Below are 56,039 nucleotides of genomic sequence, written 5' to 3' on the forward strand. Positions count from 1 at the left end.
CGACCGTGGGTCGCCCCCCCCCCCCCGCGGGGGGGGTGTTCTTCGGCGGCGCCCCGGGCCCCCGTGTGGGGGGGGGGCGCGGGGGGGGGGCCCCCCCCCCCCACCGCCACTCCCCGTGGCGGGCCTGTCGGGGCAAAACGCCCTGTTTCGGGATCTAAGCACATGAATCCACCGATTTTGCCGACGCGCCGCCGACATGCCCGGACGCCCCGCGCGAACGCCGTAGACAGGACTCCCCAGTCCGCTCGTTCCCGTTGGGAGTCCCGGCAGATGACCATCGCCCCCGCCAAGCTCACCGACCCCGCCGTCCGCGCCTTCGTCACCGCGGTCAACGCGGGCGACCGCGACGCCTTCTTCGCCCTGCTCACCCCGGACGCGACCATGTCCGACGACGGCTCCGAGCGCAGTCTGGCGGACTGGGCCGACCGGGAGATCTTCGGCCCGAACGGCCGGATGGACGTCCAGAGCGAGTCCACCGGCGGCCACGCGCTGATCGCCGAGTTCACCAACGACACCTGGGGCGTGATGCGCACCACCTGGCGCTTCACGGTCGAGGACGGGAAGATCAGCCGGTTCGACACCGGCCAGGCGTAGCCGACCGCCTCAGGACAGCCCCAGGCACCCCCGCACCGCGCGGATCAGGTTGCGCGAACGGACGTCCCCGGTGACGCCCGGCTGCATGCCGTTGGTGACGTACCCGAAGCCCAGCCCGAGGTCCGGGTCGGCGAAGCCCAGCGAGCCGCCCCGGCCCGGGTGGCCGAAGCTCGCCGGGGAGGCCATCGGCGCGGTCGGGCCGTGCCGCCAGAAGCCGAGGCCGAAGGTGGAGTTGACGATCAGCACCCGGTCCGGGCCGTTCACCACCGGCCCGACCGCGCGGGCCAGCACCTCCGGGCCGAGCAGCGGCGGCAGCAGTTCGCCGGAGCCGTCCGGGCGGTCCGCCACACCGATCAGCGCCGCGTAGAACCGGGCCAGCGAACGGGCGGTGCCGATGCCGCCCGCGCCGGGGATCTCGGCGGCCTGCACCGCCGGGTCGTTCATGTTCACCCCGGGCAGCACCGAGGCGAAGGAGCGGGCGGTCAGCGAGGTCGGGTCCTGGTAGGCGTCCCGGACGGACTGCTTGGGCCGCAGCCGCAGCCCGCTCGGGCCGGTCCGGGCCGCCTCCGGGGCGGGCAGGTCGACCAGCTTGCCGACCCGGGGCGCGGCGCCGGCCGGCAGCCCGATCCACAGGTCCAGTCCGAGCGGCCGGGCGATCTCCTCGGCGAAGTACTGTCCGATCGTCCGACCGCTCACCCGCCGCACCACCTCGCCGACCAGCCAGCCGAAGGTGTACGGGTGGTAGCCGTGCGCGGTGCCCGGCTCCCAGGCGGGCGCCTGCGCCGCGACGGCGGCGACCGCCCGCTCCCCGGTCAGCACGTCCTCCAGGCGCAGCGGCACGTCCAGCGCGGGCACCCCGACCTGGTGCGACAGCAGCCAGCGCACCGGCGCCTCGCCCTTGCCGGCCGCCGCGAACTCCGGCCAGTACGAGGCCGTCGGCGCGTCCAGGTCGAGCAGGCCCCGCTCGGCCAGCAGCAGCGCGGTGGTCGCGGTCAGGCCCTTGGTGACCGAACGCAGCACCTGGGCGGTGTCCGCCGTCCACGGCACCGCGGGCGCGGGCCGCCCGCCGACCTCGGGCCGGGCGTCGCCACCCCACAGGTCGACCACCTTGCGGCCGCGCAGGTACAGCGCGAAGGCCGCGCCGAGCTCGCTGTACTCGGCGAAGTTCCGCGCGAAGGCCGCCCGTACGGGCTCGAACCCCTCGGCCGTCTCGCCCCAGATCTCCACCACCGCGCGCCGCCCTCGGTCTGTCCGGATCCAGCCTGTCCGGATCCGCCTATTTGATCGATCCCGCGTTCGAAGCGGGCCCCGAAACCCTAACCTGTCGGACATGACCAACCCTGCCGAAGAGCTGCTGGACGTCGTCGACGAGCACGACCGGATCATCGGGACCGCGCTGCGCGGGGAGGTGTACCGGCAGGGGCTCATCCACCGCTGCGTCTTCACCCTGGTCCGCGACCCCGCCGACCGGATCTTCGTCCACCGCCGCACCGACACCAAGCTGTTCGCCCCCGGCGCGTACGACATGTTCGTCGGCGGCGTGGTCGGCTCCGGCGAAACCTACGCCGAGGCCGCCGTCCGCGAGGCCGAGGAGGAGCTCGGCGTCCACGGCATCACGCCGCGCCCGCTGTTCAAGTTCCTCTTCCGGGAGCCCGACGGCGGCAGGCTCTCCTGGTGGTGCGACATGTACGAGGCCGAGTGGGACGGCCCGGTCTCCCCGCAGGAGTCCGAGGTCGCCTGGCACGCCTGGCTCACCCCCGACGAGCTGGCCGAGCGCCTGGCCCGCGACACCTTCGTCACCGACGGCCGCGAGGCCTACCGCCGCTACCTGGAGCTCCGTGCCGCCTAGGGCCTGCCGCTTGGGTCCTTGCCGGGCCCAGGAGACAGGCCCAAGGGGGCGTCTTGCGACCGCCGGATAGGGTGACGCGCATGGCCTCCCGTACGCCGTCACCGACGGCCGACCGCGCAGCACGGACCGCCGCCGCACCCGGCCGGGGGGCGGCGGGTGAGCGGCCGCGCCGCCGGCTGAGCGTGGACGAGCGGCGAGAGCAGCTGATCGCGGTGGCGCTGGAGCTGTTCAGCCGGCGCCCGCCGGAGGAGGTGTCGATCGACGACATCGCCGCCGCCGCGGGTGCCTCCCGGCCGCTGGTGTACCACTACTTCCCCGGCAAGCAGGCGCTGTACGAGGCCTCGCTGCGCCGGGCCGGGCGGGAGCTGTCGGCGCGCTTCGAGGAGCCCATGGAGGGGCCGCTGTCGGAGCGGCTGTACCGGGTGATGGGCCGCTACCTCGACTTCGTGCAGAGCCACGGGCCCGGCTTCGCCGCGCTGCTGCGGGGCGGCTCGGTGGCGGCCAGCGCGGGCACCTCCGCGGTGATCGACGAGGTCCGCCGGGCCGCGCACGACCAGATCCTGGCCCACCTGGCGGTCCCCGCGCCGAGCCCCGGGCTGCGGTTGACCGTCCGGGCCTGGATCGCCAACGCCGAGATCACCTCGCTGGAGTGGCTGGCCGAACGCTCGGTGCCGCTGGAGGAGCTGCAGCTGCACCTGGTGCAGGAGTTCGTCGCCTCACTGACCCTCACCGCGGCGCGGGAGCCGGCCCTCGCCAGCGAACTGGCCTCCTTCTTCGCCGACGAGCGCCCGGACGGGCCGAGCGGCCGCCTGGTCCAGGACCTCGCCGCGCTGTTCACCGTCCCCGGCATCCTCGACGCGGTCACCGCACTGGCCACCGGAGCGCCGACCCCGGCGGGTCCAGCCTCCGCAGGCCAGGCTCCCGCAGGCCCGGCCTCCGCGCTGGTGGACGAACCGTCCGCGCAGGCCACGGCGGGCTCCGCCGACACCGCCGACGAATGATCATCCGGTGATCCTGCGGTTCGGTGACGACGGTGGGCTCTGATAGGAATGGGCAGGGATCTGACGGCACGCCGCCCGAGCGGGCCCGATCCCACCCGAAACCACCGACGGCAGACGGAGCAGAGCGGGGGGCTCACCAGTTGACCCAGGACGTCCAGTTCAGCGCGGAGGCCAACCCCTTCGCGGCAGCCGAGCAGGTTCTCTCGACCCTCGGCACGCTCACCGACGCCCTCTTCGACGAGCACACCTCGCGCCACCCGGCGGCCTCGCTGAGCGCCCTGCGATCGGCCGGGCACCCTGCCGCGGAGGCGCTGTTCGGTCTTCCGCTGGCGCCCAACGGGCCGGTGCACGCGGCGCTCGACGGGCTCGGCACGGTGATCACCGTTGGGACGGCCCGCCCGGGCACCGGCGCCCCGGTCGCCGACCGGGTGACGACCGCGCTGCACAACCGCTACGGCGGCGGGGTGGTCCGCGGCGCCATCGCCGACCGGGGTACCACCTCGGCCGCGCTGTTCCAGCTGCCGGTCACCGGTGAGTTCGCCGATGCCAAGCTGCGCCCGCCGTTCGCCCCGGCGCTGGCCGCGCTGGCGGCCGGGCAGCAGACCCGGCAGCCGGTCGAACTGGCCACGGGCGCGGGCGCCGAGGTCCGCCTGGTCGTCCCGCCGGGCTTCCACCCGCTGACCTCCCCCGGCGGGCCCGCCGGGGTCTCGGCCCGTACGGTGCCCGCGCTGCCGGACGGCGGCGACGGTACCGACCGGGTCGCTGCGGCGGCGGCCGCCGAGCTGACCGGGCATCTGGCCGAGGTGGCCGAGGAACTGTTCAGCGCCACCGGACCGGAGCCGCGCCGCGACTTCGCGGTGATCTCCGCGACCCTGACCGACCTGATCCAGGACGCGGGCGTCTGCTACGCGGGCCTGTGCGCGCTGGAACTGGACGGACGCGCTTCGGACGCCGCCCTGGTCGTCTCGCTCGCCCGGCACCCGCTGCCGATCACCGCGCTCGCCACCGAACTGGCCACCGTACGGCGGCACGCCGAGGTGTGGACGGTGCTGCTGCCGGCCGGACCGGCCGCCGTCCTGGTCGAGGGGCGGACCGTGCCGGTGCCCGGACCGCTGGCCGCCGACGGGCAACGGCGCTGGGTGGTCACCTCGGCCGTCCAGGCCTTCGTCCCGCTGCCGGACGGCGGGACGGTGCTGTGCGCCCAGCTGTCCACGGCGCGGCCGGAGGACTGGGAGCTGTACACGGAGGCGTTCGCGGAGCTGCTGAAGAGCATCCAGTTCGGCTGGGACGGCACGCAGGTCGGGGCGGCTGCCGCGCCCGCTCCGGTCGCCCCGGCTGTGCCGGCGTCCCCGCCCGCCGTTCCGGTGGCCCCGCAGACTGCCGCGCCCACGGTGGAGCAGTCGGCGGTGGAGTCGGTGGAGAAGCCGGTGCACCTGCGCGGCACTCCGGTGCGCATTCCGCCCGCGGACTTCGACCCCTTCGCCCCGGTGGCGGCGGAGCCGACGGCCGAGGTCTCTGCGCCGGCCACGGCCACGGCCGCTGCGGCGGACGACGAGCGGCCGAAGGGCACGCCGGTGATGATCCCGCCGCCGGACTTCGACCCCTTCGGCATGATGGGCTTCACCAACGAACCCACGGCCGAGCCGGCCGCGCTGCCGGGTGGGGGTACCGCAGCTCCCGACCCGTTCGGCACGACGATCGCCTCCGAGCAGAAGGCCGACCCGTTCGGCACCACCGTCGCCGCGCAGGGCCCGGCCGTCCCGCCGCCGCCCGCGGCCCCGCCGACCATCCCGGCCCAGGCCGAGCCTGCGACGGGCACCCCGACGGCGGACGAGGCGTCGGGTCCACGCAAGGGCACCCCGGTGATGATCCCACCGCCGGACTTCGATCCCTTCGGCATGATGGGCTTCTCCAACGAACCCACGGCCGAGCCCGAGGCGGAAGCGAAGGCCGACGCGGCGCCGGAGCACCGGCCGTTCGGCTGACGGGCGGGCAGCCAACGGGCCGCGGTCGGCGACAGACAACGGCTGACAGCTGACAGTGGTCAGACGCTACTTGTTCCCGCTCCCGCCCCCGGTTTCGTTCCCGCCATCGCTCCCGGCCCGCCGCGCCTCGATCAGCGCCGCCACTCCGTCCAGCATCCGCGCCAGCCCGAACGCGAACAGCGCGTCCAGGCTCATGTCGATCTCCGGCCCCCGGTTCAGCGCGTCGAACATCGGGAAGCGCTCCGGATCGGACATCAGCCGGTCGTGGTCCTCGTCGGCCAGCTGGTCCATCCACTCGTCCGCGGACATCCCGCTGTCCTGCTCGGCCTGCGCCTCCCGCTCGAAGTGGACGGCCAGCCCGCAGGTGAAAGCCGCCAACGAGACGGAGGCCTGGGCCATCTCCTCCCCGCTCAACCCCAGCCCGGCCAGTGCGGCCATCGACCGCTCGGTGTGCAGCGCCGCGTCCGGTGCGAGTACCGGCCGGGTGAAGGACATCGTGGACGCCAGCCACGGGTGCCGCCGATAGATCCGCCACTGCAGCCGCGCGACCTCCTCCAGCCCCGCCCGCCAACCCGGCGCCGATGAGTCGGGCAGCGGCTGCTCCCCGAAGACGGTGTCCATCATCAGCCGCAACAGCTCGTCCTTGCCGGGCACATGACGGTAGAGCGACATGGTCGCGACGCCCAGTTCGGTGGCGACCCGGCGCATCGACAGCGCCGTGAGCCCCTCCGTGTCGGCCACTCGGACCGCCATCGCGACGACCCGCTCCCGGGTCAGGTCCCGCTCCCCACCCCGAGCCCGCCGAGCACCCGACGCACCCGACCCACCCGCACCGCCTGGCGCCACACCTGCCGGCCCAGCCGAAGCCCGCCTGGCCTCCCGAACCTCCGCAGGAACCGCAGGTGCGGCAGCCACAGGAGCCGTCACCACCGTCCCCACCCCCGGAACGGCCCGGACCAGCCCCTCCTCCCGCAGCCGGTTGAGCACCTTGGTCGCGGTGGCCATCGCCACCCCCCACTCCTGGGTGATCCGCCGAGTGGACGGCACCCGGGCCCCGGGCTTCAACTCCCCCGCCGCGATCCTCCGCCGTAGCTCGGCCGCGATCCGCTCCGAGGGCGTCCCGCTCTCCACCACAACCACCACCGCCCGCTCGACCACCGCACTAGTGCACCGCAGTCGCACACGCTAGCAGCCGGTCAACGGCTCCCTACGGAGCCCAATCGACACGGGCCTCTTGCCAGTTGACGATCACCGCGGACAACGGCCGCCCCCGGGTGCCCGGTTCGTCTCAGCCGCCCCGCCGTGCCAGGTGCACCACATCCGGCACACCCCGGCTGACCGGGATCTCATGCGTGGCGACGTCCGAGAAGCCCGCCGCCCGCAGCGCCTCCTCGAAGGCCACGGAGGGCTGCGCACTCCACACCGCCAGCACCCCGCCGGGCTGCAGCCGGTGCCACAGCACCGCGAGGCCGTCCGCACCGTACAACCCGTTGTTGGAGTCGGTGACGGTCCAGTCCGGACCGTTGTCGATGTCCAGGCACAGTGCGTCGTAGCGCTCGCCGTCGGCCGCCGCGAGGTACTCCAGCAGGTCGGTGTGGAGCACCGCGACCCGCTCGTCCTCCAGCGCACCGCCGGAGAAGGCGCCGAGCGGGCCGCTGCGGTGCCAGTCGATGATCGCATCCTCCCGCTCGACGATCGCGATCCGCGCCCAGCGCGGCTCGGCCACCGCGTACGCGAGCGAGAACCCGACCCCGAGCCCGCCGATCAGCACCGACGGCCCGGCCGCACGGTCGCCGACGGTGCCGCCCGCACGCTCCAGCTCGTCCAGCGCCGCCTGGATCAGCAGCCGCTCGGAGCGCCCATCGACGGTGTCCATCAGGAAGCAGCCGTTGGCGATGATCTCGTAGTGCCGTCCGCGCTGCCGCAGCACCACCTCACCGAACGGCCCCTCCCGCCGGTCGAGCGTGACGACGGTCTCGTGGCCGTCCCGTTCGGGCAGTGCGGTGGTCATGCGTCCTCCTCGACGTACTCGTCAGCAGGACCGTACCGGTGCGGACGATCACCCGCCCGACAATTAACCGAGCCCGTCCGACGAGCGGGCCCGGCGAACGGGTCCGCCGCCCGCCGCCACCGGCCCCACCGAGCAGCCGACCCCGCACAGCCGCGCCCGTCAGGTCGTGAGCAGCACCCCCGCGTACGACACGCCCGCGACGACCACCCAGGACCCGAGCCCGAGCAGCGCGATCCGCCCGCCCGTGCGCGCCATGGTCGGCAGGTGCACCGCAGTGCCGAGGCCGAACAACGCGGCGGCCAGCAGCAGTTCCTGCGCGTCCCCGGCCAGGTCGAGCGCCCGCTCGGGCAGCACCCCGGTGGTGCGCAGCACGATCATCGCGAGGAACCCGGCGACGAACAGCGGCATGATCGGCGGCCGGCTGCCGCTCTTCTCCCCGCCCGTAGCGGCGGCCCCGCGCGCGTTCCGCCGCACCACCACGGCCACGCCCGCGACCAGCGGCGCCAGCAGCACCACCCGCATCAGCTTGACCAGCACGGCCTCGCGTAGCGCCGCCGTCCCGCCGGTCTGCGCGGTGGCGACCACCTGCCCGACGTCGTGCACGCTCGCGCCGACCCAGCGGCCGAACTCCACCTCGCCGAGCCCCAGCGGGTGCTGGAGGAGCGGCAGCACGGCGATCGCCAGCGTCCCGCACAGGGTGACCAGCGCGACCGAGGAGGCGACGTCCTCCTCCTCGCTCCCGGCCGCCTGGCTGACCGCGCCGATCGCCGAGGCCCCGCAGATCGAGTACCCGGTGGCGACCAGCAGCGGCTGGTCCCCGGGCAGCCCGAGTTTGCGGCCGAGCCACATCGTGCCGGCGAAGGTGGCCGCGACCACCGTGAGCACCATGGCGACGGTGGCCCAGCCGAGGCCGAGCACGTCGTCCAGGCTGAGCTTGAGCCCGAGCAGCACGATCCCGAGCCGCATCAGCCGCTTCCCGGCCATGGACAGCCCCGGCCGGGCGACTCCGCGCACCACCGGGCGCAGCCCGGGCAGGTGGGCCGCCGCCATGCCGAGCACGACGGCGGCGGTGAGCTTGGGCACGGCCGGGACGACCGCGTGGACGCCCACGGCGGCGGCCACGCCGGCGGCGGCGAGCAGCAGGCCGGGGGCGTCGCCGCCGAGCGGGGGGAGTGAACGGGTGCGGGTGGCCCGCTCCCGGAGGGTGAGTGCCACGCCGCCGCTCACCGCTCCTGATCGGCGGGGAGTCGGTAGACCCGCCGGATGCTGGTGCCGAGTCGCGAGATGTCCGCGCCGTACACGTGGATGGAGATCGCCGTGCTGCTACAGGAGTTGCGCACCAGGTGGATGTCGCCGGGCGGGGCGAAGGCGGCGACGGTCCCGGCCGGGCCCGCCACGTGCTCGGTCTCGACCAGCCGGGCACTGCGCCCGTCGGAGACCAGCCGGTAGCGGATCTCGCTCTCCTGGCCCTGGTGGACACCGGCCACGCACCACGAGACGTGGTCGTGGATCGGGGTCTGCTGCCCGGGCAGCCAGACCAGGGCGACGACGGAGAAGCCGCCGTCCTCCTCGGCGTGCACGACGTGCTGGCGGTAGCGCTGCGGGTCGCCCTCGCGCTGGGCGGGGGTGAGCAGCGCGTCCGGGCCGTCGGGGTCGGCGAGCAGGTGCGGGGCGAGGCGCTCACCGACCAGGTAGGCGGTGAGTTCCGGGGGCAGTCCGCGGTCCACGACGGCGCGGATCTCACTGATCAGCGCGGTCATCCGCTCGGTGAGCCGGTCGGTGCCGACCGTGGTGGGGGGTGTCATGGCAGCAGGTTCGGACCTACTGACCTATCACGTCCAACGATGGTTCTTAAGCTATACCCCCACTAGTGCTTATGGATCAGCATCCGACCCGGCTCGCCGCCGCCTGCCGGAGGTGGTCCAGCACCAGTCCGGTGGCCGGGATCCGCCGGTGCTCGCTCAGCACGTACGCGCTCACCTGCCGGCGCAGGTGGGGTTCGACGGCCCGCCCGGTGACCTTGCGGTGGCACATGAAGGAGAGCACCAGGGCGGGCATCAGCGCGATCCCGACCCCGGCGGCGACCAGGCTCTGCACCGCGAGGTTGTCGTCGGTGGAGAACACGATGTCGGGCGCGAAGCCCTCCTCGGCGCAGACGTGCAGCAGGTTGGCCCGACAGCGCGGACAGCCGGCGATCCAGCGCTCGCCGTCCAGGTCGGCGAGCCGTACGGCGTGCCGGCGGCCGAGCGGGTGCCCGACCGGCAGCAGCACGGTGAGCAGGTCCTCCATCAGCGGGATCTCGTCCAGGCCGTCCGGCACGTCGGTCGCCGCGCCCGGGTAGCGGAAGGCCAGCGCGATGTCGCACTCGCCGCGCAGCAGCCGCTGGACGGAGTCCGGCGGCTCGGCCTCCAGCAGCTCGACCCGCACGCCGGGGTGTTCGGCGAGCAGTCGGGCCATCGCCTCGGGTATCAGGGTGGCGTTGGCGCTGGGGAAGGCGCAGACCCGGACCCGTCCGGCGCGCAGCCGGGCGAGCGCGGCGAGCTGTTGCTGGGCAGCGGAGAGGCTGCCGAGGATCAGTTCGGCGTGCCGGGAGAGCGCCTCGCCGGCCTCGGTGAGCCGCAGGCCGCGCCCGGCGCGGGTGAACAGCGGTACGCCGACGCTGCGTTCGAGGGCCTTCATCTGCTGGGTGATGGCGGGCTGGGTGTAGCCGAGTTCCCGGGCCGCGGCCGAGTAGGAACCGGCCCGGACCACCTCGTGGAACGTCCTGATGTGCCGCGAGTCGAACACCGGCTCCATGGCCCCTCCGCCCGGTCGTCTCCGCCCTTCCCCACAATCATAAGAGGAATTTGGAGGTAGCGACCCTACCCTCACCCGCACCTATGGTTCAGTCCCGAACCAAGCTTCCCACTGCCGCAGCCCCACTGCCCCGAACTCACTGCGCCGAACTCACTGCGCCGAGGGCGGCAACCCCATCGCGACCCCGGCCTTCGCCACCGGAGCCCCACCGCGCACGCTCGGGCTGCGCCGGCTGCGCCGCTCGACGAAGCGGGCGAGCCAGGACAGCAGCAGACACATGCCGATGTAGATCGGCGCGATCACGATCACCACCGGGATGAACGGCAGGTCGTAGTCCAGGTTGGTGGCGATCAGCTTGCCCGCGTGCAGGAACTCCTCGTAGGTGATCAGGAACCCCAGCGAGGTGTCCTTGAGCGCGACCACCAGCTGGCTGATGATGACCGGCAGCATCGCCCGGTTGGCCTGCGGCACCAGCACGTACACCATCACCTGGGTCTTGCGCATGCCCAGCGCGTACGCCGCCTCCCGCTGCCCCTTGGGCACCGCGAGCACGCCGGCCCGGAACACCTCGGCCAGCACCGAGCCGTTGTAGAGCACCAGCCCGGTCACCAGCGCCCACAGCGGCTGCACCTTGAGGGCGACGAAGACGAAGAAGATCATCACCAGCAGCGGCATGGCCCGGAAGAACTCCACCACCAGCGTGGCGAACCAGCGCACCACCCGGTGGTCGGACAGCCGCCCGGCCGCGAACAGCGCGCCGAAGGGCAGCGCGAACAGTGCCGTCCAGCCGAAGGCCCGCAGGGTGTTGCCCAGCCCGCGCAGCAGCAGGTCCTGCACGCCCCGGTACTCGAAGGGCTCCCACTTGGCGTAGGTGAACTGCTGGGTGTGGAACAGCATGTAGACGACCCAGCCGATCAGCGCCGCGATCAGCAGCAGCGCGATCCCGCCGTACAGCCGGTGCCGGGCCAGCGCCTTCGGGCCGGGGATGTCGTACAGCGCCGAGGATTCAACGGTCATCGGGACACCGCCACTCGTCGTTCCAGCAGGTTGAAGACGGCGCTGACGGCGAAGGTGATGATCAGGTAGCCGACGGCGATCCAGACGAAGGTCCAGACGATGCTGTAGCCCAGCTCGTTGATGGTCCGGTAGGTGCCCAGCAGTTCGGTGACACTGAAGGAGCCGGCGATCGCCGAGTTCTTGACCAGCGCGATCATCACACTGCCGATCGGCCCCACCACCGAGCGGTACGCCTGCGGCAGCACCACCAGGCCCATCGTCTGCCCGAAGCCCAGGCCCAGGCTGCGGGCCGCCTCGCCCTGCCCGGACGGCACGGTGTTGATGCCCGAGCGCATCGCCTCGCAGACGAAGGCCGAGGTGTAGCAGCCGAGTGCCAGCACCGCGAAGGTGTAGAAGGGCAAGGTGATGTTGAACCGGGGCAGGCCCAGCACCACGATGAAGAACAGCAGGGTCAGCGGCGTGTTGCGCAGCAGCGTCACCCACACCGTCCCGAACACCCGCAGCGGCCGCACCGGCGAGACCCGGAAGCCCGCGATCAGCACGCCCAGCACCAGCGACAGCACGGCGCTCACCGCGAACAGCGAGAGCGTGCCGAGGAAGCCGTCCCAGTAGGTCGACCAGTTGTCGGTCAGCGTTTTCACGGCGCGGCCCTCTCAGTACCGGTCGATCGGCGGCGGGGTGGGCGCGGGCTCCCCGGACAGGCCGAGGGTCGCGTGGAAGGCCTTCGTCCAGTCGCCGTTCTGCTCGTGGTGCGCCAGCGCGTCGTCCAGCGCGTCGCGCAGCACGGTGTCGTTCTTCGGGGTCCCGATCCCGTACGGCTCGGTCGAGAACAGCGGGCCGACCACCTTGAGCTCGTCGGGCACCTTGGCCGCGTAGCCCAGCAGGATCGCGTTGTCGGTGGTGACGGCGTCGACCTGGCCGGTGATCAGGTTGTCGACGCAGGCCGAGTAGGAGTCGTAGCCGATCAGGTGCGCCTTGGGGTACTGCGACTGGATTCGCTGGTACGGCGTCGAGCCGGCCGCCGAGCAGACCTTCTTGCCGTCGAGGTCCTGCGGCCCGTGGATGCTGTTGTCGTTCTTGCGCACCAGCAGCGACTGCCCGGCGAGGAAGTACGGCCCGGCGAAGCCGACCAGCTTCTTCCGGTTGTCGTTGATGGTGTACGTGCCGACGTAGTAGTCCACCTGGCCGTTCTGCAGCGCGGTCTCGCGGTTGGCCGAGGCGATGGTCTTGAACTGGATGTTCTCCGGCCCGAAGCCCAGCGAGGCGCCGACCATCTTGGCGATCTCGATGTCGAAGCCGGAGTACACGCCGGTGGCCGGGTTCTTCTGGCCCAGGTAGGGCTGGTCCTCCTTGACGCCGACCACCAGGTGGCCCCGGGCGCGGGCGGCGTCCAGGGTCGGCGAGCCGGTGATCGAGGAGGCGTCCTGCACCTGGTAGCTGGGTAGCGCGCTGGGCTGGGGGCCCTTGGGCGGCGGGGTGCCGGCCTTGCCGCAGCCCGCCGCCAGGGCGGTGAGCAGCAGGGCGACGGCGAGCAGGCGGCGGCGCGCCCGCGCGGTGGGCGTCGTCTTACGGGTCACGGCGCCGCCTCAGTGCTTCAGGATCTTGGACAGGAAGTCCCGGGCGCGCTCGCTCTCGGGGGCGCTGAAGAACTCCTCCGGGGCGCGGTCCTCGACGATCCGTCCGTCGGCCATGAACACCACCCGGTTCGCCGAGGCCCGGGCGAAGCCCATCTCGTGGGTGACCACGACCATCGTCATGCCCTCGCTGGCGAGTTGGCGCATGACGTCCAGCACCTCGTTGATCATCTCGGGGTCGAGTGCCGAGGTCGGCTCGTCGAACAGCAGCGCCTTGGGGTCCATCGCCAGCGCCCGGGCGATCGCCACCCGCTGCTGCTGGCCGCCGGAGAGCTGGGCCGGGTACTTGTCGGCGTGCGCCACGAGGCCGACCCGCTCCAGCAGCGAGCGGGACTTGGCGTCCGCCTCGGCCTTGGGACGGCCACGGACCTTGATCTGGGCGAGCGAGACGTTCTGCAGCACGGTCTTGTGCGCGAACAGGTTGAAGGACTGGAACACCATGCCGACCTCGGCACGCAGCTTGGCCAGGCCCTTGCCCTCCTCGGGCAACGGCTGGCCGTCGATCACGATGGTGCCGCGCTCGATCGACTCCAGCCGGTTGATCGCCCGGCAGAGCGTGGACTTGCCGGATCCGGAGGGGCCGATCACCACGACGACCTCGCCGCGGCCGACCGTCAGCTCGATGTCCTGCAGCACGTGCAGGTCCCCGAAGTGCTTGTTGACCCCGTGCAGCTCGATCAGCGGGGTGAAGGCCGAGGAGCCGGTCGGGGCCGGCCCGGGAGCGGTGGTCACCGGCCGCGCCGTCCCTTCATCAGCCAGCCCAGCACGGCGCCGGCGACCAGCGTGGCCAGCAGCGTGATCCAGAGCGGCGCGGTGACGGTGAACACCCAGAACTGGATCTTGACCTTGTCGAGGTTGGCGAACAGGAACCACACCGCCAGGATCACGATGGCGCCGATCCCGATGTACCGCGTGGGGATCCCGCCGATCTCGCTGCGCTGGGGGCGGGACGAGCCGTCTGAAATCTTGGTCACCGGAGCAGTCTGCTGGCCGGGGCAGCGACTTGCCCGGTTACGCGCCCTTACGGGCAAGGGAGTAACCCGCACGGGGCAATCCGACCCCGTGCGGGTTTACCGATCTACGTCTTCTGGAGCGCGTTGAACTCCCCCGGCCGCTACCGCTCGTCCCGCCAGGAGCGCCACAGCGCGGCGTACGGGCCGCCGACCGCGACCAGTTCCGGGTGGCTGCCGTACTCGCTGATCCGCCCGCCCTCGACCACGGCGATCACGTCCGCGTCGTGCGCGGTGTGCAGCCGGTGGGCGATGGCGATGACCGTCCGGCCCTCCAGCACCCGGGAGAGCGAACGCTCCAGGTGCCGGGCGGCACGCGGATCCAGCAGCGAGGTGGCCTCGTCCAGCACCAGGGTGTGCGGGTCGGCCAGCACCAGCCGGGCCAGGGCCAGTTGCTGGGCCTGCGGCGGGGTCAGCGAGGTGCCGCCGGAGCCGACCTCGGTGTCCAGCCCGTCCGGCAGGGCGTCCACCCAGCCCCCGGCGTCCACCGCGTCCAGCGCGGCCCGCAGTTCGGTGTCGTCCGCCTCGGGCGCGGCCAGCCGCAGGTTGTCCCGCAGGGTGCCGACGAACACGTGGTGCTCCTGGTTCACCAACGCGACCTCCGCGCGGACCCGCTCGGCCGGCATCCTGGACAGCGCGGCCCCGCCGAGGGTGACGCTGCCCCGGCCGGGCGCGTAGATGCCGGCCAGCAGCCGCCCGAGGGTGGACTTGCCCGCCCCGGACGGGCCGACCAGCGCGACCCGACTGCCCGGGACGACGTCCAGGCTGATCCCGTGCAGGACGTCGGCGCCCTCGCGGTAGCCGAAGCGGACGTCCCGGGCCTCGACCCGGCGGCCGTCCGGCTGGACGGACTCGTCCTCCTCGTGCTCCGGCACCTCGTGCACACCGACCAGCCGGGCCAGCGAAGCCTGCCCGATCTGCAGTTCGTCGTACCAGCGCAGGATCAGGTCCACCGGGCCGATGAGCATCTGCGTGTACAGCACGCCGGTGGTCAACTGGCCGACGGTCAGCCAGCCCTTGAGGGTGAACAGCCCGCCGACCATCAGGGTGGTGAGCACCGCCGAGGTGTAGACCGCGTCGATGGTCGGGAACCAGACCGAGCGCAGCCACAGGGTGTACCGCTCCCAGGCCAGCCACTCGCCCAGCTTGCGGTCGGTCAGCCGGACCCGCTGCTCGCCCAGCCGCAGCGCCTCCACCGTCCGCCCGGCGTCCACCGTCTCGGCCAGCACGTTGCTGACCGCGGCGTACCCGGCCGACTCGTTGCGGTAGGACTGCGGCGCGCGCCGGAAGTACCAGCGGGAGCTGAGCAGCAGCAGCGGCAAGCCGACCAACGAGGTCAGCGCGAGCAGCGGCGAGGTGACCAGCAGGGCGCCGAGCACCAGCAGCAACGACACGACGGCGACGGCGAGTTCGGGCACGGCCTCGCGCACCGACTTGTCCAGCCGGTCGATGTCGGTGGTGCCCCGGGAGACCAGATCCCCGGTGCCGGCCCGCTCCAGCACACCGGTGGGCAGCGCGACCGAGCGGACCAGGAAGTCCTCCCGCAGGTCGGCCAGCACCCGTTCACCGAGGACGGCGCCGCGCATCCGCGACCAGCCGGTGAACGCGGACTGCACCACCAGCGCCAGCAGGTACCAGCCGACCGCCACCGCGATGGTGGCCCCGGCCGTGCCGGTGGCCAGCGACTCGACCAGGCTGCCGAGCACCCAGGGCCCGACCAGCCCGGCCAGGGTGGCCATCGAGTGCAGCGCCACCACCCCGGCGAACCCGCCCCGGTGCCGCGCCGCGAGCTGCCGCAGGTACCCGCGCACGGCAGCCGGGGAGCCGACCGGCAGGGTGGTGACCGGCCCCTGCTCCTGATGGACGGGGGGCTTCATGACGTACTCCTCACGTGCGGTACCGGACAGTTGACGCGGGTGGTCACACCGACTCCGTGACTCGCCCGCTCGTCTCCGGGCGTTTCCGGTCCGGTGCCGACGCTCTTCGCTCCGGCACTCCCTCCGCCGTCGGTCGCCGGTCGCTCCTCGCTCTCGGCACCGGCGATCCCTTCGACTCGGGGCGGGACCGGTGCACTCTCCTCGTCCCGGGTGACCACGGCCCGGTACGCCGGCTCGGTGCACATCAGCTCGCGGTGCCGCCCGGCCGCGACCGCCCGGCCGCCCTGCAGCAGTACCACCCGATCGGCCTGGTCGAGCAGCAGCGGGCTGGTCGCGAACACCACGGTGGTGCGCCCCGCCCGGGTGTCCCGCAGCCCGGTGGCGATCCGGGACTCGGTGTGGGCGTCCACCGCGCTGGTGGGCTCGTCCAGCACCAGGACCGGCGGGTCCGCCAGCAGCGCGCGGGCCAGGGCCAGCCGCTGGCGCTGCCCGCCGGAGAGCGAGCGCCCCCGCTCAGCGACGCGGGCGAGCATCGGGTCTCCCGCGCAGTCCGGCGAGCCGTCCGCCAGTGCCTCCAGCACGTCCTCGCAGCGGGCCGCGGCCAGCGCCTCGGCCACCGGGACCCGGCCCGAGGAGGGGATGTCCAACAGCTCGGCGAGGGTGCCGGAGAGCAGCACCGGCTCCTTGTCGTGGACCAGCACCGCCGCCCGGGCCTCGGCCAGCGGCACCGCGTCCAGCTCCGTGCCACCGAGCCGGACGGAGGGCGGCGGCTCCTCGCCGTCGGCCGACGGGACGTGCCCGCCGAGCCGCTCGGCGAGCGCCCCGGCGAAGTCCGGGTCCCCGCAGACCACCGCGGTCAGCTCACCGGCCCGGGCGGTCAGCCCGGTCTCCGGGTCGTGCAGGTCGGCCTTGCCGGGCCGGGTCAGCGCGGCCCCGGCCGCTCCACTGGTCCGATTGAGCGAGAGCACCCGCACGGCCCGCCCGGCGGAGACCCGGGCCACGCTCCAGGCGTGCGCCGCCTCACCGAGGATCCGCAGCGGCGCGGCCAGGAAGGCGGTCGCGCCGTACACCGCGATCAGGGTGCCGACGGCGAGCTCGCCGGAAGCCGCCAGCCGGGCGCCGTACCATGTCACCCCGACCACGAACAGGCCCGGCAGCAGAACCTGTTGGGCCTGCATCAGCGACCAGACCCGGGCCGAGCGCACCGCGGCCGACCGGACCTTCTGGGAGGCCGCCCGGTACCGCTCCAGGAACAGCTCCTCGCCGCCGATGCCGCGCAGCACCCGCAGCCCGGCCACCGTGTCGGCGGCCAGCTCGGTTGCCTTGCCGCCGAGCTCGCGCTGCTTCTCGTAGCGCCGCTCGAACGGCCCGATCAGCGGCCAGACCGAGGCGGCCAGCACCGGGACGCCGAGCAGCACCCCGATCCCGAGCACCGGTTCGACCACCAGCACCACCGAGCTGACGGCCAGCCAGACGATCACCGCAGCCCGGACCCGGGCGACCAGCTCGACGTACCAGCCGATCCGCTCGACGTCCCCGCTGCCGACCGCGACCACCTCGCCGGTGGCGATCCGCCGGGACAGCCCGGCCCCCAGGTGGGAGGCCTGCCCGGCGACCAACTGCCTTACGTGGCAGGCGGCGTGGATCCAGTTCCAGACCGCCTGCCGGTGCAGCAGCACGGCGCCGAGCGCGGCGGCCGCGGACAGCAGCAGTCCGAGCGCGCCGGCCCGCCAGATCCCGGCGGCGTCGCCGTCCACGGCGGCCTGCACGCCGTGCCCGAGCGCTATCGGCATCGCGGCCTGGGCGCCCATCTCCAGCAGCGCCCAGCAGGTGGCGAGCACCTGCCCGCGCCGTTGGGCGCGCTGCAACCAGCGCAGGAAGGCCAGGGGTGAGGAGAGGTCGGGACTGCCGGGGTCGGCCAGCGGCAGGGGGGTGAGCAGCATGACACTCCGATGCAGAAGGTGCGGAGGTGCGGAGGTACGGGGGCGCGAGGGTGCGGGCGCGTGCAGAGGGCCGCGAGGGCGCACAGGCACGGACCTGACGGAACGGGCGAAGGACGCGCGGCACAGCGGCGCGGCGACGTCGACACGTCCGGGGGGAGAGGCCGGACGGACAAGGGTTGGGCACGAAGGGCCCGGATCTCAGGAGGTCATGTCAGCGAGCCTGCCAAGCCCGATGTGATCCACGCAACAGGTTTTTCCCCGCCCCCGATCCCGGCGCCCCGCCCCCGACCCGTCGAGCACCCACTGACGGCCCGCTGGCGTCCCGCTGACGGCCCGGCACCGGCGCACCGCCGCCCACCGCGGACGGCTCGGGCGCACGCCACGCCGTCGTAAAGCTTCGCCAAAGATTCGCCCGACCGGCGGGAACAATCGCCTCGGGGCGCCAGTTGGCCCCACTGGAACCAGCAACCACCAGGAGAGGTCACCCCTTCCCGTGAGCAACATCCCCAGCGTCACCCTGAACGACGGCGCTTCCATCCCCCAGCTCGGCTTCGGTGTGTGGCAGGTCCCGGACGGCGAGGCCACCGCCGCCGTCCGCACCGCGATCGAGGCGGGCTACCGCTCCATCGACACCGCGGCGATCTACGAGAACGAGGCCGGCACGGGCGCCGCGATCGCCGAGGCCCTGGCGGGCGGCGTCGCCCGCGAGGACCTCTACATCACCACCAAGCTGTGGAACTCGGGCACCCGGGACTGGTCCGGCGAGCAGGGCCGGGACGCGGTGCTGCGCGAGTTCGACGCCTCGCTGGCCAAGCTCGGCCTCGACTACATCGACCTGTACCTGATCCACTGGCCGCGCCCGATGCACGGCAGCTACCTGAACGTCTGGAAGGCCCTGGAGCAGCTGAAGGCGGACGGCCGGGTCAAGTCGATCGGCGTCTCCAACTTCGGCACCGAGCAGCTGACCCGGGTGCTGGACGAGGCCTCGGTCGTCCCGGTGCTGAACCAGGTCGAGCTGCACCCGTACTTCCCGCAGGAGGAGCTGCGCGCCTTCCACGCCCAGCACGGCATCGCCACCGAGGCGTGGAGCCCGCTGGGCCAGGGCGGCGAGCTGCTGGCCGAGCCGGCGCTGGTGAAGATCGCCGAGAAGCACGGCCGTACGGTCGCGCAGGTGGTGCTCCGCTGGCACCTGCAGAACGGCGTGATCGCCATCCCGAAGTCGGTCACCCCGTCCCGCATCCGGGAGAACCTGGACGTCACCGGCTTCGAGCTGGACGCCGAGGACCTCGCGGCGATCGCCTCCGTCGCCACCGGCAAGCGGATCGGCCCGGACCCGCAGGGGTTCGACTGGAACTGACGCCCGACGCGGGGGCGCCGGCGCGGCGCCCCCGCCGGGGAGAACACTGGCCAACAACCAGCCATATCGAAGTACCGCCCATCCCGATCAGGGAGGGCGGTACTTCGGCGTGCCCGGATTCACCGACGGCCGCAGATCTCAGACGCCTTGGCGAATCGTTTTGGCTGGGCTTACACAGGCTTTGCCTAGAGCCTGGCGGCCTTGGCGATGAGCGCGAGCGCGGCCTCGTGCTCCTCCTCCGCCAGCGGCGAGAGCAGCAGCCGCTGAACCTCGGCCACCCCGGCGGCCGAGCGGTGCAGCAGGTCCTGGCCCGCCGGCGAGAGCGAGAGCAGGTTGCGGCGACCGTCCGAGGGGTCGCGCCGACGCTGCACCAGACCGCGGCGCACCAGCCGGCTGACCATCTCGGCCATCGTGGCCTTGTCCAGCGAGGCCAGCTCGCCGACCGTGCGCTGGTCCGCGCCCGGCTCCAGCTCCAGCGCGTCCAGCACGGCGTACTGCGGGGCCGTCAGCTCCGCGCCGACGTGCTCCGACCAGAGCTTGGTGTGCACCTGCTGGCCGACCCTGATCAGGTAGCCGATAGCCCGCTGGGCGTCCAGTATCGGCCGCGCGTCCGAGAACACGGCGACCGCGGCGGGCTCCAGCCTGGCTATCTTGGCCATCACCCGGACGACCTCGACCTGCTCGTCCGGGGTGAGCGGCTCGAACAGCACCCGCTGCACGCGGACCACACCACCGGTGGCCTCGCGCACCGCCTGGGCGCCGCTCTGCGAGAGCGCGAGCAGCTTGCGCCGGCCGTCGGCCGGGTCGCGCCTTCGCAGCACGAGGCCGCGGCGGACCAGCCGCGCGACCATCTCCGCCATCGTGGCCTTGTCGAGCGAGGCACGCTCGCCGACCGTGCGCTGGTCCGCGCCCGGTTCGAGGGCGAGCACCAGCAGGACCGCGAACTGCGGAGCCGTGAGATCGGCTCCGACGTGCTCGGACCACAGCCGGGTGTGAACCTGCTGTGCAACGCGAATGAGGTGTCCGGGCGACTGCTGCAGTCGCGCCGACACGCGGGTTGTCGGGATCTCCCCCAGCACCATGTATCCGTCCCGATGTCACACCCGGTGTGTGTGGGACACCCGGGTGGGGCAGTAACGGCGAGTGGGCGTCCAGCTATGAGGGAGGGCGCTCCAGCCGTGCAGCCGGTGGCTGCTGGCGGACACTATACAAACGGCGGGCCCTTGCTGGCAGGCAGGGGCGGATAGTAGACGCAGGTTCGGCAACATTGGCATATTTACGCGCCGCCAAGCCCTTGCGGTAACCCGTTCTCAGCAGAAAGCCGACCGGTCGGTCCTTACCGACCGTCACCTGCGCCTCTCCACCCTGGCCGCACCCCCTACCCGCCGGTAGGGTGTGGGCACCCTCTCCGGGGGCACTCCCCCGGAGGCACCCCGAGAGAGACGAGAGCGCGCATGACCGAGCAGAGCACCGCCACCCGGGTCGCCGTCGTCACCGGCGCCGCCCGCGGCCTGGGCGCCGCCACCGCCGTCCGGCTGGCCGCCGACGGCTACGCGGTCGCCGTCCTGGACCTGGACGAGACCGCCGGCAAGGACACCGTCGACCGGATCACCGCCGCAGGCGGCCGGGCGCTGGCCGTCGGCGCCGACGTCTCGGACGCCGAGCAGGTCCAGGCGGCCGTCGACCGCGTGGTCGCCGAGCTCGGCACCCCGGTCGTGCTGGTCAACAACGCGGGCGTGCTCCGTGACAACCTCCTCTTCAAGATGTCCGAGTCCGACTGGGACACGGTCATGAACGTCCACCTGCGCGGCGCCTTCCTGATGACCCGCGCGGTGCAGAAGCACATGGTCGACGCCGGTTTCGGGCGCATCGTCAACCTGTCCTCCTCGTCGGCCCAGGGCAACCGCGGCCAGGCCAACTACTCCGCCGCCAAGGCCGGGCTCCAGGGCTTCACCAAGACTTTGGCCATTGAGCTGGGCAAGTTCGGCATCACCGCCAACGCGGTCGCCCCCGGCTTCATCGCCACGGACATGACAGCAGCCACCGCAGCCCGGGTCGGCATGGACTTCGAAGACTTCAAGCGGGCCGCGGCCTCTCAGATCCCGGTCCAGCGGGTCGGAGAACCCGAGGATGTCGCCCACACGATCTCCTTCCTCGCCAGCGAGGGCGCCGGCTTCGTCTCCGGACAGGTGATCTACGTGGCGGGCGGCCCCCTCGACTGAGCACGGAACCTACACAGGGTTACCACGGAGCGGGAGGCCGGGCGGACCGGCCGCCCGCTCCGCCTTCTTTACCGGGGCTTTTGGAGAATCATTCGAAGACCACACTGGTTTTCGATCCAGGAATACCGGAAATCACTCCCCGGGCCACCTCGTGGACGACCTAATTGTCGATTTCGCGGGAAGATGACAATTCCCTCCGAAATATCCCCGGTCGGGTGGGTAAGGTCGCCCCGTGCAATCCAGAAGTACCGCCGCCCGCATTCCGCGACAGGAGTCGGAAGGCCGCATCGCCGACCACCGGGAGCTCCGGACTCCCGACCGCGCCCCCGAGGGGGTGACCCCCGGGAGCGGCGAGCTCGGCTGGCCCCCGATGAGCCGCCGCCGGGCCGCCCTGCTCGCCGCCACCTGCGGCGTCTACCTGCTGGTGCTGGCCGGAGTCCTGCTCAACACCGACCTGGTCGACCTCGACTGGTCGGTCCGCCTGCTCCGCCCCTACGACCGGTGGCCCAGCCTGGAGCCGCTGCTCGCCACCTGGGTGGTCGCCGGGCAGCGCGGGCCCAGCGCCATCGCCGCCTTCGTCTGGCTCACCTGGCGCGCCCACCGCCTCGGGCGGCTGCGCCCGCTGCTGGTCATGGGCGTCGCGTTGCTGCTGCTGAACATCACGGTCGGCGCGGTCAAGATCGTCACCGGACGGCTCGGGCCGCACTACGCCCAGTACGTCGGCTCGCCCGAGCTCTTCTCCGGCGGCACCATCTTCCCCTCCGGGCACACCGCCAACGCCGTGGTCACCTGGGGCGTGCTCGCCTACCTCGCGGTCCGCTGGCGGCGCACCGGCGCGCTGATCGCCGCCGCCACCGCCTGCTCGATCGGCCTGACCACGGTCTACCTGGGCACCCACTGGGTCAGCGACGTGCTGGCCGGCTGGGCCGCCGGGCTGCTGGTGCTGCTCTCACTACCGCTGCTGGAACCGCTGGTCGCCGCCGCCGAACAACGCCTCCACCGCCGGTTCACCCGCTGACCCCGACGGCCACCCCCGGCCCGCGCACACCGAACCCGCGCACGCCCCGTCCACCGGACGCTACCCCTCCCAGCTGCGCTCGACCACGCCGTCCCGCACCGCGAGGTTGAGCCGACCCTCCCGGTACTCCATGGTGATCATCTGCCCGGGCTCCAGCACCCGGACCGAGGCCCAGCCGTGCCGCCGGGCCAACTCCCGGGCGCGCTCGATCCGCAGCCCCGCGTACCCCTCGGCGTCCTCCCCCATCGCGCCCGCCCCCGCGTTGTCCGACCCCGTCATCGCGCCTCCCCCGGCTCGCCCCTCGGACGTACGCTGGAATCGTAGCCCGCACCCGCGCGGCCCGGAGGTGACCGCCCATGCGCACCACGACCCCGCGACGGTGGCGCAGCGGAACCGAGCCGTCCACCGCCCGCAGCGACCTCAAGCTCCGGTACATGCTCTCGCTCACCTTCACCCCGCTGTTCGCGCTGAGCACCGTGGGCTTCGCTGTCTGGGCGGCCCTCTCCCCCGTCAACGGCGCTCCCAGCCGGGGCACCCTCACCGGATTCGCCGTCGCCCTCGGCCTGCTCACCCTGTTCGCCGCCGTCGATCTCGTGGTGGTCATCCGGCGCCGCCGGACCGAGCTCTGACGCGGTGTCTCCCACGGAGTGGGCAGCCGACCCGGCCGACTGCCCACTCCCGGCACGGGGACGGGCCGTCAGCGGTTGCCGACCGCCTGCTTCACCAGCGTCCGCCCGAAGTCCCACATCAGGCCGTTCCCCCGGTGCGCCTCGTCCATGATCTCGGTGAAGGCGTCCACGAACCGGTCCACGTCCCGATCGGTGATGATCAGCGGCGGGATCAGCTTGATCACTTCCAGGTGGTCTCCGGACACCTGGGTCAGGATCCGGTGCCGCTGCAGCAGCGGGACGACCACCATCTGCGCGAACAGCCCCTTGCGCGCAGCCTGCAGGGCGGTCCACCCAGTGCGCAGCTTCAGCGACTTGGGCCGGCCGAACTCGATGCCGATCATCAGCCCGCGGCCGCGCACCTCGGCGAGCAGCTCGTACCTGTCGGTCAGCGCGGCCAGCCGCTCGCGGAACCGGTCGCCGACCTGCCGGGCGTTCTCCACCACCTTCTCGTCGCGCATCACCTCCAGGGTCGCCAGCCCCGCCGCCATCGCCTGGGCGTTGGACCCGAAGCTGGCCGAGTGCACCAGCACCCGGTCCATCGAGGAGTACACCTTCTCGAAGATCCAGCCCTTGCCGAGCGTCGCCCCGACCGGCACGTACCCGCCGGAGAGCGCCTTGGCGACGCACACCAGGTCGGGCAGCACGCCCTCCTCGCTCTGGTAGGCGAAGAACTCGCCGGTGCGGCCGATCCCGGTCTGCACCTCGTCGCAGATCAGCAGCGCCCTGTGGTCGTGCAGCAGCGCCTGGGCGGCGCGCAGCCAGCCGGGCGGCGGCGCCTGGACGCCCTTGCCCTGGATCGGCTCGACGATCAGCGCGGCGACGTCGCCGCGCTTCAGCTCCTTGGCCAGCGCGCCGATGTCGCCGAGCGGGATGGCGGTGTCCGGCAGCAGCGGGTCGAAGCCCTTGCGGAAGCCGCTCTCCCCGTTGACCGAGAGCGAGCCGGTGGTCAGCCCGTGGAAGGCGTGGTCGGCGTAGAGGATCCGCTTGCGTCCGGTGACGTAGCGGGCGAACTTGAGCGCGGTCTCCACCGCCTCGGTGCCGCTGTTGCCGAAGAACACCCGGTCCAGTCCCGGCGCGTACGACAGCAGCCGCTCGGCCAGCAGTCCGGGCAGCGGCGAGCAGTCGAAGCGGACCAGGTCCGGCAGGTCCAGGTCCATCACCTGCTGGACCGCCGAGCGCACCACCGGGTGGTGCCGGCCGAGCGCGAAGATGCCGAAGCCGGCCAGCATGTCGAGGTACTCGTTGCCCTCGGCGTCGTAGAAGTACTGGCCTTCGGCGCGCTCGTAGTACTTGTCGAAGCCGATGGTGTGGAGCATCCGCGGCAGCTGCGGGTTGAGGTAGCGGCTGTGCAGCTCGTAGCGCTCACCGCCGCGTTCGGCGACGAGGGCGGCGAGGTCGAAAGCGGGGCGGTCTGGATCAACCGGCATGGCGCGGATTCGCTCCTCGGGTCGGTAGCAGGTTCTTGGCGAAGACGGCGGTCTGGGCCGCGACCCCGGTGCCGGTCAGGCCGGTCTCCTCCAGGATCTCCCCGCGCGCCGCGTGGCCGAGGAACTCCTGCGGCAGGCCCAGCACCCGCACCGGGACGTCCACGTCGGCGTCGCGCAGCGCCTGCGAGACGGCCGAACCGACGCCGCCAATCCGGCCGTTGTCCTCGACGGTGACCACCAGCCGGTGGGCGGCGGCGAGGTCGGGCAGCTCCGGGTCCACCGGCTTGACCCAGCGCGGGTCGACCACGGTCGCGGTGAAGCCCTCGGCGAGCAGCAGCCGGGCGGCGTCCAGGCAGGCCGAGGCGGTGGTGCCGACGGCGACCAGCAGGATCTCCGGCACCGCGCCGGTGCGCAGCAGCACGTCCATCCCGCCGATCCGTTCGATCGCCGCGACGGCGGGCCCGACGTTCCCCTTGGGGAAGCGCACCACGGTGGGGGCGTCCTCGACCGCGACGGCCTCGCGCAGCTGGGCCCGCAGCTGGTCGGCGTCGCGCGGCGCGGCCAGCCGCAGTCCGGGGACGACCTGGAGGATCGACAGGTCCCACATGCCGTTGTGCGAGGCACCGTCCGGCCCGGTCACCCCGGAGCGGTCGAGCACGAAGGTGACGCCCAGCCGGTGCAGGGCGACGTCCATCAGTACCTGGTCGAAGGCCCGGTTGAGGAAGGTCGCGTACACCGCGACCACCGGGTGCAGCCCGCCGGTGGCCAGGCCCGCCGCGCTGGTGACGGCGTGCTGCTCGGCGATCCCGACGTCGAAGGTCCGGTGCGGGTAGGCCTTGGCGAACGGTCCCAGCCCGACCGGCTGGAGCATCGCGGCGGTGATCGCCACCAGCTCGGGCCGCTCGGCGCCGAGCTCGACCAGTTCCGCGCCGAACACGGAGGTCCAGGAGACCCCGGCGCTGGGCGAGATCGGCAGGCAGGTGTACGGGTCGATCGGGTTGACGGCGTGGAAGCGGTCGGCCTCGTCCTGCTCGGCCGGCAGGTAGCCGCGCCCCTTGACGGTCAGGCAGTGCACGATGACCGGGCCGCCGAAGTTGCGGGCCTGGCGCAGCGCCTGTTCGACCGCGCCCAGGTCGTGGCCGTCGATGGGCCCGAGGTACTTGAGCCCGAGGTCCTCGAACATGCCCTGCGGCGCGAAGGCGTCCTTGAACCCCTTCTTGGCGCCGTGCAGCGCGTCGAAGATCGGCTGGCCGACCAGCGGGGTGCGCTGCAGCGCCTCCTTGCCGAGGGCGAGGAAGCGCTCGTAGCCCTGGGTGGTGCGCAGGGTGGCCAGGTGGTGGGCCAGGCCGCCGATGGTCCTGGCGTAGGAGCGCTCGTTGTCGTTGACGACGATGACCACCGGCCGGTCACGCGCCTCGGCGATGTTGTTGAGCGCCTCCCAGGCGAGCCCGCCGGTGAGCGCGCCGTCGCCGATCACCGCGACGGTGTGCCGGTCGTGCTGGCCGAGCAGCTGGGCGGCCTTGGCCAGCCCGTCGGCGTAGGACAGCGCGGTGGAGGCGTGCGAGTTCTCCACCAGGTCGTGTTCGGACTCGGCCCGCGAGGGGTAGCCGGACAGCCCTCCCTTCGTCCGCAGTTTCGAGAAGTCCTGCCGACCGGTGAGCAGCTTGTGGACGTAGCTCTGGTGCCCGGTGTCGAAGACGATCCGGTCGTACGGCGAGTCGAAGACCCGGTGCAGCGCGATGGTCAGCTCCACCACGCCGAGGTTGGGCCCGAGGTGGCCGCCGGTGCGGGTGACGGCGTCGATCAGGAAGTCGCGGATCTCGTCGGCGAGCAGCAGGAGTTCGGACGCGGGCAGCTTGCGCAGCTCGGCCGGGGATGTGACGCGGGAGAGCAGTGACATGAGTACACCTCACGACTCGATGCGGTGCGGCGGTGACTGCGCCCGAGGGGGCGGGGCCGGCCCGGGCACCGCGGCCCGGGCCGGCCTGAGCACGACCGGGCTCAGTGCCCGCGGTTGGCGCTGACGGTCTCGGTGATGGCGCGCAGCGACTGCTGGAGCGAGCCCATGGTCGCGAGGACGGCGGTCGGCTCGTAGCCGCAGTGGGCCATGCAGTTCTCGCAGCGCGGATCCTTGCCGCGGCCGTACTTGCTCCAGTCGGTCTTCTCGACCAGCTCGCGGTAGGTCGGCACGTAGCCGTCGGCCATCAGGTAGCAGGGCCGCTGCCAGCCGAACAGCGAGTAGTTGGGGATGCCCCAGGGGGTGCACTCGAAGTCGGCCTTGCCCTCCAGGAAGTCCAGGAAGAGCGGGCTGTGGTTGAGCCGCCAGCGCTGGCGGTTGCCGCCGGCGAAGGCCTTGCGGAACAGTTCGCGGGTCTGCTCGACGCCGAGGAAGTGCTCCTGGTCGGGGGCCTTCTCGTAGGCGTAGGCCGGGGAGATCATCATCTCGTCCACCTTCAACTCGTCGTTGAGGTAGTCGAGTACGTCGATGACCGTCTGCGCCGTGTCGGTGTTGAAGAAGGTGCTGTTGGTGGTGACCCGGAAGCCGCGCCGCTTGGCCTCCTTGATCGCGGCCACCGCCTCGTCGAAGGTGCCCTCCTTGGCCACCGACTCGTCGTGCCGCTCACGCAGGCCGTCGATGTGCACGGCGAAGGTGAAGTACGGCGAGGGCTTGAACTTGTCGATCTTCTTGCGCAGCAGCAGCGCGTTGGTGCACAGGAAGACGTACTTGCGGCGCTCCACCAGTTGTCGGACGATCTCGTCGATCTGCGGGTGCATCAGCGGCTCGCCGCCGGCGATCGAGACCATCGGGGCACCCGACTCCAGGACCGCGCCGACCGCCTGCGCGACGGGCATCCGCTGCTTGAGGACGCCCGCCGGGTGCTGGATCTTGCCGCAGCCCTCGCAGGCGAGGTTGCACGCGAACAGCGGTTCCAGCTCGACGATCAGCGGGAACTTGTCCCGCCGCTTGAGCAGCTTCTGCTGCAGCAGGTAGGTGCCGACCCGCACGGTCTGGCGCAACGGCATGGCCATGGCTAGCTCGCCTCCTGGGGGAGCGTCGAGGATGTGGGGTGGTTCAGGTGTGCGGAGCCGGTCCCGGGCTCCTGTCGGTACCAGTCGACCAGGGCGGGTACCGTCGCCCTCAGGGTCCGCCAGGCGCGCACCCCGGCCGGCAGGGTGCCCGGCCGCAGCAGCTCGTGCTCGGGGGTGTCCACCACCACCCGCAGGACGGCGACGGGCAGCGCCGGGCGCACCTCCCGCAGCGCGGACAGGACGGCGGCGGCCTCCATGTCGACGGCGAGCGCGCCCTGCAGGTGCAGCGCGCGCCGCTCGATGCCGCGCACCACGTGGTCGGCGGTGTGGTGCACCCCGGTGTGCGCGGTCAGCCCGTGTTCCTTGAGCATCCGGGCCAGCTCCGGCCCGGAGTCGACCGGGTACAGGTGGCCCTCAGCGTCGCGCACGCCGTCGGCGGCCACCACGTCGCCCGACGCCACGCCCGGGCCGACGGCGGCGCCGAATCCGGCCACCACGACGGCGCCGTAGCCGCCCGGGGCGGAGCTGAGCACCCGTCGGACGGCCAGCCCGGCGCGCCGCCGGCCGACCCCGGTGCGCACCAGCACCGGGGCGCCGCCGGCGGCGCCCCGCCAGTCACCGCCGCGCAGGGCCCAGACCTCGGGGCCCAGTGCGCAGAGCACCAGCAGGGGGGCGGTGGTCACCGCGCCGCCCCGATCGCCGGGGTGCCGCTCGGCTTCGCCATGCCGGGAGCGCCGTTGAGGTAGCGGCCGAGCGCGGTCACCGGGAAGACCAGCCGGTACAGGTGGTAGTTGATGGAGAAGTCCCACGGAAACCCGGTGCCGGTGAACTGCGGTTCGTCCCAGGTGCCCTCGGGCAGCTGGGTGCGCACCAGCCAGTCCACGCCGCGCTCCACCGACGGGTTGGCCCGGCCGTCCGGGCCCTCACCGGCCGCGAGCAGCGCCATCAGCGCCCATGCGGTCTGCGAGGCGGTGGAGTCGCCCCGCCCGGCCCAGCGCTCCGGGTCGTCGTAGGAGCGCATGTCCTCGCCCCAGCCGCCGTCGGCGTTCTGCCGGTCCTCCAACCAGCGCACCGCCCGGCGGATCGCCGGGTGCTCGTCCGGGACGCCGGCCGCGACCAGGGCGGGCAGCACCGAGCCGGTGCCGTAGATGTAGTTGGTGCCCCAGCGGCCGAACCAGGAGCCGTCCGCCTCCTGGTTGCGCAGCAGCCACTCGATGCCGCGCCGGGTCCGCGGGTCCCGGGCCCGGCCGGTCTCGGCGAGCATCTCCACCACGTGGGCGGTGACGTCGGCGGACGGCGGGTCGACCACCTCGCCGAAGTCGCAGAACGGCAGCTTGTTGGGCAGCAGGCTGGTGTTGTCGACGTCGAAGGCGCCCCAGGCGCCGTTCTTGGACTGCATGCCGAGGTTCCAGAGCACGCCCCGGTCCACCGCCGCGTCGACCTTGGCCTGGTCGGAGTGGGCGACCCGGCGCAGCGCGAGCACCACCTCGGCGGTGTCGTCGATGTCGGGGTAGGTGTCGTTCTCGAACTCGAAGGCCCAGCCGCCGGCCGGCAGCCCGGGCCGCTGGACGGACCAGTCGCCGCGCTTGCGGATCTCCTCGCCGAGCATCCAGTCGACGGCGGAGACCAGCGCCGGGTGGTCGGCCGGCACCCCGGCGTCGACCAGCGCGATGGTGGCCAGGCAGGTGTCCCAGACCGGGGACTGGCAGGCCTCCATCCAGCGCATGCCGTCCTCGGTGTGCACGGTGAAGCGGTCGAACGAGGAGAGCCCGGCCTTCATCACCGGGTGCTCCAGCTCGTAGCCCTCCAGGTGCAGGGCGATCAGCGAGTAGACGGCCGGGGGCTGGATGCCGCCCCAGCAGCCGTCGGCCTCCTGCCGCTCGACGATCCAGCGGCAGGCCTGGGAGACGGCGAGCCGGCGCAGCGGCCGGAAGGCCCGACGGTGGTAGGCGTGCAGCGCTTTGTCGAGGCGCTCGAACAGACCGTCCCAGCTGGTGGCGGGGGCGAGCGGCCGGTCGGGGTACGGGTGGTCCGGGTCGGTGTGCAGCTCGGTGAGCTGGAAGGGGGCCGGACGGACCGGGCGGTGGGCCGAGACGACGGTCAGCGGGACGATGGTCTGGCGGGCCCAGCAGCCGAAAGCGTAGATGTTCAGCGGCAGCCACTTGGGCAGGAAGATGATCTCCGGCGGCATCTCCGGCAGCCGTTCCCAGGGCCACCAGCCGAAGAGCGCGAGCCAGATCCGGGTGAACACCCGGGCGGCCGCGATGCCCCCGGCGGAGCGGACGTAGCGCGCGGCGGCCAGCATGTGCGGGGCGTTCGGGTCGTCACCGGCGAGCTTGAGGGCGACGTACGCCTCGACCGTGGTGGACAGCTCGGGCGGCCCGCCGTGGAAGGTGGCCCAGGTGCCGTCCTCCCGCTGCTGCGAGCGGATCCACTCCGCGGTGGCCCGGGTCTGCTCCTCGGTCCTGATGCCCAGGAACTGGCGGAGCAGTAAGTCCTCGGCGTCCATGGTGACGTTGGTCTCCAGGTCGCCCTTCCACCAGCCCTCGGAGGACTGCAGCGAGAGCAGGTGGGTGGTCGCGCGCGCCAGGGCCTCGCGCGCGTCGGCGGGCCGGAGTTCCGCCTCACCGGCCGGCCGGAGCTGGTCGGTGTCCTCGGGCTGCCACTGCCCCGCACCCAGCAGGGTCGGGGGGCGGTCGCCCACCGCGACCGGCTCGGAATCGTACTCAGGGTCGAGCCGGCCGTCCGCGGTTGCTGTCAACGTAACGTCACCTCTCTCGTACCACCACGAATTCGGCGAGTGCGACGAAGTGCTCGCGCACCACGTCGGACATGGGCACCTCGTCCAGGGCGGCGAGGGCAGTCGTGTGCTGGCGGCGGGCCTCCTCCTGGGTCCAGGCCCTGCCGCCGGCCTCCTCGATCAGCGCGGCCCGGGCGGCGAGCTCGGGCTCGCTCTCCAGGCCCCGGCCCTTCGGGTCCGCCAGCTCCTCGGCCAGTCGGCGCGAGGCCTGGCCGCCCTCGGCCAGTGCGGCGGCGACCGGCAGGGACTTCTTGCGCTGGCGCAGGTCGCCCCAGTGCGGCTTGCCGGTGACCTCGGTGGCGCCCCAGATGCCGAGCAGATCGTCCACCGCCTGGAAGGCCAGGCCCAGGTGGTGGCCGTAGCGCTGGAGCGCGTCGGACACCTTGTCGTCGGCCCCGGCCAGCACCGCGCCGATCGCCGAGGCGGCGGCCAGCAGCGCCGCCGTCTTGCCGCCCTCCATCTCCAGGCACTCGGCGACGGTGACGCTGTCGCGCTGCTCGAAGGAGACGTCCATGGCCTGGCCGTCGATCAGCCGGCGGGTCGCAGTGGTGAGCAGCCGGACGGCACGCGCGGCGTCGGCGGGGCTCGTGCCGCCGGTCGCCGCGGCGTCGAGCAGCACCTCCGTGCCGAGCGTGGCCAGGGCGTCGCCGACCAGGATCGCCTGGGCCGGCCCGAAGACCGTCCAGGCGGTGGCCCGATGCCGCCGGGTCTCGTCACCGTCCATCAGATCATCATGAAGGAGGGAGAAGTTGTGCACCAGCTCAACGGCGACCCCACCGGACACACCCACCTCGGGTGCCGCACCGGTGGCCTGGGCGGAGAGCAGCGCCAGCGCCGGACGCACCGCCTTGCCGCTGTCCCCCTCCACCGGGGTGCCGTCCCGGTCGATCCAGCCGAAGTGGTAGGCCGCGACGGTGTCCATCGGTGCGGCCAAACGGGCGACGGCAGCCCGGAGCGGCGGGGTGCAGAGCGTACGGCTGCGGGCGAGCAGCTCCGGCACCGAGACCGGTTCGGCGTGCGCCGTGCCTCCGACGGCGAAGCCGGTGCGTGACTCCACGTGCGTTCCCTCTCCCTCGTGGTGCCGGACCGCACGGGGCGGCCGGGTGCTGTCGGTGCGGCTGGTGTCGATGGTGGTGCCGAAGCGAACGGTGTCGGTGCGGCCGATCGGGCCGATGCGGCCGACAGTACGCCCGTCGGCTCTGGCGGGCTCTCCGGCCGAGGGGCCCGCCGTCACCTGGGCCACCTCCCGTCGCCCCGGTCCACCGGCACCCGGACGCCGGCCGCGGCAAGCGCGGCGTCGGCGGCGGCGTGGCCGCTGCGCACGGCGCCCTCCATGGTCGCGGGCCAGCCGGTGGCGGTCCACGAGCCGGCCAGCAGCAGGCCGGGGACGGCCGTCGTGGCCGACGGGCGCAGCGCGGCGGTGCCCGGGGCGCCGTCGAAGGTGGCGGTGCGCTCCCGGGTGACGAAGAAGTCCAGCACCTCGGCCCCGGCGGCGGCCGGCAGCAGCCGGGCCAGCTCGGGCAGGTAGCGGCGGCGCAGTTCGGCCACCGGCAGGTCGATCTCGTCCTGGACGGCGGACTGCGAGAGCGCCAGGTACTGGGCGCCCAGGTGGGCTCGGCCGATCGAGGTGCCGGCCAGGCCGGAGTGGGTGGTGCGGTCGAAGACCCACTGGACCGGGGAGCCGAGCGCGGCGAAGAAGGGCCGGCGCAGCACCTTGCGGTCGTAGACCACGTGCACGTTGAGGATCGGCGCGGTGCCGAAGTCGGCCAGCCGCTCGGTCACGGCGCCCGGCGGCAGCAGGGCGGCCGCGCTGTCCTGGGCCCCGGCCAGCACGACGGTGTCGGCGGCGAGCAGTTCCCCGCCCTCCAGCCGGACGGCGTGCTGGGGCGCGGCCGACTTGAGTTCCGCGACCCGGGCGCGCAGCAGCACCTTCACGCCGGCGCGTTCCAGTTCGGCAAGCGCCCGGTCGTGGTGGATCGCGCCGAGCGGGACGGCGGCGATGCCGATGTCGGCGGCGCCCGGGTCGGAGAGCAGCCCGGTCTTGAACACCTTGGCGGCGAGCGCCAGCGACACCTGGTCGGCCCGGGCGTTCAGCGTGGCGACGCCGACCAGGTCCCACAGCGCGGCCGTGGTGGTGGCGTTCTGCCCGTTGCGACGCAGCCACTCGCCGAAGGAGAGCCGGTCCAGTGCCGGGTCGTCGAGGTCCAGGCCCTTGAGGGCGAGCGCGCCGCGGACCACCCGGGCGCGGTCGGCCGGCGACAGGTGGGGGTAGCGGGCGAGGCTGCCGGCCAGGTGCAGCGGGACCGGCAGGCCGGCCCGGCGCAGTCGGCCCAGGGTGCGCACCGGGGCCGCGTCGGGGCCGGTGGCGGAGAGCACCGGGACGTCCAGGCGGTCCTGCAGATGGGTCATCCGGGTGGCGCCGAGGCGCTCCAGCAGGCCGCGGTAGGCGGTGCAGCAGCGCAGGTAGACGTGCTGGCCGTTGTCGACGGTCAGCTCGCCGCGCTGGAAGGAGAAGGCCAGGCCGCCGAGCCGGGGCCGTCCCTCCGCGAGCGTGACCTCGTGGCCGGCCTCGGCCAGCCGCAGTGCGGAGGTGATCCCGGCCAGGCCACCGCCGACCACGACGGCGGCCGGGCGCGCGGCATCGGCTCGCCCGGTCATCGGACCTCCCCCTCGAAGTCGCTGGACCGCGCGGCGGCGGTCGCTGTGGCCGGCACGCCGGCGGTCGGCGCCGCCGTGGTCCACACGGTCGTGGTCAGCACGGATCTACCCGGTGATTCCCCGCTGACACAGCGTGACAGAACTGTGACGAGAATCAAGAACGCCCCCCGGCGAGCCCGGAAAGCGCCACGTACGCCTTCTCCCAGCCCGGCAGCGAGACCCGGCCGCGCAGCACCGACTCCGGGTCAGCGGCGATCCGGCCGAGCAGCCGGTGGTAGATCCCCGCCATCGCGGCGGTGCAGGCGCGACTGCGGCGGTCGAGCATCGGCAGCAGCCGCAGGCCCTCCTCGAAGGCGGCCTGGGCGCGGGCGGCCTCGAAGGCCACCAGGCCGGTGAAGTCGGCGCCGACCGGCGGCTTGGGCAGCGCGAAGCCCTGCTCGCAGCCGAACCGGACCAGGTCCTCGGCGGGCAGGTAGGTGCGGCCGTTCAGGGCGTCCTCGCGCAGGTCGCGCAGGATGTTGGTGAGCTGCAGGGCCAGCCCCAGGGTGTCCGCGTACCGCGCCCCGCGTTCGGGGTCGTCGCAGCCGTACACGCCCAGCGAGAGCCGGCCGATCGCGCCGGCCACGCAGCGGCAGTAGACCTTCAGCTCCTCGTAGGTCTGGTACTCGGCGCCCTTGAGGTCCATCTCGACGCCGTCGATCAGCTCGTCGAAGCCGCCGAGCGGGATCGGGAAGCGCCGGGCCGCGTCGGCCAGGGCCACCTTGATCGGGTCGGTGTCGTCCTCGGCGACCACCCCGGTGCGGACCTCGTCCACCAGTTCCCGGGTGCGCAGCAGCGCCTCGGCCTTGCGGTCGTCCGGGAGGTCGCCGTCGCCGATGTCGTCCACCCGGCGGGCCAGGGCGTACAGGGCCGACATGGCCAGCCGCTTGGGCTCGGGCAACAGCCGGATGCCGTAGCTGAAGTTGCGCGCCTGCATCCCGGTGACTGCCTCGCAGTACCGGTACGCCGCCATGACCTGGGCCGACGCCAGTGGTGATGCCGCCACTCGGGCGTTCACCTTCCCTTCGCGAAGATGGCCGCCGCCTTCGCTGCGAGGCGGCGCTTGTCCGGCTTCGCCTGCTGGGCGAGTACGTCGTACCCGGCGTCCTCGACGGCCGCCAGGGCCGCGTAGCCGCCGGCGGTGAATCCCGCCAGGAGCAGTCGAAGCCTCCCCCGAACCGTACCTACCAATGGTGCGCCGCGGTCGAGCAGGGTGCGGGCCCGTTCGGCCTCGAAGGCGATCAGCTCCCGCACCGCTCCGTTCGCACTGGGGGCGGCGAGGTCGGCCTCGGTGACGCCGAAGCGCTCCAGGTCCTCGGTGGGGAGGTAGATCCGGCCGTGGGAGAGGTCCTCGGCGACGTCCTGCAGGTGCTCGACCACCTGGAGGCCACTGCAGATGGCGTCCGACAGCGCGAGCCGCTCGGGGGTGGCGGCGCCCGCGATGGCCAGCACCAGGCGGCCCACCGGGTCGGCGGAGAGGGTGCAGTAGCCGATCAGGTCGTCGTAGGTGGCGTAGCGGGCGGTGGTCTGGTCCACCCGGTTGGCCTCGATCAGACGACGGAACGGCTCGGGGGTGAGGGCGCGCCGGTCGACCAGCGGGACCAGCGCCCGCATCAGCGGGTGGCGGGGCCGGTCGGCGCCGCCGGGGCGCAGGGCGGTCTCGAAGACCCGGTCGAGGTCGTGCTCCAGTCCGTCGAGCAGGGCGAGCCGGAAGGCGACCTCCGCCGGGCTCGGCGGGCCGGACTGGTCCGAAGGGGTGGCGGGGGGCCGCTGCTCGATCCCGAGCAGGGTGGCGGTGGCGGCCGGGTCGGCCAGGTCCCCGTCGCCGGCGTCGTCGACCAGCCGGGCGAAGCCGTAGACCCTCATCAGGTCGTCCCGCCAGGCCGCGGGCACGAAGAACGGGGCGACCGGGAAGTTCTCCGCACCCGCCTTCTCCAGGGTCTGTCCCACGGAGGGGTTCACCGGCGTATCTCTGGGCTGGGCCGAAGCCGACACTGCAGTCACTCCCCCGTTCTACACCGCTGGGTATCACCGGTCCGACTCGGACACGCGTCCGAGCGCGGGCGTCACGCACGACACACCACCCCCGCACCTACAGCCTGACACCACGGGCCGCGCCCGAGAAGAGCGCCCCGCCCGCGCACAGGGGCGCTCACCCCCGCGGCGGCGGGCCACCCGGGGTACCGGTGGCCGCATGCCGAAGGGCCGGCCCCGGAGCATTCCGGGGCCGGCCCTTCACAGCCGGGGGTTCTGCCCTACCGCTGGTTACGGGCGCTCGCCGCGCTCGTAGCGGCCGACGACCTCGTCGGTCGGGCCGTCCATGACCAGCTCGCCGGCCTCGATCCAGATGGTCCGCTCGCAGACCTCGCGGATCGAGTTGTTGTCGTGGCTGACCAGGAACACCGTACCCGCGGACCCGCGCAGCTCGTCGATGCGCTTCTTGCTGCGCTGCTGGAAGGCCTGGTCACCGGTGGCCAGCGCCTCGTCGATCAGCAGCACGTCGTGGGCCTTGGCGGCGGCGATCGAGAAGCGCAGGCGGGCGCCCATGCCGGAGGAGTAGGTGCGCATCGGCAGGGAGATGAAGTCGCCCTTGTCGTTGATCCCGGAGAAGTCGACGATGTCCTGGTAGCGCGCCTTCACCTGGGACGGGGTCATGCCCATCGCCAGGCAGCCCAGGATGACGTTGCGCTCACCGGAGAGCTCGTTCATCAGGGCCGCGTTGACGCCCAGCAGCGAGGGCTGGCCGTTGGTGTAGATGCCGCCCTTCTCGGTCGGCAGCAGGCCAGCGATGGCGGCCAGCATGGTCGACTTGCCGGAGCCGTTGGAGCCGATCAGGCCGACGGCCTCGCCCTTGTACGCGGTGAAGCTGATGCCCTTGACCGCGTGCACCTCGCGCACGCCGGCGGCGCGCTTGCGACTGATGATGCGGCTCAGCGCCGAGGTGGCGCTGCCCTTGCCGGAGCCGGCGCCGTGCACCCGGTACACGATGTGCACGTCGTCGACGACGACGGTGGGCTCGCGGGCCACGCTCGTGGCCGGGACGGCGTCGCGCTTGCTCAGGTCGGTGTCAGCCACGGCCGTACTCCTCCTCGGCCTTCCAGAAGAAGACGTATCCGATGACGAACATGCCGACGCCCCAGGCCAGACCGTACGTCCACTGGTGCGGCGGGATGGTCTGGTGCGCGGACTGGTGCTTGTTGTAGATGATCGGCGCGAAGGCGTGCCGGAGCAGGTCCATGTAGACCGAGGCCGGGTTGAGGGCCGTGATCGTCTGGATGTAGTGCGGCCAGGTCGAGATCTTGTCCTGCATGCTGAACATCACACCGGACAGGAACATCCAGGCACGCATCACGAACGGGATCAGCTGCGAGATGTCGCTGGTCTTGGAACCGATCCGGGCGAAGATCAGCGAGACGCCGGTGTTGAACAGGGTCTGCAGGAACAGCGCCGGGATGACCAGCAGCCAGGTCTTGCCCGGCGTGATGCCGGCCGCCAGCACGGTGATGACCAGCACGACCATCGAGATCAGCAGCTGCTGGAGCTGGATCACGGTGAAGGCGATCGGCAGGCTGGCGCGCGGGAAGTGCAGCGCGCGGATCAGGCCGAGGTTGTCCGAGATCGCCCGGGTGCCGGACTGCACCGCGTTCTGGGTGAACTGGAAGACGAAGACGCCGATGCAGAGCCAGGCGATGTAGGTGTTCGGCGGGAAGTTGTCCTTGCTCTTCAGGATGACGCCGAAGACCAGGTAGAACACACCGCAGTTGAGCAGCGGGGTCACGACCTGCCAGAGCTGGCCCAGCTTGGCGTCGGTGTACTGGGCCACCAGGCGGGCGGTGGCGAAGGCCCAGACGAAGTGGCGCCGGGCCCAGAGCTGCTTGGTGTAGGAGAACAGGCTCGGCCGGGCGCCGCTCACCGACAGACCGTACTTGTCCGCAAGCTGCTTGGGGGTCAGGCCCGCGTCCGCCCCCCTCGGGGCTGAGAGGCTGACGGGTTCACTCACTGTCGACACATTCGTCCTTCACGCGGGATCGGTCGGGGCGGCCGGTCGGCGGGGGTCCGCCGGCCTTGCGCCGAGGGGGATCCACTGGGATCACGGGGGATTCCGGCCAGTGTGTGGTCACCGGCCGTGGCGATCGATCACCTGATCCAATCAGATGATCGGAGGTCGTCCCATCCTGGTCAGTCGCCAGACGGTACGCCATCGCATGGGCTTGCGCGGACCGCAGGGTTCGCGGAAGCCCGCCCGGAATCCGCCCAGCCAGGCCTTCAACCCCTCCGCGGAGGGGCGTCGGGCCAGGGTCAGCAGAAACCAGGTTCCCAGATAGAGAGGCACCAACGGGGCCGGAAGGTTCCGCCTCGCGAGCCAGACCCTGTTACGGGCCACGTTGTGGAAGTAGGCGGCGTGCCGGGCCGGCGAGGTCGCCGGGTGGTGCAGCACCACGTCCGCCCGGTAGTCGATGGCCCAGCCGGCGTCCAGCGCGCGCCACGCGAGGTCGGTCTCCTCGTGGGCGTAGAAGAACTCGGCGGGCAGCTGCCCGGCCTGCTCGAACACCTTGCAGCGCACGGCGCTCGCACCGCCCAGGAAGGTGGTCACCCGGGAGGAGCGCATCGGGTCGCTGGCACGCAGCCGGGGGACGTGCCGGCGCTGGGTGACACCGGTGTCGGGGTCCTCGATCCGGAAGGACACGATGCCCAGCTCCGGGTCGGCGGTGAACGCCTCGCGCAGCAGCCGGGCCGAGTCGGTGCGCGGCAGCAGCCCGTCGTCGTCCAGGAACAGGACGGCGTCCACGTCCCGGCCGTCCGGCCCGAACAGCTCGATGCCGACGTTGCGGCCGCCCGGGATGCCGAGGTTCTCCGGCAGCCCGACGGTGCGCACGCCCTCCGGCAGCGGGGGCAGCTCGACGCCCTGGCCGACCACGGCGAGCTCCACGGCCGGGCCCTCCTGGGCGCGGACGGACTCGATCAGGGCGTTGAGCTCGGCGGGCCGGTTGCCCATGGTGATGATGACGACACCGAGGCGGAAGCTCTCCGCGGTGATGGAAGTGGTCATGCGCCCGCCCCGCTCCGCTCGGCGAGGGCGTCGGCCCACGCGCGGCCTTCGATCATGAACTCGCTCCGCCCGGTCATCGCAGCCTGCTCGACAGGACGATGCTCAGCAGGTGCAGCACGGTCTGCAGCATGGCGATGGCCGCCAGCACCACGACCGCGAGCCGGGTGAAGAACAGCCCGCCGTGCACGGCGTCGGCGACCCCGGCCGCCAGGATGAACAACGAGGCCTCGACCGCGCCGACCAGACGGTGGAACTTCAGGAAGGAGGCCGCCCGGCGCGCCCTGGCCACCGAGGAGGAGCGCGGCACCGAGGCGCTGTCCTCGACGGCCGTCATGCCACTGCGGGCCCGGGCCACGTCCACCAGGTCCGTCTCGGACTTGATCAGGATGGCGCCGAGCGCGGCCAGCGTGCCCAGGAACGCCCACTCCCAGTGGGAGCCGTGGCCCTCGCGGTGCAGCAGGTCGGTGGCGCGCAGGCCGAGGCCGGTCAGCAGGGCCGCCTCGGACATGTAGTGGCCGACCCGGTCCAGGTAGACACCGGTGAGCGAGGTCTGCCGGCGCCAGCGGGCCACCTCGCCGTCCACGCAGTCCAGCAGCAGGTAGACCTGGATCAGCAGCGCGCCCAGGATCGCGCCGGCGATGCCCGGGACGACCAGCGCGGCACCGGCCAGGATGCCGGTGAACATCATCAGGTACGTCAGGCCGTTGGGCGTGATCGCCGTCATGGTGGACAGCACGCGGGTGATCCGCAGCGAGATCTTCCGCATGTACAGACGCCCGGCCCAGTGCTCGGCGCTGCGGCGCTGGAGCATGCCCTCCGGGTGGATCACCGCGCGCAGTTCCTCGATGGAGGGCCGGCGGGTCAGGTCCACCGGGGGCCGCGCGCCCGCGGTGGAGGGGTCAGCTGTTGACGGCTTGGACATAGTCGGCGTACGCGTCCCTGATTGCGGAAGGGGAGAGGTCGAGGTGTTCCAGGATGGTGTAGCGGCCCGGGCGGGTGTTTGGAGCGTAGTGCACCGCCTCGGTGAACTCCGCATCGCTGAAACCCATTTGAGCGGCGGTTACTGGCAGTCCGTGGCGCGCCAGGCACTCCACGATCAGACCGGTCAGCTCACGCTCGCCCCGCAGGAAGCTGGCGAACGCGGCGCCGAGGCCCACCTGTTCGCCGTGCTGGGCGGAACGCTTGGGGTACATCACGTCCAGGGCATGGCAGATCTCGTGGCAGGCACCCGAGGAGGGCCGGGAACTGCCCGCGATGTTCATCGCGATGCCGGACAGTACCAGGGCTTCCGCGAGGGCCGTCAGGAGGTCCTGGTCCTGAGTGCCCCCGGGGTGCCGCAGCAGGTTCTCGCCCGCCGAGCGGGCCATCGCCACGGCCAGTCCGTCCACCGGTTCACCGGTGACGGCGTGCGACAACTCCCAGTCCGCGCAGGCCGAGATGTTGGAGACGACGTCCCCGATGCCGGCCGCCACGAAGCGCGGCGGGGCCTGCCGGATCACGTCCAGGTCGACGATGATGCCGATCGGGCTGGGCACCCCGTAGGAGCCCCGGCCGGCGTCGTTGTCGAGGGTGGAGACCGGCGAGCAGATGCCGTCGTGCGCGAGGTTGGTGGCCACCGCGACCACCGGCAGGCCGACCCGGGCGGCGGCGTACTTGGCGGCGTCGATGATCTTGCCGCCACCGAGGCCGACGACCGCGTCGTAGTGCTTGCCGCGCATCTCCTCGGCGAAGCGCACCGCGCTGTCGAGGCTGCCGTCGTCCACGTTGTACCAGTCGGCGCCGGGCAGGGCCGGCTCCAGGCGCTCGCGCATCGCGGCGCCGGAGCCGTTGCTGATCGCCACCGCGATCCGGCCCGAGGCCGACAGCCGCTGGTCCGCGAGGATGCCGCCGAGCGCGTCCAGCGCGCCCGGGCGGATCTCCGCGAACAGCGGCGACGGGACCAGTCGGGTCAGTACTGGCACGCGATCTCCCGGGCCTTCGCCAGGTCGTCGTGGTTGTCGACCTCGACCCAGGAGACCTCGCCGATCGGCTGCACGTCGATCCGCAGGCCCCGGTTGACCATCTCCTGGTAGCCGTCCTCGTAGTACAGCTGCGGGTCGCGCTCGTAGGTGGCGCGCAGCGCGTCGGTCAGGTCGGCCGCCGCGGCGGGGTTGATCACGGTGACGCCGATGTACTCGCCGGTCGCATCGGCCGGGTCCATCAGCTTGGTGATGCGGCGCATGCCGGCGGCCGGGTCGACGACGACCTTCATCTCCTCGTCGGCGAGCTTCTTCACCGTGTCGAGGGCGAGCAGGATGCCGGGGGCCCGGCCGTCCTCGACGAGGCGCCGGTTGCCCTCCAGCATGGTGCGCTGGACGGAGGCCGGGTGGACGGTGTCGCCGTTGGCCAGCAGCAGGCCCTCGGAGAACAGCTCGCGGGCGCACCAGAGCGAGTAGGCGTTGTTCCACTCCTCGGCCTTGTCGTTCTCGACCAGGTGGAGCTTGACCCCGTACTTGCTCTCCAGGGCGTCCTTGCGGTCGTACACCGCCTCCTTGCGGTAGCCGACGACGATCGCCGCGTCGCGCAGTCCGACCTCGGCGAAGTTGCCCAGGGTGAGGTCCAGGACGGTCCGCTCCCCGTCGACCGGCACCAGCGCCTTGGGCAGGGTGTCGGTGTACGGGCGCAGCCGGCGGCCGGCGCCGGCTGCCAGAACGAGGCCGATCATGCGGGGTCTCCTGATCCGTCGTGCGTCGTGCTGCGCGCGCGGGATGTGCCAACGGGTCGGCGGCGCTCGGGTGCGCCGGACCGGTGTTCGACCCGGCCGGGCGGCGGCGCGCCGGTACCGGCACAGATCCGGGCAGCGTGTCGTATGTGATGGTAGGCGACCGGGGCGACCCACCCGAACGCGCCCGGTGGCGGTGCGGTGACGGTGGGGTGACCGAGCCGTGATCGAACGGCCCCCGAACGCCTTCCGAACGGTTCTGCGAAAGAAATGACCCTTCCGGGGGCGTCCTGGACCCTTCTCTGCCCGGATCAGGACGCCTGCGGGTCATGATCCGCCCGGTTGTGCGTGGGACCCGTCCGGACCGCCACCCATACGGCAGACTGGAGCCCGATGCCGGCGCCGGTGCCCCCGCTGTGTCCGCTGCACTCCACCCGGTGCACCCGACGCACCCGATGCTTCCGTTGCTCCCGCCCCCGAAAGAGGCCTCATGCCCCAGAGTCTGCCGACCGAACCGACGCACTTCGACGCCGAGATCGACACCGGTCTCAACGTGGAGACAGACGTGGCGGTCGACCCACAGGGCCTGTCCGCCGCCGCTGCGGGTACCGAGATCCTGCTGGAACTGGTCGACGACGAGGGCGTCACGATCGGCACCGCCGAGAAGCTCTGGGCGCACCAGCAGCCGGGTCGGCTGCACCGGGCCTTCTCGGTGTTCCTCTTCGACCGCCAGGGCCGACTGCTGCTGCAGCGCCGGGCCCTCGGCAAGTACCACTCCCCCGGCGTCTGGTCGAACACCTGCTGCGGGCACCCGTACCCGGACGAGCCGCCCTTCGTGGCCGCCGCCCGGCGCACCGCCGAGGAGCTGGGCGTCGCACCGGCGCTGCTCTGCGAGGCGGGAACGGTCCGCTACGACCTGCCGGACGAGGCCTCCGGGCTGATCGAGCGGGAGTGGAACCACCTGTTCGTGGGTCTGGTCACCGCTCCGGTCGAACCCAACCCGGACGAGGTGGACGACTTCGCCTTCGTCACCGCGCAGGAGCTGCGGGAGCTGCGGGCCGAGCGGCCGTTCTCGGTGTGGTTCGAGACGGTCTTCGAGGCGGCACTGCCGGGGATCCGGGAGATCGCCGGGCGGGACTGGTAGGACCGTCGGGCCGGCGCGTTCACGGCCGGGCGGGCCGGGCGGGCCGGGCGGGCCGGTCAGTGCTCGGGCTCCGGGGGGACGGGCAGCGAGGCCCAGATGACCTTGCCGCCCTCCCCCGTGCGTTCGACGTCACACACCCCGCCGGCCTGCAGGGTCACGCTCTTCACCAGCAGCAGGCCGCGCCCGCCGGTGCGGGCGGTGTCGCTCTCCAGGGCCTTCGGCCGGTACGGATCGCCGTCCTCCACGGACACCCGCACCCAGCCCCGGCACACCGAGAGCTCGGTCGTCACCTCGGGTGACAGCTCAGCCGCGTGCGTCACCGCGTTGCTGACCAGCTCGGAGACGATCAGCAGCAGGTCGTCCACCAGCTCCTGGTAGCGGACCCCGGCCATGCCCTGGGCCAGCAGGCGATCCCGTACCGCGTGCCGGGTGCGCGGCACGGAGGCCTCGACGGCGGGCACCCGGAAGTGCCAGACGCCCTCGGCGGGGCCGCCGGCGCCCTTCCGGTCGGGGTTCCCGTGGGGTCTCCGGCGGGACTTCCGGTGGAGTTTCGGCTCGGGCCTCGCGGGTCCGCCGGGCTGGCCCCGTTGGTCCGGTTGCTCGGACTGCTCGGGCCGGTCCGGCTGCTCGGGTTGGTCGGGCCGGCTCACCGTGCGGCCGACGTCGGTGCGCGCGCCGTCCTGGCCGCCGCGTCTCGGTTCGGCCTCCGCCGTTCCGCTGATCTGCTCCACGTCCAGCCGCCCTTCGTCCGCGACCCGGGAATCAGGCGATCCGCTCATGGCGCCCTCGGTCCACAGAGGCTAGGAGAGCGGTCGACGCGGCCGTGGCACCGTCGACAACTTGCCCGTGTCGGATCGGTTCCGACCCAAGGCGATCGCTCGCGATGCCGAAACCGACCGTTTGCTTCGCGCTCGCCACCGCTTCGGCCGGGGTTCGAGCGCCCTGGCGAGCCGTCCCAGCCAGTCCGGCCGGGCCTCGCGTCCCCATGGGCCGCACGGCCGGACGGGGCCCCCGCCCTCGGGCCGAGGAAACGCAGGTGAGAAGCACTCCAGAACCCTGGTAATGTTCTCTCTGTCGCCGAGGGGGCGAGAGAAAAACCCCCGGAGCACACACCCCGTCCGGGTGGCGGAATGGCAGACGCGCTAGCTTGAGGTGCTAGTGCCCTTTATCGGGCGTGGGGGTTCAAGTCCCCCCTCGGACACAGCCGAATTCCCCGTGGGATCCGAAAGGAACCCACGGGGAATTTCTTTTTTCCCAGTTCGATTTCCCCGGCTCGACCCCTGATCCACTGCGTCGGCGGTATGACGTCGGCCTCTCCACGGGGACCGCCCCGTCCGGAAGCCGGACACGAGATGGCAACGATCGGGCGGTTTGAGCTTCCTCTGAGGTATTCGCCCCATTTCGAACCATAGGCTTCTGGGGTTTGTCCGGAATAGCAACCCAAAACTGCAAAAGCTCCGACACCACCCGATGAACCCCGAGCGAGAGGACCGATACGTTGAGTGAGCCTGAATCGTCGACGGCATCACATCAGAACTACCGTCGATCGCTCGGCACGATCAGCCTGACCGCCGTCGGGCTGGGGTCGATCATCGGATCCGGCTGGTTGTTCGGTGCCGAGCGGGCGGCCAAGCTGGCCGGCCCCGCCTCGATCCTGGCCTGGGTGATCGGCGCCGCCGTGGCACTGACCATCGCCCTCACCTACAGCGAGCTGGGCTCGATGTTCCCCAAGGCCGGCGGCATGGTCCGGTACGGCCAGTACTCGCACGGCTCGCTGGCCGGCTACCTGGCAGCCTGGGCCAACTGGATCGCCATCGTCTCGGTCATCCCGGGTGAGGCCACCGCCTCCGTGCAGTACATGAGCTCCTGGCACTTCGGCTGGGCCAAGGGCCTGTACGACGGCAAGGAACTCACCGTCAGCGGCGTGGCGCTCGCCAGTGTGCTGCTGATCGTGTACTTCATCCTCAACTGGTTCGCGATCACGCTGTTCGCCAAGACCAACACGGCGATCACCGTCTTCAAGGTCGTCGTGCCGACGGTGACCGCCGGCGCGCTGCTCTTCGCGCACTTCGACACCGCCCACTTCACCAACCCCGGCGGCTTCGCGCCGAACGGCTGGAGCGCGGTCTTCACCGCCGTCGCGGTCTCCGGCATCGTCTGGGCCTTCAACGGCTTCCAGTCGCCGCTCAACCTGGCCGGTGAGGCCCGCAACCCGGGCAAGTCGCTGCCGAAGGCCGTCATCGGCTCGATCCTGATCGCCCTGGTCATCTACGTCGCGCTGCAGATCGCCTTCATCGGCGCCATCCCGAGCGGTGACCTGTCCAAGGGCTGGAGCAGCCTCGCGTACACCTCGCCGCTGGCCGACCTGGCGATCGCCTGGGGCATGAACTGGCTCGCGATCCTGCTGTACGCGGACGCCTTCATCTCTCCCTCCGGCACCGGCATGATCTACGCCGCCACCACCTCGCGCATGATCCACGGCGTGCAGGAGAACGGCCACCTGCCGAAGATCTTCGGCAAGGTCGACGCCAAGACCGGCATCCCGCGTCCGGCGCTGCTGCTGAACCTGGTGGTCGCCTTCCTGTTCCTCGCCGTCTTCCGCGGTTGGGGCTCGCTGGCCGAGATCGTCTCGGTGGCCACCGTGATCTCGTACATCACCGGCCCGGTCGCCGTGATGGCGCTGCGCCGCCTCGCCCCGGACCTGAAGCGGCCGGTCCGGCTGCGGGCCATGCCGGTGATCGCGCCGATCGCGATGGTCTTCGGTTCGCTGGTCCTCTACTGGGCCCGCTGGCCGCTCACCGGCAAGGTCATCATGCTGATGGCCGCCGGTCTGCCGATCTGGGCCTGGTACGAGCTGCGCAAGCCGTTCGTCGAGCTGAAGCCGCACCTGAAGGCGGGCGCCTGGATGGTCGCCTACCTGTTCGTGATGGCCGGGATCTCCTGGGCCGGCAGCAGCGACTTCGGTGGTCACGGCTACCTGCCCGAGGGCTGGGACCTGCTGATCGTGGCCGCGATCGGTCTGGCCTTCTACTACTGGGGGGTCGCCAGCGCCTGGAACAACCCCTCGCTGGACGAGGTGCGCCGGGAGCTGGCGGCCGAGGAGGCTGCGGCGTCGGCCGGGGCTGCCGGGGCTGCCAGGGCTGCGGAGCCTTCGCGGGTCTGAGTGCGCAACTGAAATCGAAGGGCCGGTCGGGTGTTCCGACCGGCCCTTCGGGGTTTGTGCGCCGGGCGGGGTGGGGCGCCGGGCGGGGGTGGGCGGTGGGGGTCGGCCGGCCACGTTCAGATGACAGAGTTTGATATCTGTTATCTGAACTCTGTCATCTGAACTCTGCTTGCTGTTATCCGTCAGCTGTCTGCTGCCACCTGTCGACTACTGTCCGTCGGCTGCCGCCTGACAGCTGTCGGCCGTTCGCGGTCAGCCCCGGCGGGCGCGGCGGATGGCGGAGGTGACGACCGGCGGCAGCAGGTCCCGGGCGGCGCGCTTGGCGACGTTGGCCGGGCGACGCGCCTCGGCGGCGCGGGCGCGGCGGGCGGCGAGGTCGAGCGCGACCTCGTCCTGGGCGATCCCGATCGCCTGACGGCCCTCCTCCGCCGAGCGCGTGGCGGCCGCGGAGGCCAGTCGCTTCTGGTGGCGCGAGGGGCGGAACGGCCGGATCCCCTCGGAGTCGCCGGTCATCCGCAGCAGCTGCTGCCCGTTGAGGGTCTCGGCGCTCAGGTGACAGCCCGCCGCGAGGTCCACCCGGTCGAGCAGCTCGCGCTGGAACGGCTCCGGGTCGCCCCAGGTGCCGTAGAACTTGCACTCGGTGAGCAGGATCGGCTTGAGGCCGTGATTGAACACCGCCTCCCAGGTCGCGGCGGCGACGCCGGGGGTGTGCTGGGAGCGGTAGTCGTCCAGCACCACGACGCCCTTCGGCTGGAGCGCGATCCGGGCCACCTGGAGGTCGCCCACCACGTGCTCGTAGAGGTGCGAGGCGTCTATGTGGATGAACCGGAACGCCCCGGCCGGGATCCGCCCGCCCGCGAGCACGGAGGTCGGGGCCTGGATGATCTCCGGCAGCTCGTCGTGGAAGGACAGGTAGTTGGACTCGAAGGCCGAACGGGTCAGGGTCTTCCGGTAGGAGACGGCCATCTCCTCGGAGTTCTCGTTGTCGGGCGCGTCCGAGTCGAAGAGGTCACAGACGGTGAACGTCTCGCCGGGCTGGAGGTGCTCGCCGATCACGATGGCGCTACGACCCAGGTAGGCACCCATCTCCAGCAGGTCGCCGGTGACGCCCTTCTTCTCCTGCCGCCCCAGGAACCAGTCGAAGGAGTGCCGGTCGTGGTCCCAGAACCACCCCGGGACGTCTTCCAACGCGGCCGGCTCGACGGGCTGCTGCGACCCGCCCTTCAATGCTGTGTCGGTCACGGGATGCTCCTTACCGGTACGGATGACCTGCGGATTCTGAGCCTCGCCTTGGCGCGGTGGCGGCCCTTCCGGCCACAGGGACGCGCCGGCTCGCCGGCCGTGCGCGAGTCGACCCTCCACCGACAGTAGGCCCCACCGCGGAGTTCGCTGCAATCTACAGCGGCTCTCCGGGCGCTGAGGAGAGCCTGACCGGATCAATTGCCGAACCTGTCGCCTCGCGGCCGGAGATGATCACGGCCGGGCGACTGGCGTACATCTATTCTGTGCCACCGACTGCGCCGTGTCACCAGTCCGAGGAATGATCTTCGTCGCGGTTTCCGCACCTACGGTGGTGGCAGGCGGCCCGACCGGAGGGCCCGGACGTGGGGAGCGGATCGACATGGCGGCAGCGCGGCAGAAACAGACGGACAGTCAGACCTCCGTCCTGACAGCGGAGTTGGTGGCGATGATGGCCGAGGACGGCGCCCACGCCCGGCTGGCGAACAGTCCGGACCTGGCCGAACAGGCCGTCTGGCGCCGGCTCACCGCCCGGCACGGCGACCGGCTCGCGGAGATGATGGCCGAGCACGGCTGGCCGACCGAGCAGCGCGTCGGCGCCGACGCGGCCCGGGCGGCCTGGCTGGTGGCGCAGCACGCGGACCGCCAACTCGATGTCCAGCGACGGGCGGTGGCACTGATGACGGAGGCCGTGGCGAGCGGCGCGGCGAGCGCCCGGGATCTGGCGTTCCTGCAGGACCGGCTGGCCGTCAACGAGGGGCGCGAGCAGCGTTACGGCACCCAGATCGGCGCGGTGGCCGACGGCCGTCCGGTGCCGTGGCCGTGCGAGGACCCGGAGCGGCTGGACGAGCGCCGCGCGGAGGTCGGGATCGAACCGTTCGACGAGTACACCGCGCGGTTCGCCCCGAGGTAACCGTCCGGCCCACCCGACCGGATTGGCTCTTGCGCGCGGCGGCTCGGCCGCCTTGACTGACCTTTGACCAGCGCTGTTAGTTAAGTGGCTGACCAGCTGAGAGGACGATCTGTGCAGGAGTACGCGGAGTACGGCGACCAGTACATCGACGGCGCCTGGCGGCCCTCCGGGGACTCCGGGTCGATCACCGTCCTGAACCCGGCCACCGAGCAGGTGCTCGCCACCGTGCCGGCGGGCGGGGCGGCCGACGTCGACGCCGCGGTGGCGGCGGCCCGCCGGGCGGCCCGGGGGTGGGCTGTCACCACCCGCGAGGAGCGGCTGACGCTGCTGACCCGGCTGCGGGACGGGATCGCCGCCGCCCAGGGGGAGATCACCTCGGCCGTGGTCGCCGAGCTGGGTGCCCCGGTCGGCTTCGCCGGGGCCGTGCACGCCGGGCTGCCGCTGGCCGTGGCCACCTCCTGTCTGACCCTGCTCGCGGAGCACTCCTTCGAGGAGCGGATCGGCAACTCGGTGGTGCTCGCCGAGCCGGCCGGGGTGGTCGCGGCGATCACGCCGTGGAACTACCCGCTGCACCAGATCGTGGCCAAGGTCGTCCCGGCGCTGGCGGCCGGCTGCCCGGTGGTCCTCAAGCCGGCCGAGGACACCCCGCTGGTGGCCCGGCTGTTCGCCCGCCTGGTGCACGAAGCCGGCTTCCCCGCCGGGGTGTTCAACCTGGTGACCGGCACCGGCGCGGTGGCGGGTGCGGCGCTCGCGGCGCACCCGGAGGTGGACGTGGTGTCGTTCACCGGGTCCACCGCGGTCGGCCGACAGGTCGCCGAGACCGCCGGGCGCGGGCTGAAGCGGGTCGCCCTGGAGCTGGGCGGCAAGTCCGCCAACGTGGTGCTGCCGGGCGCCGACCTGGTCCACGCGGTCAACGTGAACGTCGCCAACGTCTTCGCCAACTCGGGCCAGACCTGCAGCGCCTGGACCCGGCTGCTGGTCCACCAGGACCAGTACGAGGAGGCGGTCGCGATCGCGGCCAAGGCCGCCGAGAAGTACGTCCCGGGCGACCCGACCGACCCGCAGACCCGGATCGGCCCGCTGGTCAACGCCAAGCAGCTGGACCGGGTGCGCGGCTACCTGGACAACGCGGTGGCCGAGGGCGCCCGGCTGGTGGTCGGCGGCCCGGAGCCGCTGCCCGAGCTGCCGGCCGGCTTCTACGTCCGTCCCACCGTGCTCGCCGACGTCACCCCGGAGATGACGGTGGCCCAAGAGGAGATCTTCGGCCCGGTGCTGTCGATCCTCCCCTATCGGGACGAGGAGCACGCCGCCGAGATCGCCAACGGCACGGTCTACGGCCTGGCGGGCGGCGTCTGGGCCGCGGACACCGACACCGCCGCCGGCTTCGCCCGCCGACTCGACACCGGCCAGGTCGACTTGAACGGCGGCCGGTTCAACCCGATGGCGCCGTTCGGCGGTTACAAGAGCTCCGGCCTCGGCCGTGAACTGGGCCGGCACGGTCTGGAGGAGTTCCTGCAGTACAAGTCGCTGCAGTACTGACCAGGTTGGACCGGAACCACATCGACCGGGTGGGCCCGGGACCGCACCGAGCGGCCTGGGCCGGGGCTGCCGAACGGGATTCGGCAGCCCCGGACCGGGTCAGACCAGGTCGACGCCCGGGTAGAGCGGGAACGGCGCGAGCAGGTCGGCGGCGCGCTTGGCGACGCCGTCGCGCAGGGACTCGTCGAGGACGTAATTCGCCTTGGACGGGCTGCCGTTGGCCCCGGCGACGGGGGCGGTGGCGCGCAGCACGGTGTCGATCAGGGCGGCGATCTCGTCCATCTCGGCGACGCCCAGGCCGCGGGTGGTCAGGGCCGGGGTGCCCAGGCGCACGCCCGAGGTGTACCAGGCGCCGTTCGGGTCCAGCGGCACGGAGTTGCGGTTGGTGACGATGCCCGACTCCAGCAGCGCCGCCTCGGCCTGGCGGCCCGTCAGGCCGTAGCCGGAGACGTCGGCGAGCACCAGGTGGTTGTCGGTGCCGCCGGTGACCAGCTTGCCGCCGCGGCGCAGCAGGCCCTCGGCGAGTGCCTGGGCGTTGTCGACCACCGCGCGGGCGTAGGCCCGGAACTCGGGGCGGCGGGCCTCGGCGAGGGCGACGGCCTTGGCGGCCATGACGTGCGAGAGCGGGCCGCCGAGCACCAACGGGCAGCCGCGGTCGACGTGTTCGGCCAGCTCGGCGGTGCTGAGCACCATGCCGCCGCGCGGGCCACGCAGGGACTTGTGGGTGGTCGTGGTGACGATGTGGGCGTGCGGCACCGGGTCGTGGTCGCCGGTGAGCACCTTGCCCGCGACCAGGCCGGCGAAGTGCGCCATGTCGACCATCAGGGTCGCACCGACCTCGTCCGCGATCTCGCGCATCTTGCGGAAGTTCACCAGCCGCGGGTAGGCCGAGTAGCCGGCCACCAGGATCAGCGGGCGGAACTCGCGGGCGGTCTCGCGCAGCGCATCGTAGTCGATCAGGCCGGTGGCCGGGTCGGTGCCGTAGCTGCGCTGCTCGAACATCTTGCCCGAGATGTTGGGCCGGAAGCCGTGGGTGAGGTGGCCGCCGGTGTCCAGGGACATGCCGAGCATGCGCTGGTTGCCGAGCTCCTGGCGCAGCTCGGCCCAGTCCTGCTCGGTGAGGTCGTTGACGTTGCGCACCTTGGCCCGCTCCAGGGCCGGGCTCTCGACCCGCTGGGAGAGGACGGCCCAGAAGGCGGTGAGGTTGGCGTCGATGCCGGAGTGCGGCTGGACGTAGGCGTGTTCGGCGCCGAACAGCTCGCGGGCGTGCTCGGCGGCGATGGCCTCGACGGTGTCGACGTTGCGGCAGCCGGCGTAGAAGCGGCGGCCGACGGTGCCCTCGGCGTACTTGTCGCTGAGCCAGTTGCCCATGGCGAGCAGGACGGCCGGGGAGGCGTAGTTCTCACTGGCGATCAGCTTGAGCGAGGCGCGCTGATCCGCCAGCTCCTGGCCGATGGCGGCGGCGATCCGCGGTTCGACGCCGGCCACGACGTCCAGGGCGCTGCGGAAGGCGGTGTCGGCCGCGGGGGCGGCGGCGGTGTGGGGCGTCTGCTCGGGCTGGGCCATGGCGGTCTCCTGGCGGGGATGCGGGCGGCCCAGGCGCTCGGCAACTCGACGTGCGGCTCCACGTCGACGTGAGGATTCACGGGACCGCTTCCCGATGGTCGATTCCATCCCTACGCGCCAGTCGCGGTCCAGCGGGATCGTATCAACATCACGGAGGCGGCGGCGGAGGTCTCAGAATGCGGAACGGCCGGTCCATCTCGGGCCGCACATGTCCGCTCTTCTGCTCGTTCTTCTGCAACGCCCGTGCTGCGACGAAATGAAGCCGCCGCAATTCCCGAAACAGTCCGGAAGAATTCCTCCTGTGCGGCGCCAGGGGCGCAGCCGGAACGGGCCTGCGCGAGGGGTTGGCACGATCAGGGGTGGGACGGCCATGATCGAAACGTGTCAGGTTCGACCAGAGAGGACTAGCGCTATGTCCGACATCAATCACCCGGCAGTCGATGAGGAGCTCGTCGCGGCGGCCCAGGCGGTGGCCGAGCGGTACACGCGGGGCGACAACCACAGCGTCGCGGCGGCCGGGCGCAATGCCGACGGGCGGATCGTCACGGCCGTGAACGTCTACCACTTCACCGGCGGCCCGTGTGCGGAGCTGGTGCTCATCGGGGCGGCGGCCGGGCAGGGGGCGTACGACCTGACCACGGTGGTGGCGGTCGGCGACCAGGGGCGCGGGGTCGTGCCGCCGTGCGGGCGCTGCCGTCAGGTGCTGCTGGACTACTTCCCCAAGGCGGGGGTCATCGTCGAACGGGACGGGCGACTGCACACCCTGCCGGTGCTGGAGCTGCTGCCGGAGGCGTACATCTGGGCCGACCACCAGGACGACTGAGCCGGAGTGACTGAGCCGGAGTGACTGGGCCGAGGTGGCTGGGCCGAGGTGGCCGGGCCGAGGTGGCCGGGCCGAGGTGGCCGGGCCGAGGTGGCTGGGCCGGTGGCTGAGCCGGGGTAACTAGTACTGTGACCGCACAGGTCCACCGGGTTGGCGGTCGTGGCGGTTGGATGTGCGGCGACGTCCGATCCGATCGCTGGAGGCCCGGTGGCCGAGCCTGTCCGTGTACGCAGACTGACCGGCCAGGAGGGGCAGAAGCTTCAGCAGACCGTGCGCCGGGGCAGCACGAGTTCGGTGCGCTACCGGCGCGCGATGATGCTGCTCGCCTCGGCGGGCGGGAACCGTGCGCCGGTGATCGCCCAGCTGGTTCAGGCCGACGAGGACACCGTGCGCGATGTGATCCACCGCTTCAACGAGATCGGCCTGGCCTGCCTGGGCCCTCAGTGAGCGGGAGGCCGTCCCCGCCTACTCAGCCCTGAGGACGAGGACTTCGTCATCCGGACGGCCACCACCCGCCCCACCAGGCTCGGCCAACCCTTCACCGCTGGTCGATCCGCAAACTCGCCGCCTACCTGCGGAAAGTGCACGGGCGTGTCATCCGCATCAGCCGTGAAGCCTTACGGTGCCTGCTCCGGCGCCGCGGCATCACCTTCCAGCGCACCAAGACCTGGAGGGAGTCACCCGACCCTGATCGCGACGCCAAGCTCGACCGGATCGAGCGCGTTCTGGAACGCTTCCCGGACCGGGTCTTCGCCTTCGACGAGTTCGGGCCCCTGGAGATCCGGCCCACCGCGGGCTCCTGCTGGGCGAAGAAGAACAAGGTCGAGCTGTGCTTCACCCCGACCTACGCTTCCTGGGCCAATCCGATCGAGGCCCACTTCGGCCCGCTGCGGCAGTTCACACTCGCCAACTCCCACCACCGCAGCCACCCCGCGCAAACCCAGGCACTGGACCGCTACCTGCGCTGGCGCAACACCAACGCCCGCCACCCCGACGTACTCACCGCCCAACTCAAGGAACGCGCCCGCGTCCGCAGCGAAAAGGGCATCCGCTGGGGCGGACACCCCCTCAACACCGCGGCCTGACCAACCGCGAACAGCAGCCCCCGAACGCCGACGGGGGCAAGCTCAGGAGAAGGACAGCGACAGAAGGATGACTCAGGAGGCGAACGCCTCGATCTCCCCCGCAAAGACGATGATCTGGTCGATGAGGCTCCGCCGCAGATGGACGACATCCGTTCCCGCCAGGCGGGGGCCTCCATCAGGCGTGGTGAAGACCCACTGGTACCGGGCCCACTCGTCAGGCATGTCCACCGCCGAGCAGCGCACCATCGTGCCGGTCCCCGCCGGGTGGCGCCGGATGTCCAGCACGAACCGCTCGACCGCCGCGATTCCTTCGCTGCGACCCAACGGCCCCCAGAAGACCACGTCTGAGGTCAGAGCCTGGGGGAGCAGGGCAGTCACATAGCTGTCGTCCGAGGCGTTGAACGCGGAGATGAACGTGTCGATCGCGGAGCGTGCAATCTCTTCCTGCATACCCCAGTAATACCAGCCGTTTCGCGTGCGCTCGTCCCACGAGCCGCCTTCCGGTCACGGTGAACCATCCCGGTCACAGCACTAGGCAGGATGGCGATGCGCCGCCTTCGCCCGTGGTTCTCCTGCGCGAGGTTCGGCTGCGCGAGCACGGCTCAAGGCGTTAGCGTGCTGGCGATGTGACATCGCCAGCACGCGGCCCTGGAGCTGCGGAAATCACCACCGGAGGGGGCACATTGTCGGACGACCTGCTCATCGCGAAGATCAATCACGGCTTCGACCACCTCGACGCCGACGGGGACGGTCTGCTCACCGAACGGGACCACGTGCTGATGGGCCACTCGGTGGCCCGCTCGCTCGGCCATCAGGAGGGCTCGGAGGCCGAGGCCGTCATCGTCCGCGCCTACCTGACGATCTGGCACGACCTGCACCTCGCCGGAAAGCCCACCGGGACGGAGACGATCACGCGCGAGCAGTTCATCGCCTCGACCGGCGCGCTCGCCGACGACCCGGAGGCCGCCCGGGAGATCCTGGGCGCGCTCGCCGAGGCTTTCCTCGCCGTGGCCGACGCCGACCGCAGCGGGACAGTGGACGCCGGCGAGTTCTTCGTCTTCCAGCGCGGCCACTTCGCCGGGCTCTGCCGGGACGACGCCGACGAGGCCTTCCGCCACCTCGACCTCGACGGGGACGGAACGCTGTCGGCGGCCGAGTTCACCAGCGCGATCCTCGAGTTCTGGACCAGCCGCGACCCGGAGGCGCCGGGGAACTGGTGGACGGGGAAGCCGCCGTACGCGCCGGGGCCCTGCTCGGAGCCGTGGCCACCGGTCGACTGATCCGGCGTTTCGGCCTCGGACCGGTCCCCCGCGGCGGTGTCGATCAGCGCGGGGAGACCGTCGGTGCCCAGCACCGCGGGAACGTCGTCCTCACCTACGCGCGGACGTCGCCTTCGACGGACGCCCCGGCCGCCGGCTGACGCTCACCACCAGGCAGACGCCGGCCACCACGATCGCCCCGCCCGCCAGGGTCGGCCCGGTCAGCGGCTCTGCCAACACCAGCCAGCCCAGCAGTACGGCGACCACCGGGTTCACGTACGCGTAGGTGGCGACCAGGGTCAGCGGGGCCGAGCGCAGCAGCCAGGCGTACGCGGTGAAGGCGAGCAGCGAACCGAACAGCACCAGGTAGACGAGGGCCAGCCAGGACCGGCCGGAGACCGCCGAGAGGTCGAACCCGCGCTGCTCACCACGGACCAGTCCGATCAGCAGATCGCAGAAGCCGCCGGCCAGCATCTGGTACGCGCTCGCCGCGAGCACGTTGCCCGGCATCGGGATCTTCTTGCTCGCGAACGAGCCGGTCGCCCAGGTCAGCGTGGCGCAGATGATCAGGATCACGCCCAACGGCTCGACGGACCCGCCGATCGCGGGGGCGGACAGCACGCCGAGACCGACCAGGCCGAGCAGCACCCCGACGAGCTCGGCCCGCTTCGGACGCTCGCCACCGCCGAAGGCCGTCAGCACCACCATCCACAGCGGGACGGCGGCCACCAGCAGGGCAGCCAGGCCGGAGGGGACGGAGGTCTCGCCCAGCACTACCAGGCCGTTGCCCCCGGTCAGCAGCAGCACGCCGACCAGGGCGGCGGAGGCCAGCTGGCGCCCGCTCACCCGCAGGCCGGCCGGGCCCTGGCGGACCAGCAGGTAGCCAACCAGCAGCAGGCCGGCGGTGAGGAAGCGGGCGGCGGCGGAGAGGAAGGAGGGCATCGTCTCCACAGCGATCCGGATCGCCAGGTAGGTCGAGCCCCAGACGACGTAGACCACTCCGAGAGCCAGCCAGACGGCGCCGCCGAGGCGGGCGGTCCGCTTGGCGGGGGTGTCGGGGGCGGCGGGGGTGGCGGGGGTGGCGGGGGTGCTGCCGGGGGTGGTTGCCGGCTGGGAGGAGGCGGGCGATGTCATGTGTGTCCCCCTTGGACGCTGCTGGCCGAACATCCGACATGACAGCGCATGAGGGGCCCGCTGCGCCAGTGGGTATCACGGACCGGTCAGCAGGACGTACCGTGGGCGCTCCCCCAGCAAGGAGGTCGAACCCGTGTCCGCGTCCGAGGAGGCCCCGCCGGCCGAGGAGGCCCTGCCGTTCTTCGTGTACGGCACGCTGCGCAGCGACGGCCGCAACCACGCCGTCCACCTGGCCGGGCGCTGTGCCGAGATCCGTCCGGCGGTGCTGGACGGCGCGGCGCTGCACGCGGGCCCGGGGTTCCCGTACGCGGTGCCCGACCCGACGCCCGGGCGGCGGGTCGTGGGCGAGCTGATCACCGTGCGGCCCGGCGCGTATGCCGGGGCGCTCGCGACGCTGGACGAGTTGGAGGAGTGCCGGACGGACGGGACGGGGCTGTACGTACGACGGCGGCTGACGGTGCGGACGGCGGCGGGCGAGCTGCGGAAGGCCTGGGTGTACCTCGCCGGGCCGGCCGCCGAGGCGCGGCTGCGGGCGCGGCCGGCCCTGATCGGTTCGGGGGACTGGGCGGACAGGTGAGGGGGCGGGGGCCAGCAAGCGGGCGGGCGACGGCTCGCGGCGGGATGGTCTGCGGCTGACGGCTGACAACTTTCAACGAACAGCTTTCAGCGGACAGATTTCAGCGTTCAGAATCTGAAATCTGTTAGCTGAAATCCGTTCGCCGCCAGCCGTCACCCCCGGCCGCGACCTCGCCGCAGACCGGCCGCAAACGGCCAGGTAGGCTGCCCCGGCTGGTGAGATCCACTACGCGCTGGCCCGCCGAACGACGAGGAGCCACCCGGTGCCCGAGCTGCCCCATCCGATCACCGTCGTCGGGATCGGGGCCGACGGCTGGCCCGGTCTGGCCGCCACCTCCCGCGCCGCACTGCAGTCCGCCGAGGTGGTCATCGGCGGCGCCCGGCAGCTGGAGCTGCTCCCCCACGATGCGGTCACCGCCGAGCGCGTCCCGTGGCCGTCCCCGCTGCGCCCGGCCGTCCCCGGACTGCTCGCCGCCCACGCCGACCGCCGCGTCGCCGTCCTGGCCAGCGGCGACCCGATGTTCTACGGCATCGGCCGCACCCTCGCCGAGACCGTCGGAGCCGAGCGGCTGCGCGTGCTGCCGCACCCCTCCTCCGTCTCCTACGCCTGCGCCCGGCTCAACTGGCCACTGGAGGCCACCGAGGTGATCAGCCTGGTCGGCCGCCCGCTGGACACCCTCGCGCTCGCCCTCCACCCGGGCCGCCGTCTGCTGGTGCTCAGCGCCGACGCCGCCACCCCGGCCGCCGTCGCCGCGCTGCTCACCGAGCGCGGGTACGGCACCGCCCACCTGAGCGTCCTCGAACAGCTCGGCTCCCCCGCCGAGCGCCGGCTCGACGGCCCCGCCGACGGCTGGCCGCACCCGGCCGGCGACCCGCTGAACGTCATCGCGGTCGAACTCGGCGACGGC

General features: G+C 72.3%; 53 protein-coding genes, 1 tRNA gene, 1 pseudogene and 1 riboswitch (1 of these 56 only partly in view). Of the genes and pseudogenes, 19 read left to right on the forward strand and 36 right to left on the reverse strand.

Going from position 1 to position 56,039, the window contains the following annotated elements; translation table 11 throughout:
- The first annotated feature begins 270 nt into the window (after positions 1-270).
- Positions 271-594, forward strand: a complete 324-nt coding sequence (locus tag ACIRYZ_RS02690) for a nuclear transport factor 2 family protein (protein ID WP_402938611.1) — start codon at positions 271-273, stop codon at positions 592-594.
- Positions 595-603: 9 nt separating this feature from the next.
- Here the strand turns inward: ACIRYZ_RS02690 and ACIRYZ_RS02695 are convergent, their stop codons facing one another.
- Positions 604-1,824, reverse strand: a complete 1,221-nt coding sequence (locus ACIRYZ_RS02695; protein WP_402938614.1) for a serine hydrolase domain-containing protein — start codon at positions 1,822-1,824, stop codon at positions 604-606.
- Between the two features lie 100 nt (positions 1,825-1,924).
- On the opposite strand from ACIRYZ_RS02695, the gene ACIRYZ_RS02700 reads away from it, so the two are divergent.
- From ACIRYZ_RS02700 to ACIRYZ_RS02710, 3 genes are all read left to right on the forward strand, one after another.
- Complete coding sequence (locus ACIRYZ_RS02700) at positions 1,925-2,443, forward strand: NUDIX hydrolase (RefSeq protein WP_402938617.1); 519 nt, start codon at positions 1,925-1,927, stop codon at positions 2,441-2,443.
- Positions 2,444-2,523: 80 nt separating this feature from the next.
- A complete protein-coding gene (locus ACIRYZ_RS02705) occupies positions 2,524-3,444 on the forward strand; it encodes a TetR/AcrR family transcriptional regulator (RefSeq protein ID WP_402938620.1) in 921 nt (306 codons plus the stop codon).
- 140 nt (positions 3,445-3,584) lie between these two features.
- Positions 3,585-5,429 carry a hypothetical protein gene (locus tag ACIRYZ_RS02710; RefSeq protein WP_402938623.1) on the forward strand — a complete coding sequence of 615 codons (1,845 nt, stop codon included), beginning with the start codon at positions 3,585-3,587 and terminating at the stop codon, positions 5,427-5,429.
- Between the two features lie 66 nt (positions 5,430-5,495).
- Here the strand turns inward: ACIRYZ_RS02710 and ACIRYZ_RS02715 are convergent, their stop codons facing one another.
- Positions 5,496-6,494 (reverse strand): TetR/AcrR family transcriptional regulator C-terminal domain-containing protein, encoded by a 999-nt coding sequence (locus tag ACIRYZ_RS02715; protein ID WP_402939481.1) that lies wholly within the window; start codon positions 6,492-6,494, stop codon positions 5,496-5,498.
- Between ACIRYZ_RS02715 and ACIRYZ_RS02720 the strand changes: the two genes are divergently transcribed.
- Entirely contained in the window at positions 6,409-6,618 is a 210-nt protein-coding gene (locus ACIRYZ_RS02720; RefSeq protein WP_402939556.1) for a hypothetical protein, read from the forward strand. The two genes, ACIRYZ_RS02715 and ACIRYZ_RS02720, sit on opposite strands and share 86 nt — an antisense overlap.
- 99 nt (positions 6,619-6,717) lie before the next feature.
- Here ACIRYZ_RS02720 and ACIRYZ_RS02725 read toward each other — a convergent pair whose 3' ends face one another.
- The 11 genes from ACIRYZ_RS02725 to ACIRYZ_RS02775 all read right to left on the reverse strand — a co-directional run bounded on the left by ACIRYZ_RS02725 (position 6,718) and on the right by ACIRYZ_RS02775 (position 17,717).
- On the reverse strand, positions 6,718-7,440 hold the full coding sequence (locus ACIRYZ_RS02725) for a spermidine synthase (RefSeq protein WP_402938626.1): 723 nt from the start codon (positions 7,438-7,440) through the stop codon (positions 6,718-6,720).
- 159 nt (positions 7,441-7,599) lie between these two features.
- A complete protein-coding gene (locus ACIRYZ_RS02730) occupies positions 7,600-8,655 on the reverse strand; it encodes a YeiH family protein (protein ID WP_402938629.1) in 1,056 nt (351 codons plus the stop codon).
- Positions 8,656-8,663: 8 nt separating this feature from the next.
- Complete coding sequence (locus ACIRYZ_RS02735) at positions 8,664-9,245, reverse strand: cysteine dioxygenase (protein ID WP_402938632.1); 582 nt, start codon at positions 9,243-9,245, stop codon at positions 8,664-8,666.
- Between the two features lie 76 nt (positions 9,246-9,321).
- Positions 9,322-10,227 carry a LysR family transcriptional regulator gene (locus ACIRYZ_RS02740; RefSeq protein WP_380612888.1) on the reverse strand — a complete coding sequence of 302 codons (906 nt, stop codon included), beginning with the start codon at positions 10,225-10,227 and terminating at the stop codon, positions 9,322-9,324.
- A gap of 159 nt (positions 10,228-10,386) precedes the next feature.
- Positions 10,387-11,253, reverse strand: coding sequence for an amino acid ABC transporter permease (locus ACIRYZ_RS02745; protein ID WP_387615306.1), 867 nt, complete (start codon positions 11,251-11,253; stop codon positions 10,387-10,389).
- On the reverse strand, positions 11,250-11,894 hold the full coding sequence (locus tag ACIRYZ_RS02750) for an amino acid ABC transporter permease (RefSeq protein ID WP_402938635.1): 645 nt from the start codon (positions 11,892-11,894) through the stop codon (positions 11,250-11,252). The genes ACIRYZ_RS02745 and ACIRYZ_RS02750 overlap by 4 nt, the downstream gene beginning before the upstream one ends.
- 12 nt (positions 11,895-11,906) lie before the next feature.
- Complete coding sequence (locus ACIRYZ_RS02755; RefSeq protein WP_402938637.1) at positions 11,907-12,830, reverse strand: glutamate ABC transporter substrate-binding protein; 924 nt, start codon at positions 12,828-12,830, stop codon at positions 11,907-11,909.
- 9 nt (positions 12,831-12,839) lie between these two features.
- Positions 12,840-13,568, reverse strand: coding sequence for an amino acid ABC transporter ATP-binding protein (locus ACIRYZ_RS02760; protein ID WP_393028362.1), 729 nt, complete (start codon positions 13,566-13,568; stop codon positions 12,840-12,842).
- Positions 13,569-13,615: 47 nt separating this feature from the next.
- Positions 13,616-13,861, reverse strand: coding sequence for a lipopolysaccharide assembly protein LapA domain-containing protein (locus tag ACIRYZ_RS02765; protein WP_380612846.1), 246 nt, complete (start codon positions 13,859-13,861; stop codon positions 13,616-13,618).
- 140 nt (positions 13,862-14,001) lie between these two features.
- Positions 14,002-15,774, reverse strand: a complete 1,773-nt coding sequence (locus tag ACIRYZ_RS02770) for an ABC transporter ATP-binding protein (RefSeq protein ID WP_402938641.1) — start codon at positions 15,772-15,774, stop codon at positions 14,002-14,004.
- Positions 15,771-17,717, reverse strand: coding sequence for an ABC transporter transmembrane domain-containing protein (locus ACIRYZ_RS02775; RefSeq protein WP_402938644.1), 1,947 nt, complete (start codon positions 17,715-17,717; stop codon positions 15,771-15,773). The genes ACIRYZ_RS02770 and ACIRYZ_RS02775 overlap by 4 nt, the downstream gene beginning before the upstream one ends.
- Positions 17,718-18,210: 493 nt before the next feature.
- On the opposite strand from ACIRYZ_RS02775, the gene ACIRYZ_RS02780 reads away from it, so the two are divergent.
- Complete coding sequence (locus tag ACIRYZ_RS02780; protein ID WP_402938647.1) at positions 18,211-19,074, forward strand: aldo/keto reductase; 864 nt, start codon at positions 18,211-18,213, stop codon at positions 19,072-19,074.
- Positions 19,075-19,259: 185 nt separating this feature from the next.
- On the opposite strand, the gene ACIRYZ_RS02785 is transcribed toward ACIRYZ_RS02780, so the two are convergent.
- The gene (locus ACIRYZ_RS02785) at positions 19,260-20,126 is read right to left on the reverse strand and encodes a MarR family winged helix-turn-helix transcriptional regulator (RefSeq protein WP_393028319.1); all 867 of its coding nucleotides are present in this window, start codon (positions 20,124-20,126) and stop codon (positions 19,260-19,262) included.
- Positions 20,127-20,528: 402 nt separating this feature from the next.
- Between ACIRYZ_RS02785 and fabG the strand changes: the two genes are divergently transcribed.
- On the forward strand, positions 20,529-21,296 hold the full coding sequence (gene fabG, locus ACIRYZ_RS02790; RefSeq protein WP_380612841.1) for a 3-oxoacyl-ACP reductase FabG: 768 nt from the start codon (positions 20,529-20,531) through the stop codon (positions 21,294-21,296).
- A 232-nt stretch (positions 21,297-21,528) separates the two neighbouring features.
- Positions 21,529-22,314, forward strand: coding sequence for a phosphatase PAP2 family protein (locus ACIRYZ_RS02795; RefSeq protein WP_402938651.1), 786 nt, complete (start codon positions 21,529-21,531; stop codon positions 22,312-22,314).
- A 60-nt stretch (positions 22,315-22,374) separates the two neighbouring features.
- Here ACIRYZ_RS02795 and ACIRYZ_RS02800 read toward each other — a convergent pair whose 3' ends face one another.
- Positions 22,375-22,593 (reverse strand): I78 family peptidase inhibitor, encoded by a 219-nt coding sequence (locus ACIRYZ_RS02800; RefSeq protein ID WP_393028317.1) that lies wholly within the window; start codon positions 22,591-22,593, stop codon positions 22,375-22,377.
- A 77-nt stretch (positions 22,594-22,670) separates the two neighbouring features.
- Here ACIRYZ_RS02800 and ACIRYZ_RS02805 point away from each other — a divergent pair, with 77 nt between their 5' ends.
- The gene (locus ACIRYZ_RS02805; protein WP_393028316.1) at positions 22,671-22,943 is read left to right on the forward strand and encodes a DUF6343 family protein; all 273 of its coding nucleotides are present in this window, start codon (positions 22,671-22,673) and stop codon (positions 22,941-22,943) included.
- A gap of 68 nt (positions 22,944-23,011) precedes the next feature.
- Here the strand turns inward: ACIRYZ_RS02805 and ACIRYZ_RS02810 are convergent, their stop codons facing one another.
- The 16 genes from ACIRYZ_RS02810 to ACIRYZ_RS02885 form a co-directional block, all read right to left on the reverse strand.
- On the reverse strand, positions 23,012-24,412 hold the full coding sequence (locus ACIRYZ_RS02810; protein WP_402938655.1) for an aspartate aminotransferase family protein: 1,401 nt from the start codon (positions 24,410-24,412) through the stop codon (positions 23,012-23,014).
- The gene (gene dxs, locus ACIRYZ_RS02815; protein ID WP_402938658.1) at positions 24,402-26,312 is read right to left on the reverse strand and encodes a 1-deoxy-D-xylulose-5-phosphate synthase; all 1,911 of its coding nucleotides are present in this window, start codon (positions 26,310-26,312) and stop codon (positions 24,402-24,404) included. The genes ACIRYZ_RS02810 and dxs overlap by 11 nt, the downstream gene beginning before the upstream one ends.
- Positions 26,313-26,413: 101 nt before the next feature.
- Complete coding sequence (hpnH, locus tag ACIRYZ_RS02820; protein ID WP_387615344.1) at positions 26,414-27,442, reverse strand: adenosyl-hopene transferase HpnH; 1,029 nt, start codon at positions 27,440-27,442, stop codon at positions 26,414-26,416.
- Between the two features lie 2 nt (positions 27,443-27,444).
- Positions 27,445-28,125: a 1-hydroxy-2-methyl-2-butenyl 4-diphosphate reductase gene (locus ACIRYZ_RS02825; protein WP_402938661.1), complete on the reverse strand. Its 681-nt coding sequence runs from the start codon at positions 28,123-28,125 to the stop codon at positions 27,445-27,447.
- On the reverse strand, positions 28,122-30,146 hold the full coding sequence (gene shc / locus ACIRYZ_RS02830; RefSeq protein ID WP_402939485.1) for a squalene--hopene cyclase: 2,025 nt from the start codon (positions 30,144-30,146) through the stop codon (positions 28,122-28,124). The genes ACIRYZ_RS02825 and shc overlap by 4 nt, the downstream gene beginning before the upstream one ends.
- A 64-nt stretch (positions 30,147-30,210) precedes the next feature.
- Positions 30,211-31,299, reverse strand: coding sequence for a polyprenyl synthetase family protein (locus tag ACIRYZ_RS02835; protein ID WP_402939488.1), 1,089 nt, complete (start codon positions 31,297-31,299; stop codon positions 30,211-30,213).
- A gap of 173 nt (positions 31,300-31,472) precedes the next feature.
- Positions 31,473-32,900, reverse strand: a complete 1,428-nt coding sequence (hpnE, locus tag ACIRYZ_RS02840) for a hydroxysqualene dehydroxylase HpnE (RefSeq protein WP_402938664.1) — start codon at positions 32,898-32,900, stop codon at positions 31,473-31,475.
- Positions 32,901-33,054: 154 nt separating this feature from the next.
- Complete coding sequence (hpnD, locus tag ACIRYZ_RS02845) at positions 33,055-33,912, reverse strand: presqualene diphosphate synthase HpnD (protein ID WP_402939490.1); 858 nt, start codon at positions 33,910-33,912, stop codon at positions 33,055-33,057.
- Between the two features lie 41 nt (positions 33,913-33,953).
- A complete protein-coding gene (hpnC, locus tag ACIRYZ_RS02850) occupies positions 33,954-34,901 on the reverse strand; it encodes a squalene synthase HpnC (protein ID WP_402938667.1) in 948 nt (315 codons plus the stop codon).
- A 303-nt stretch (positions 34,902-35,204) separates the two neighbouring features.
- Positions 35,205-36,014, reverse strand: a complete 810-nt coding sequence (locus tag ACIRYZ_RS02855; protein WP_402938669.1) for an ABC transporter ATP-binding protein — start codon at positions 36,012-36,014, stop codon at positions 35,205-35,207.
- On the reverse strand, positions 36,007-36,948 hold the full coding sequence (locus ACIRYZ_RS02860) for an ABC transporter permease (RefSeq protein WP_402938672.1): 942 nt from the start codon (positions 36,946-36,948) through the stop codon (positions 36,007-36,009). Before ACIRYZ_RS02860 ends, ACIRYZ_RS02855 begins: the two co-directional genes overlap by 8 nt.
- Positions 36,949-37,089: 141 nt before the next feature.
- Positions 37,090-37,989 (reverse strand): glycosyltransferase family 2 protein, encoded by a 900-nt coding sequence (locus ACIRYZ_RS02865; protein ID WP_402938674.1) that lies wholly within the window; start codon positions 37,987-37,989, stop codon positions 37,090-37,092.
- Positions 37,990-38,062: 73 nt separating this feature from the next.
- Positions 38,063-38,800 (reverse strand): CDP-alcohol phosphatidyltransferase family protein, encoded by a 738-nt coding sequence (locus ACIRYZ_RS02870; RefSeq protein WP_402939493.1) that lies wholly within the window; start codon positions 38,798-38,800, stop codon positions 38,063-38,065.
- An 88-nt stretch (positions 38,801-38,888) separates the two neighbouring features.
- Positions 38,889-39,950 (reverse strand): iron-containing alcohol dehydrogenase family protein, encoded by a 1,062-nt coding sequence (locus tag ACIRYZ_RS02875; RefSeq protein WP_402938677.1) that lies wholly within the window; start codon positions 39,948-39,950, stop codon positions 38,889-38,891.
- Positions 39,938-40,693: a sugar phosphate nucleotidyltransferase gene (locus tag ACIRYZ_RS02880; RefSeq protein WP_387615363.1), complete on the reverse strand. Its 756-nt coding sequence runs from the start codon at positions 40,691-40,693 to the stop codon at positions 39,938-39,940. Before ACIRYZ_RS02880 ends, ACIRYZ_RS02875 begins: the two co-directional genes overlap by 13 nt.
- A complete protein-coding gene (locus ACIRYZ_RS02885) occupies positions 40,690-40,962 on the reverse strand; it encodes a DUF5941 domain-containing protein (RefSeq protein ID WP_402939496.1) in 273 nt (90 codons plus the stop codon). Before ACIRYZ_RS02885 ends, ACIRYZ_RS02880 begins: the two co-directional genes overlap by 4 nt.
- A 218-nt stretch (positions 40,963-41,180) precedes the next feature.
- Here ACIRYZ_RS02885 and idi point away from each other — a divergent pair, with 218 nt between their 5' ends.
- Positions 41,181-41,834: an isopentenyl-diphosphate Delta-isomerase gene (gene idi / locus ACIRYZ_RS02890; protein ID WP_402938680.1), complete on the forward strand. Its 654-nt coding sequence runs from the start codon at positions 41,181-41,183 to the stop codon at positions 41,832-41,834.
- A gap of 56 nt (positions 41,835-41,890) precedes the next feature.
- Here the strand turns inward: idi and ACIRYZ_RS02895 are convergent, their stop codons facing one another.
- Positions 41,891-42,295: an ATP-binding protein gene (locus ACIRYZ_RS02895; RefSeq protein WP_402939497.1), complete on the reverse strand. Its 405-nt coding sequence runs from the start codon at positions 42,293-42,295 to the stop codon at positions 41,891-41,893.
- 655 nt (positions 42,296-42,950) lie between these two features.
- Between ACIRYZ_RS02895 and ACIRYZ_RS02900 the strand changes: the two genes are divergently transcribed.
- Positions 42,951-43,035, forward strand: a tRNA-Leu gene (locus tag ACIRYZ_RS02900).
- Between the two features lie 297 nt (positions 43,036-43,332).
- On the forward strand, positions 43,333-44,997 hold the full coding sequence (locus ACIRYZ_RS02905; RefSeq protein WP_402938682.1) for an APC family permease: 1,665 nt from the start codon (positions 43,333-43,335) through the stop codon (positions 44,995-44,997).
- A 252-nt stretch (positions 44,998-45,249) separates the two neighbouring features.
- Here the strand turns inward: ACIRYZ_RS02905 and ACIRYZ_RS02910 are convergent, their stop codons facing one another.
- A complete protein-coding gene (locus tag ACIRYZ_RS02910; RefSeq protein WP_402938685.1) occupies positions 45,250-46,239 on the reverse strand; it encodes a class I SAM-dependent methyltransferase in 990 nt (329 codons plus the stop codon).
- Between the two features lie 379 nt (positions 46,240-46,618).
- Between ACIRYZ_RS02910 and ACIRYZ_RS02915 the strand changes: the two genes are divergently transcribed.
- Together ACIRYZ_RS02915 and ACIRYZ_RS02920 are read left to right on the forward strand one after the other, a co-directional pair.
- On the forward strand, positions 46,619-47,149 hold the full coding sequence (locus ACIRYZ_RS02915) for a DUF6624 domain-containing protein (RefSeq protein WP_402938688.1): 531 nt from the start codon (positions 46,619-46,621) through the stop codon (positions 47,147-47,149).
- A 111-nt stretch (positions 47,150-47,260) separates the two neighbouring features.
- Positions 47,261-48,688, forward strand: coding sequence for an aldehyde dehydrogenase family protein (locus tag ACIRYZ_RS02920; protein WP_402938690.1), 1,428 nt, complete (start codon positions 47,261-47,263; stop codon positions 48,686-48,688).
- Positions 48,689-48,787: 99 nt separating this feature from the next.
- On the opposite strand, the gene ACIRYZ_RS02925 is transcribed toward ACIRYZ_RS02920, so the two are convergent.
- Positions 48,788-50,254 (reverse strand): glycine hydroxymethyltransferase, encoded by a 1,467-nt coding sequence (locus ACIRYZ_RS02925; protein WP_402938693.1) that lies wholly within the window; start codon positions 50,252-50,254, stop codon positions 48,788-48,790.
- Positions 50,255-50,274: 20 nt separating this feature from the next.
- Positions 50,275-50,389: riboswitch (ZMP/ZTP riboswitch) on the reverse strand.
- 277 nt (positions 50,390-50,666) lie between these two features.
- Here ACIRYZ_RS02925 and ACIRYZ_RS02930 point away from each other — a divergent pair.
- Together ACIRYZ_RS02930 and ACIRYZ_RS02935 are read left to right on the forward strand one after the other, a co-directional pair.
- Complete coding sequence (locus ACIRYZ_RS02930; protein ID WP_402938696.1) at positions 50,667-51,077, forward strand: cytidine deaminase family protein; 411 nt, start codon at positions 50,667-50,669, stop codon at positions 51,075-51,077.
- 207 nt (positions 51,078-51,284) lie between these two features.
- A pseudogene (locus ACIRYZ_RS02935) lies at positions 51,285-52,162 on the forward strand (helix-turn-helix domain-containing protein).
- A gap of 72 nt (positions 52,163-52,234) precedes the next feature.
- On the opposite strand, the gene ACIRYZ_RS02940 reads toward ACIRYZ_RS02935, so the two are convergent.
- Complete coding sequence (locus ACIRYZ_RS02940; RefSeq protein WP_402938698.1) at positions 52,235-52,612, reverse strand: nuclear transport factor 2 family protein; 378 nt, start codon at positions 52,610-52,612, stop codon at positions 52,235-52,237.
- Positions 52,613-52,845: 233 nt separating this feature from the next.
- Here ACIRYZ_RS02940 and ACIRYZ_RS02945 point away from each other — a divergent pair, with 233 nt between their 5' ends.
- Positions 52,846-53,442 (forward strand): EF-hand domain-containing protein, encoded by a 597-nt coding sequence (locus ACIRYZ_RS02945; RefSeq protein WP_402938700.1) that lies wholly within the window; start codon positions 52,846-52,848, stop codon positions 53,440-53,442.
- Positions 53,443-53,532: 90 nt separating this feature from the next.
- Here ACIRYZ_RS02945 and ACIRYZ_RS02950 read toward each other — a convergent pair whose 3' ends face one another.
- Positions 53,533-54,555 carry an EamA family transporter gene (locus ACIRYZ_RS02950; RefSeq protein WP_402938703.1) on the reverse strand — a complete coding sequence of 341 codons (1,023 nt, stop codon included), beginning with the start codon at positions 54,553-54,555 and terminating at the stop codon, positions 53,533-53,535.
- Positions 54,556-54,688: 133 nt separating this feature from the next.
- On the opposite strand from ACIRYZ_RS02950, the gene ACIRYZ_RS02955 reads away from it, so the two are divergent.
- Positions 54,689-55,132, forward strand: coding sequence for a gamma-glutamylcyclotransferase family protein (locus ACIRYZ_RS02955; RefSeq protein ID WP_402938705.1), 444 nt, complete (start codon positions 54,689-54,691; stop codon positions 55,130-55,132).
- Positions 55,133-55,394: 262 nt separating this feature from the next.
- Positions 55,395-56,039: the 5' portion of a precorrin-6y C5,15-methyltransferase (decarboxylating) subunit CbiE gene (gene cbiE, locus ACIRYZ_RS02960; RefSeq protein WP_402938707.1), read on the forward strand. 594 nt of this gene lie beyond the right edge of the window; the window shows 645 of its 1,239 coding nt (coding positions 1-645); it begins with the start codon at positions 55,395-55,397; its stop codon lies off the right edge, out of view.

This window comes from Kitasatospora sp. NPDC101155, from assembly GCF_044768305.1.
Classification (GTDB): Bacteria; Actinomycetota; Actinomycetes; order Streptomycetales; family Streptomycetaceae; genus Kitasatospora.

Bases quoted from the DNA above. Each gene is read 5' to 3' on its own strand.
- ACIRYZ_RS02930 (WP_402938696.1), top strand. From the start codon at position 50,667: ATGTCCGACATCAATCACCCGGCAGTCGATGAGGAGCTCGTCGCGGCG.
- ACIRYZ_RS02770 (WP_402938641.1), bottom strand. From the start codon at position 15,774: ATGAAGCCCCCCGTCCATCAGGAGCAGGGGCCGGTCACCACCCTGCCG.
- ACIRYZ_RS02915 (WP_402938688.1), top strand. From the start codon at position 46,619: ATGGCGGCAGCGCGGCAGAAACAGACGGACAGTCAGACCTCCGTCCTG.
- ACIRYZ_RS02700 (WP_402938617.1), top strand. From the start codon at position 1,925: ATGACCAACCCTGCCGAAGAGCTGCTGGACGTCGTCGACGAGCACGAC.
- ACIRYZ_RS02880 (WP_387615363.1), bottom strand. From the start codon at position 40,693: ATGATCGGCCTCGTTCTGGCAGCCGGCGCCGGCCGCCGGCTGCGCCCG.
- ACIRYZ_RS02775 (WP_402938644.1), bottom strand. From the start codon at position 17,717: ATGCTGCTCACCCCCCTGCCGCTGGCCGACCCCGGCAGTCCCGACCTC.
- ACIRYZ_RS02925 (WP_402938693.1), bottom strand. From the start codon at position 50,254: ATGGCCCAGCCCGAGCAGACGCCCCACACCGCCGCCGCCCCCGCGGCC.
- ACIRYZ_RS02870 (WP_402939493.1), bottom strand. From the start codon at position 38,800: ATGCTCCAGCGCCGCAGCGCCGAGCACTGGGCCGGGCGTCTGTACATG.
- ACIRYZ_RS02745 (WP_387615306.1), bottom strand. From the start codon at position 11,253: ATGACCGTTGAATCCTCGGCGCTGTACGACATCCCCGGCCCGAAGGCG.
- dxs (WP_402938658.1), bottom strand. From the start codon at position 26,312: ATGTCACTGCTCTCCCGCGTCACATCCCCGGCCGAGCTGCGCAAGCTG.
- idi (WP_402938680.1), top strand. From the start codon at position 41,181: ATGCCCCAGAGTCTGCCGACCGAACCGACGCACTTCGACGCCGAGATC.
- hpnE (WP_402938664.1), bottom strand. From the start codon at position 32,900: ATGACCGGGCGAGCCGATGCCGCGCGCCCGGCCGCCGTCGTGGTCGGC.
- ACIRYZ_RS02810 (WP_402938655.1), bottom strand. From the start codon at position 24,412: ATGCCGGTTGATCCAGACCGCCCCGCTTTCGACCTCGCCGCCCTCGTC.
- ACIRYZ_RS02800 (WP_393028317.1), bottom strand. From the start codon at position 22,593: ATGACGGGGTCGGACAACGCGGGGGCGGGCGCGATGGGGGAGGACGCC.
- hpnH (WP_387615344.1), bottom strand. From the start codon at position 27,442: ATGGCCATGCCGTTGCGCCAGACCGTGCGGGTCGGCACCTACCTGCTG.
- fabG (WP_380612841.1), top strand. From the start codon at position 20,529: ATGACCGAGCAGAGCACCGCCACCCGGGTCGCCGTCGTCACCGGCGCC.
- ACIRYZ_RS02950 (WP_402938703.1), bottom strand. From the start codon at position 54,555: ATGACATCGCCCGCCTCCTCCCAGCCGGCAACCACCCCCGGCAGCACC.
- ACIRYZ_RS02865 (WP_402938674.1), bottom strand. From the start codon at position 37,989: ATGACCACTTCCATCACCGCGGAGAGCTTCCGCCTCGGTGTCGTCATC.
- ACIRYZ_RS02940 (WP_402938698.1), bottom strand. From the start codon at position 52,612: ATGCAGGAAGAGATTGCACGCTCCGCGATCGACACGTTCATCTCCGCG.
- ACIRYZ_RS02705 (WP_402938620.1), top strand. From the start codon at position 2,524: ATGGCCTCCCGTACGCCGTCACCGACGGCCGACCGCGCAGCACGGACC.
- ACIRYZ_RS02690 (WP_402938611.1), top strand. From the start codon at position 271: ATGACCATCGCCCCCGCCAAGCTCACCGACCCCGCCGTCCGCGCCTTC.
- hpnD (WP_402939490.1), bottom strand. From the start codon at position 33,912: ATGGCGGCGTACCGGTACTGCGAGGCAGTCACCGGGATGCAGGCGCGC.
- ACIRYZ_RS02735 (WP_402938632.1), bottom strand. From the start codon at position 9,245: ATGACACCCCCCACCACGGTCGGCACCGACCGGCTCACCGAGCGGATG.
- ACIRYZ_RS02725 (WP_402938626.1), bottom strand. From the start codon at position 7,440: ATGACCACCGCACTGCCCGAACGGGACGGCCACGAGACCGTCGTCACG.
- ACIRYZ_RS02805 (WP_393028316.1), top strand. From the start codon at position 22,671: ATGCGCACCACGACCCCGCGACGGTGGCGCAGCGGAACCGAGCCGTCC.